Source organism: Microbacterium gallinarum, from assembly GCF_014837165.1.
Taxonomy (GTDB): domain Bacteria; phylum Actinomycetota; class Actinomycetes; order Actinomycetales; family Microbacteriaceae; genus Microbacterium; species Microbacterium gallinarum.
The window spans coordinates 702,304-759,974 of record NZ_JACSPM010000001.1 but is presented as its reverse complement, the minus strand read 5'-3'; the positions used below and the strand labels follow the sequence as shown (position 1 = coordinate 759,974).

The window sequence follows — 57,671 nt, the reverse complement described above, 5'->3', positions numbered from 1 at the left end:
TGCTGGACGAAATCACGAATCAGATTCAGTCGCTGAGAGACCACCGGAGCAACCTCGACGAGAAGCTCCTGAGAGCCCGGCGATACCTCGCCGACGCTGTCGGCGTTCCGGCGTCGACGTTCCCCTTCGCCGGTGAGCTGATCTCGGTCGCCGAACAGCACTCCACATGGCGCGGCGCTGCAGAGCGAGTGATGGCGCCGTTCGCGTCGACACTCCTCGTGCGGGACGAGCATCTTGCGGGAGCCCGCCGTGCGGCCGACTCGCGCACGCTCGGTGTACGGCTCGTCATCGAAGCGGTGCCGCACTCGGTCGATGAGCCGCGTCGCCCCAAGGACCCCCGCTCGCTCGTTCATCGCCTCGCGGTGAGTGACGGGCCCTTCGCGTCTTATGTCCGAAGGCGCATCGCCACCGAGTTCGACTACGCCTGCGTTTCGCACCCGGACGAGCTCGACGACGTCGAACGCGGCGTCACGATCGGCGGTCTCGTCAAGCGCAACTCACGCAGGTACGAGAAGGACGACCGTCACGACGTCGGTGATGCGACCCGCTGGGTGCTGGGCGGCGACACTGCGGCGCGGCTCGAGGCGTTGCTGGAGCGTCGTCGTGAGGCGATGGTGGCGATGGAGGAGACGTCCGCAAGGGATGCGCATGCGGACTCGGCCCGCCAGGATGCTGTGACCCGGCGTGATGTCTTCACGCGGGTTTCGAGGTTCACGTGGGAGCGAGTGGACCTCGCTGCCGCGGCGGCGGTGACCGCGGCTCGGCGCGATGAACTCCGGGTGCTCACCAGCGAGTCGGGCACCCTCCGCGAAGCTCAGGAGGCCGCCGAGCGAGCTGGCCAACGGCTCGCTGATACCGGCGAAGCACACGAGCGAGCGCTTGGCCACCACGCCGTCGCCCGCAACAAGATGGAGAGTGTCGGAGCGCAGATCGCCGAACTCGAGGCCGCGCCCCACACGCCGGTCGACGAACCCATCGCCGATTCGCTGGAAGAACGATTCCGCGCCGAGCGACGCTCCGTCAGCCTGGAAACGGTCGACGAGGTCGCACGCAAGGTTCAGTCGGCGCTCTCGAAGGAGAAGGACGTCGCAGCCGGCCGTGCAGCCGACGCTGAAGCCAGCTTCGCGGGACGTGCGGCGGAGTTCCGACTCGGGTGGCCGGCAGCATCCGCCGAGCTCGCCGCCGACATCCGCGACCGTTACGGGTATCGCGAACTTCGGGAGGGGATCCTCGCCCGCGGCCTGCCCGAGAAGGAGACCGAGTTCCGCAAGCTGTTGCGGGAGCGCTCGCAGGATGTCGTCGCCCACTTGCTCAGCGACCTCCGCGACGCCCCGGGGTTCATCCGGGAGCGGATCCTTCCCGTGAACGCATCCCTCGGACGGTCCCCGTTCGAGGGGACGGATCGCTTCCTCGAGATCGATGTGAAGACGACCCGGACGCCGGAGGTCGACGAGTTCCTCACCGACCTGCGCCGTATCGTCGAAGGCAACTGGGCCGACGAGTCCGCCGCCGGCGCGGAGCAGCGCTTCGGCGTCCTGCAGCGCGTTATCGGTCGACTCGGCTCCAAGGACCGCATCGACATCGACTGGCGCAATCGTGTGCTCGACACAAGGCTTCACGTGAGCTTCCTTGCGCGGGAGAAGGACCTCACCGGCCGGGTCGTGCGAGTGTACGACTCCGCCGAGGGGTTGTCGGGCGGTCAGAGGCAGAAGCTTGTCATCTTCTGCCTCGCCGCGGCCTTGCGCTATCAGCTCACTGAGGAAGAGGACGAGGTCCCGAGGTTCGGGTCGATCGTGCTCGACGAGGCATTCGACAAGGCCGACAGTCGATACACGCGCAACGCGATGGAGGTGTTCCGGGAATTCGGGTTCCACATGATCCTCGCGACACCTCAGAAGCTGCTGCAGACACTCGAGCCGTACGTGGGCGCGATTACGTCGGTATCGAACCCCGACCGCAACACGTCACGACTGGCGAACGTGGTGTTCGCGGTCGGTGACCCGGAGGCCACCTCTACGCCGCATGCGGAGTCGCGCGCGTGACGACGCCCGTCACGCCGTCGGATGTGCGTGCGCGCGCGAAGAAGCTCTTCGACCGCGATGCGCGCACGTGGGCGGCCGAGCAGCAGACCGGTGTCGTGCTCGATGTTCTCCTGCGGCCGCCGACAGAGCGGGAGGCGCTGAGCGACCTGAATCGTGTTCGAGAGTGGGTCAAGTCCTGGCGCGGCGTGAGTGAAGCCTCGGGAATCGAGCTCGAGTGGGCCGTCCGAAACTGGTCACGCGTCGGATCTCAGGAGGTCCCCGTGCGCGCCATCGTGCGTAGCCCAGAGGTGATCGCTGGAGTCGCAGGTGAGGCAGCGGTATGGCGGCGTCTGGTGGAACGCCTCGACGAGCTGAGGGCTCTTGTTGGGCCCGACGCGCAGGTAGTGCTCCGCACCTACGCCCACTCGATTGCCGACCTCGATGACGCTGATTTTCACAGGCTCGTCGACGTGCTGACCTGGCTGCGTGACAACCCGGCGTCTGACCGCCTCATCCGGGAGCTTCCGATTCGCGGCATCGACTCCAAATGGATCGAGTCCCGCCGAGGGGTCGTAGAGGCGTTGCATCGAGCTGGAACCGGTGCATCCGGACTGGGGCTTCGCGAGCCGTCGCCGCTGGTGCGGATCCGTGTACTCGATCCATCTCTCTCCTTCCAATGGCTCACCGATGTGTCAGCGCCCGTCGACGAAGTTGCATCGATCCCTTTACGGCCTCAACGAGTCTTCGTCTTCGAGAACCTTGCCACGGTGCTCGCCATGCCGAACGTGCCGGACGCGGTCGCTGTGCACGGCGGCGGTCACCGAGTCGACCTCGTCGCTCGCCTGCCATGGGCGCAGACCGTCACCTACTGGGGCGATCTCGACTCACATGGATTCGCCATCCTCAACCGACTACGAGCCAGGGGAGTCGAGGCGACATCGGCGTTGATGGATTCCGGGACTCTTTTCGACCACCGGGATCTGTGGGGGACCGATCCAGAACCGAATGTCGGCGTGCTCGAGCTGCTCACGCCCGGTGAGCGCGCGACTCTTCAGTCGCTGAGCGCGGAGGGGAACATTCGCCTCGAGCAGGAGCGCATCCCGTGGAGCTACGCGCTCGCGCGACTCGGAGTGTCTTGACCGGGCAGTCGAGCTGCTAGCCCAGCATCCTCCTATCGATCTGTCGGGGATACGTGCTACCGTAATCGCAACAAACGCAATCCCCTGCGTTTACCCGTATTGAGGTGATTCCCGTGTCTCGCGCTGCAGTCGTTGAAGAGACGTACCTTCCCAGCAAGGGCTACGAGCTTGCCCCTGTTCTGGACTTCCTCACCGCCCATGAGGCTGCCGGTAGAGCTCTTCCCGAGCCAAGGTACTTCCTTGCGGGAGCGCGTCCAGGCGATCAGGTAGAACTCCCGGAAGAGGTCTACCTTGCACTCCGCAAGATTGTTGATGCGATGCAAAGCGGGCTAGCCGTCTCGGTTGTACCGCAGACGACGCGGCTGACCACTCAGCAAGCAGCGGATCTCCTAAACGTAAGCCGCCCGACCGTTGTAAAGCTCCTCGACGAGGGCGAGATCCCCTTCGAGAGGGCCGGAACGCATCGCCGTGTTCTCCTTGCAGATCTGCTCGAGTATCGGGAGCGCCGTCGTGAGCGTCAGTACGACATGCTCGCTGCCACGCGTGACGCTGTCGACGAAGACAACGTCGAACAGACGCTCGAGGACCTCAAAGCGGCGAGGAAGGCGGTCGCGTCGAGGCGGGCTGTCCGCCTTTAGCTCCGCAGCCTGACAGGATGGGGGTCGTGTTCACGGCGACCCTCGACACCAGCGTGCTGTGGCCGAGCCTGCAACGTGACTTTCTCCTTTCCCTCGCGGTCGAGGGCGCGTATCGACCGACCTGGAGCTCGGCGATCCTGGAAGAGCTCGAGTATCACGAGGAAGCCAAGCTCGTGAAACGGGGAATCCCCGTAGCGGAGGCTGCAGGCCGCGCAGCGACCCTCATTGCAGCGATGCGGCGCGAGTTCGCCGATGCGGAGGTCGAAGGGTGGGAACCGCTGGAGGGCACGTTCGGTCTTCCCGATCAGGACGACGAGCACGTGGTCGCCGCGGCCGTCATTGCAGGAGCCGGCGCGATCGTCACTGAGAATTTCAAGGACTTCCCCGCAGACAAGATTCCGCCAACGATTCAAGTGCTCAGTGCGCGCGAGTTTGCGAAGAACACCGTCGCACTCAACCCAAGGCGCGCGCTCGCCGCGGTGCAGGAGATCGCCAGCCGTTCCGGCCGCCACGGTGCAGTACTCACCGTCGAGGAGATCCTCGACACCTTGCGGGACCGGTACGGCATGATCGAAGCCGTCGAGATGATGGTCGAAGCTGCGTCCGCGTAGCCTGCAGATCGCACGCCTGGCGCGCGGGCGCGGCCGCCTGATGAGCGCCCGGTAACCGCCACGTTCTTGCCACGAATCGAATCCGGCCGACCTGATCGAGGACGACGTCATCGACGTCACAATCCGCGGAATTGCGCGGTTTCAGCTGAGTTCACTTGCCATCAGCGCGATTTCAAATCCCTCCGTCTCCGCCAAACGTCCGCGTCAAAGAGCGTTGATTTTCTGCGGAATTCTGGGATACGCGTGATCGACTCAGCGACCCGTGCCCACATTTTGCCCACATCCGTTGCAGGATGGTGACTTCAGGCGTCGCTACCAAGCTGTGCGGCTCTTGACCGATCGAGCGCGTTAGATACGGCGTCGAGATCGTCGTCGAAGAGGTCGGCGTACACGTCGAGGGTCATGGCTGCGGACGCGTGCCCGAGCATGCGCTGGATCGCCTTCACGTTCGCGCCGGCTTGAACGGCGAGCGAGGCGGCAGTGTGCCGGAGGTCGTGGATATGCAAGCTGGGCACGCCGACCGCCTCGGCTGCGGTCTTGAACCACGACTTGGAGTGCGCGCTTGTGCGCACGCGTTTCATGAACGTGCCGGACTTGCTCGGGAACACCAAGGCGTCCCGCGGGAGCTTCTCAACCCGGCGCTCTAGTTCGTCACGCAGGAATGGCGGCATCGGGACATCGCGGATCTTGTGGGACTTGGGTGTCCCCTCGAAGAACTCGCCGCCGACTTCGACGGCGTTCTGAGTGACCCAGATTCTGGACCTGCCGAAGTCGATCGCGTGCACTCGAAGCCCTGCGACCTCGGCCCAGCGCATGCCGGTGTAGGCGAGCGTGCGGATCAGCGTCGCGTTGTCGCCGCTGGCTTTGGCGAGCCGGTCTACCTGACGGTGAGTGAGGTAGACGTGGCGTGAGGCGATCTTCTTCGGGAGCCCGATCTTGCCGCCGCGTGCAGGATTGAGTGCGATTCTTCTGTCGTGGACTGCGTCGTCGAGGATGGAGGCGAGCACGCCGTACGTCCGGATGACCACGGACGCGCCTAGTTGCCGGTTCAACTCTGCAACCCAGCCTTTGACGTCGGAGTGGATGATGTCGGTGATGGCGACGCGGCCCCACCGTGGCTTCACCCGCAGCCGCCATGCGACCTCGAGCGGCGCATAGGCAGACGGCTTGAGAGCGGCGTGCTTCGCCGCCAACCATGCGGGGCCCAGTTCGCCGATTGTGACTCGCGCGCGGCTGGGGTCGAGAAATGTCCCTTGCGCTTTGGTGAGTTCCACGCTTGCGAGGAAGAGCTCAGCATCGCGCTTTGTCTTGAACCCGCGTTTGTCGGTCTGTGTGCCGTCGGGTCGCCGGTACCGGACTCGATAGCGCCTACCCGCGCTCGTGGAGTAGGGGCTGACGCTACCCATCCGCCGGGCGGCCGACGTTGGATGTCATGCCGGCGAGCCATCCTGCTGCGCGGGCGGAATTGATCCAGTAGTTGGCGGTGCGTTCGGGGACGTCGAGTTCGAGGGAGACGAGCTTTGCTGGTGGCAGTTCTGCGAGGGCGGCGGTGCCGTAGAGGATCTCGACGACTTCCTATCGTTCGTCTTTCATGCCGCGTTTGACGACGGCTTGAGCGAGCCATGGCGGGATGATCCGGCCGTCGTCGGCGGTGAGGTCTGTGATGGCGGTCCATTCGGCGTCGGGGCTGTCGTCCAGTCGCAGTGCGATGCAGTGCGGGACGGCCGCTTGCAGGATTGCCTGCGGTGCGGCGTGCTTGAGCCGGTACTCGCTGAAGTTCTCGGCGATCGCGCGGTTGACGATGGTGGTGATCAGGTAGCGGCCCCGGTCCGGGCTGTAATGCGCCTCAATGGTGGTTTCCACGCCGGCGATGTCGTCGACCGCGGTCGCGACGAAACTGGGTGCGATGCGCACGCACGAGGCCACTCGGCCCATCGATCCGACCAGGCGGAAGCCGGGGGGCCGACCGGGTCACCCGAACCGAAGATCACCACATGTGGTGATGCCGAGTCACCACATCGCTTCATACCTTGCTCAACAGATGAAGAGCGCACGCCGCTCACCACCTGGAGGAGAAGGTCATGAAAGCTGCTGTCTACCGTCGTTTCGGCGGTCCCGACGTCGTCCGGATCGAGGAGATCACCGACCTCGAGCCGAAGCGCGGTGAGATCCTCGTTCGCGTCTGCGCGACGACCGTGAGCGCCGCCGACCACCGGTCGCGGTCCAGGGACATCCCGGCCGGGCTGCGGCTGCCGTCCTCGCTCGTTCTCGGGTTCTTCCGACCGCGTCGCCGCGTGCTCGGCATGGAAGTGGCCGGTGTGGTCGAGAGCATCGGCCACGGCGTCACGGGGTTCGCACCGGGCGACGAGGTGGTGGCGATGCTGGGGAGCAGCTTCGGCGGCCACGCCGAGTACGCCGTCGTGAAGGCGACGGATGCGGTCGCCCACAAGCCCGGCGAACTCAGCTTCGCAGAGGCCGCGAGCCTCATCTTCGGAGGCATCACCGCTCAGGCCTACCTGAACCAGGCGACGATCACCGCGGGAACGACCGTGCTCGTCAACGGTGCCTCCGGCGCGGTCGGGACTGCCGCCGTGCAACTCGCGAGCGCGGTCGGGGCCAAGGTGACCGCCGTGTGCAGCGCATCCAATCACGAGCTGGCGACGCGTCTCGGTGCGTCGCGAACCATCGACTACAGGGTGCAGGACTTCTCCGCGGAGGACGTCGGCTACGACGTGATCGTCGACTGTGTCGGAAACGCCCCCGTAGACCGGGTACGGGGAATCCTGAACCCGGGCGGCGCGGTGCTCCTGGTGGCCGCCGATCTCCGATCGCTTCTCAGCGCGAAGCGGGATGCTCGGAGATTCGCCATCACCGTCGTGACGGGTCCGGGCGAGTATCGGGCTGCTGACCTGCAGCACGTCATGTACCTGGCGCAGATCGGCGACATCGCGTCCGTCATCGATCGCGAGTATCCGCTGGACGCGATCGTGGCGGCCCATCGCCATGTCGACACCGGCCGCAAGCGCGGAAGCGTCGTCGTCGCCGTCGCGCCCGAGCCCGCACGCCCGGGCCCGACGCCGGCCCGGGCGGTGCAGGAGAGCGGACCCCGCCATGCGTGAGACACCACGGGCCAGGCTGGGGGGCAGACTCCTTCCGGTGGCGCTCATGTCATTCGGACTCCTGCCCCTCCTCGCGAACGCCGTGCGACGACTGGCCGAAGCCGCCGGGGCTCCCGGTTCTGGAGCGGGGGGCGGGGGCGGCGTGTCGCTGCCGGTGGTGGCTCATGTCATCGGAGCGACGGTGTTCGTCGTCCTCGGCGCGCTCCAGTTCTCGGCGAGCCTTCGCAGCCGGCGACCCGCCTGGCACCGTGTCGCCGGCAGGCTGGCCGCCGTCGGCGCGGTTCTCGCGGCCGCCTCGGGCGTCTGGCTCGCCTTCGATGCGCTCGAGGATGACGGGGCACTGCTCTTCACCTTTCGGCTGGTCGCCGCAGCCGGAATGGGTGCCTTCATCGTGCTGGGCGTCGTCGCCATCCTTCGCCGTCGTCTGCGCCGGCACCGGGCGTGGATGATCCGCGCGTACGCGATCGGGCTCGGCGCTGCCACTCAGCTGTTCACTCTCGGCTTCGGTGAAGAGCTGATCGGGACAGGTCAGGTCGGCGTCGCGCTGCTGAACGCCGGCGGATGGGCGATCAACCTCGCCGTGGCCGAGTGGGTGATCCGTCGAGCACCTCGGAGCGTCGCCCGCCCGGTCGCCGATCTCGCGGGGGTGGTTCGATGAGCGGGTGCGCGGCGAACGATCGACCCGCCGACTACGAACTGCGCGTCGAGCGTCACATCGACGACCGATGGGCCGAGTGGCTTGGCGACCTCTCACTCACGCGCGAGCCCGACGGGACGACGACGCTGCGAGGCCGCATCGCCGACCAGGCAGCGCTGCACGGCATCCTCAACAGGATTCGCGACCTCGGCCTCGTTCTGCTCTCGGTTCAGGCGGTGCGCGGGTCGGACCACGGCGGGTGACGGGCCGTTGTGAGGCCGTGGTCGCGGCGACGCGGGCTGATCGGAACGCCGCCGTCACCGGCCGGGCAGCTCGCCCAGCTCCCGCGCCCTGAGCACGGCAGCCCTGCGATTGTTGACGCCGAGCTTCGTATAGATCCTCTTCGTGTGCGTGCGAAGGGTGTTCAGCGACACCACGAGCAGCCGGGCGATCTCCGGGCCGCTCAGTTCGGTGGTGAGCAATCGGAGCACCTCGCGCTCCCGTTCGCTCAGAGGCTCGGCGAGCACTGCGACCTGGTCCGCCGCCGCCGGTGCGTGCTCCGGGTCCCGCGCCACCCGCAGCAGTCGCTGCGCGTACTCTCGCACGGGACCATCCGCGGCCACCGCTTCGAGCAGCGCGCTCAGGGCTGCGCCCTCGTCTAGGAAGACCCGCGCGTATCCTTCCCCTTCGGCGAGCCGCAACGCCTCCGTGAGCGAGTCGACCGCGGATTGCAGGTCGCCGTGTGCCCGGTAGGCCAGAGAGTGCAGGACGAGGATCTCGATGACGCTGCCCGTCCTGCCTCCCTCCACCGCTGCACCGCGCAACCGCGTGAGCAGTGCGAGCGCATCGTCGAGGGCATGCTGGCCGCCGTGTCGGCGATGCTGCGAGACCAGGATCCGCGCGAGGGTGATGTGCTCGTACTCGCGCGCATAGCTGAGCTCGTCGGCGGGGGACAGTCCCGACTCGTGAGCCCAGGCGACAGCATCCGCGATCCTGCCCTGGTGGACCCGGATCCTGGCCTTCGTGGCGGGAACCGGTCGGACCAGCGGCGCCATGTCCGTCACGAAGAACCGCTCCGCCTCATCCACGAGTTCGGCGGCGGCGGCGAGGTCTCCCCGCGCTTGTCGCAGCTGCGCCATCGCGAGCCGCGAGCGGTACCGGTACTTCGGCAGCCCCGCGGAGTCACCGAGCGCCAGAGCATCGTCCAGGTGACTGGCGGCGGCTTCCAGCTCGCCTCGCTCGCACAGGATCGTGGCGATGCCGACATGCATGTCCGGGATGCCCCGGCGAACCTGCGACGACTGCGCGAGGGCCAACGCCAGCGCCCCCTCATAGTGCGCGAGGGCATCACTCAGTCGGCCCTGGGTGAGCCGGATATCCGCAAGGGTGATCGTGCAGCCGAGCACGTCGGCGATGTGACCGGAGCGCCTGAAGCCGGCCACCGACGACGAGTACCCCTCGAACGCGCCGTTCAGGTCTCCGCTGCCCCACAGCGCGAGCCCCTCCAGGGCAGCCGCGGCACCCCGGCGATACTCGTCTTCCGCGTCGAGCAGGAGGAGTGCGCGACGGGCGTGATCCACGGTTGCGGTGGCGTCCCCCTGCGCGAGCGCGAGACCCGAGCGGTAGATCGCGATCGAGCCAGGCAGGCGACGGAGTTCTTCCACGTCGACCGCCAGCGGCGGACCGCTCTCGCTCGCTTCGGTGGCGGCGGATGCGTTCACCCAGCGCTCGGCGTCCCGCAGACGGGCCTCCACCCCTTCCACCTCGCCCGTGGAGAGCAGCGCACCCGCACACCCGAGGCTGAGCACCGGCCGGCTTCGGAAGACGTCCTCGGGGAGCGCCTCCATCCAGGTCCGGAGAGTGGCTTCCCGCCGATCGCGACCCATCGGTGGCAAGGCCTCCTCGATGAGCTTCGCAGCGAGATCGTGATCGGGCGCAGCGAGGGCATGATTCACCGCCGCGTCCAGCTCACCTCGCTGAGCGTGCCACGCGCTTGCCCGTCGATGGAGGCCGAGCACCTGGTCGGGCCATTCGTCGGCCAGCCTGGCGCGCAGCACCTCGGCGAAGAGGTGGTGGTATCGGAACCAGCGGCGGCGGTCGTCGAGCGGGACGAGGAACAGATTGGCGCGGTCGAGCGCTTCCAGCATGGCGCCGCTGTCGCTGCGTCCGGTGACCGCATCCGCCAGTGCTGCGCTCATCCGCGGGAGGATCGAGGTCTGCAGCAGGAAGGTGCGCGTCTCGGCCGGCTGGCTCTGGAGGACCTCTTCGGCGAGGTAGTCGACGACGTAGCGGTCGTCGCCGGCGAACCCGGCCACGAAGTCCGCGAGGTCGTCCCGTCCGCGCATGGAGAGGGCTGCCAGCTGCAGAGCAGCGATCCACCCTTCTGTCCGCTCGCCCAGGGTCGCCACCTCCTGCGCGGTGAGCCGCAGCTCCATCGCCCGCGTGAGGTACTCGGCGGCCTCGTCCGCGCTGAAGCGGAGGTCGGCGGCGCGGACCTCGACGAGGTCGCCGTGTGCCCGCCAGCGCGCGAGCGGCAGCGGGGGATCGGAGCGACACGCGAGGATGAGGTGGAGGTTCGGGGGCAGGTTGTCGATCAGGAACGACACACCCTCGTGGACCTGACGCTCCTCGATGAGGTGGTAGTCGTCGACGACGAGGATGATCTCCTTCTCCAGGCCGGCCACCTCGTTCAGCAGACCCGTCAGCAGCGACTGCGGGGATGGGGAGCCGGGCGCCTCGATCGATGCCAGCGTTTCAGACCCGACATCCGGAACGACGGTGCGCAGTGCGGCGATCACGTACGTCCAGAACAACGCTGGGTCGTTGTCGCCGCTGTCGAGTGAGAGCCACGCCACCGCGTGATCGCCATCCTCGCGCTTCGCTGCATCGGCGATCCACGCGCCGAGCAGAGTGGACTTGCCGAAGCCGGCCGGCGCCGACACGAGCGTCACGCGGCCGTCGATGCCGCGATCCAAGGTCTTCAGCAATCGCGGCCGTGCCACGGTCTGTCGTCGAGTCTTGGGGCGGAAGAGCTTCGTCTCGAGAATCGGCGACGAGAGCGGAGCCTTCTCCATTCAGCGATTCCCCTCGCGTCCACCGCCGGTGCCCTGGCGGGTTCCAGCGCTCGCCCCCGCTGAGGCCGCCTTGCTCGGGCAGGCGATCGCGTCAGAAGGAGGCAGACTCATGCTGTCGCGAGATCGTTCGCAGGGCAACGTCAGTCCTCGCGCTGCTTCCGGTCGGTTCGAACATGGGCGCGCTCGCCCTGGCGCCCGAACAGGCTGAGCACCTCAGCGGGCCGGCCGTCGGCGCTTCCGAACCAGTGCGCCACGTGCGTGTCGAACTCGGCGACTTCACCGGACTCCAGCGTCAGGTCGTGGGTGCCCAGGATCAAGCGCATCCGCCCGCTCAGCACGTACAGCCACTCGTAGCCCTCATGAGTGCGCGGCTGAGGCGTGGTCTGGCTGCCGGGAATCAGGATCTTCCATGCCTGCACCGGACCCGGCTGGGGAGTGAGCGGCACGACGACGCGCCCACGAACGCGCCGAGGCTTCAGCCGAACCCGCGGATCGCCGACGTCCGGTGCTCCGACCAGTTCGTCCAGTGGCACCCGATACGCCTGCGCGAGTGGGAGCAGCAACTCGAGGCTGGGGCGGCGTTGGCCTGTCTCCAACCGCGACAGAGTGCTCTTGGAGATCCCCGTCGCGTCGGACAGCGCCGTCAGCGTGAGGCCCCGTTGCCCGCGCAGCCACTTCAACCGGGGGCCCACCGCGTCCAGCGCGGCGTCGATGCGCGCAGATTCATCCACACCTCAGTGTGCTCGCTCGTCCCAGAAACGGCAACAGAGTTTGCTCTCAGCCTGATGCACCCCTGAGGCTGGCGTCATGAACAACTACGACGTCATCATCGCCGGCGGAGGCGCCGCGGGCCTGACCGCTGCGCTGGTCCTGCTCCGCGCGCGTCGCTCGGTGGCGGTGGTCGACTCCGGCGCGCCGCGCAATGCGCCGGCTGCGCACATGCACGGGTACCTCTCCCGCGAGGGCATGGCTCCTTCAGCGCTGCTGTCGCGCGGCCGTGCGGAGATCACTGACTACGGCGCGACTCTGGTCGACGGCGAGGTGGTGGACATCGCGCCCGGATTCACGGCTCGACTGTCGGATGGCACGGCGCTCACGGCACGCAGCATCCTGATCTCAACCGGACTCTCGGACGATGTGCCCCACGTCCCCGGCGTCTCGGAACGGTGGGGGAGAGACGTCCTGCACTGCCCGTATTGCCACGGATATGAGGTCCAGGACGAGCCCATCGGCGTTCTCGGCGGCACACCGGACGCGGTGGCGCATGCTCTGCTGCTTCGGCAGTGGTCGGACGACGTCGTTCACTTCCCCCATACGGACACGCTGACGGTCGAGCAGGAAGAGGCGCTCGCCGCACGCGGAGTGGCGACGATTCCTGGGACCGTGGCGCGTCTCGTCGTCGAGGCCGACCGGCTGCGCGGCGTCGAACTCGTGAACGGCACTGTGGTGCCCCGCTCCGCGGTGTTCGTGCGTCCGAGGCTCATCCCCAACGACGGGTTGCTGATCTCTCTCGGCTGCGAGATGGACGAGCGCGGCTGGGTGCGTCACGATCCCGCAGGCCGGACGAGCCGGCCTGGTGTCTATGTCGCCGGCAACGCCGCCGACCCGCGCGCGCAGGTCATCACCGCCGCAGGGCAGGGGTCCGCGGCTGCGATCGCGATCAACACCGCTCTCGTCGATGCAGAGATCGCTCACGCGCTCGCGACGTCACGCGTGCGCTGAACGCCGACGCCACAAGCGAAAGGAATCGACCGAATGTCCACCGTCTCCGAGAACCCCGCTGCGCGCCGGGTGTCGCCGCCGTCTACGCATCAGCTCGCGCTCATGATCTGGATCGCGGTGTTCCCGACACTCACCGTCCTCAACCTCGTACTCGGCGATCTGCTCACCGGGCTCCCGATGGTGTTGCGCACGTTGATCCTCGTCACGCTCACCGTGCCCGTCGTCATCTACGCGGCGATGCCGCAGCTTCACCGCATTCGACGCGCGATCCTCCGGCGTCGGGTGCAGTGAGCGTCGAAATACCCCCCACGGTATAGTAGAATACCCATAGGGGTATAACGAACCACTTCTGGGAGGAGCCCACATGAAGACGGCCATCGTCGGCGGTGTCGCCGGGGGAATGTCCGCGGCGACACGGCTGCGGCGTCTGGACGAAGCAGCGGAGATCGTGGTGTTCGAGCGCGGGCCGTACGTCTCCTACGCGAACTGCGGCCTGCCGTACTACGTCGGCGGCGTGATCCGCGACCGCGGCTCCCTCCTGCTGCAGACCCCGGAGTCGCTTGCGGCCCGGTTCCGTCTGGATGTGCGCACCGGCCATGAGGCGGTCAGCATCGATCCTGCCGGGAAGACGATCACCGTGGTCGACCTGGGCAGCGGTGACGTCTCGGTCGAGACCTACGACGAGCTGATCCTGGCGGTCGGTGCCTCCGCACGTGCGGCGACCGGCGACTCCGGCATCCCCACCCACACGCTGCGCACCGTCGATGACGTCGACGCGATCGACGCGCTCGTCGGCACCGTGGCCGATCACCCGTCCGCACTCGTGGTGGGCGGCGGGTTCATCGGGCTGGAGGCGGTCGAGAACCTCGTGCGCCGCGGCATCCACACAACCCTGATCCAGCGCGGCCCGCAGATCCTCAGCCCGCTCGATCCCGAGATGACCAGCCCGATCGAAACGGAGCTGCGCCGCCACGGCGTCGACGTGCGCACGTCCGTCACGATCGAGAGGATCGAGGACGGCGACGTCCTCCTCTCGGACGGGACCGGCGTGCGGCCGAGCTTCATCATCGACGCGTCCGGCGTGGTGCCCAACGTCGACCTCGCCCGCACGGCCGGTCTGCGGCTGGGATCCACCGGCGGGATCGCGGTGGACGGGCGCAACCGCACCAGCGACCCCCACATCTACGCCGTCGGGGACGGCATCGAGAAGATCGATGCGATCTCGGGCGAGCCCTCCCTTGTGACGATGGCCGGCCTCGCCAACCGGCATGGCCGCTCGGTCGCCGACGTGATCGTGGGCCGCGACGAGCGGAACACGCCGGCACTGGGAACCGCCATTGTGAAGATCTTCGACGTGGTCGCCGCGAAGACCGGCTGGCGCGAGCGGCAGCTCGTCGCCGCCGGCCGCGCGCATCGCGTCATCCACACCCATCCGGCGTCGCACGCCACCTACTACCCGGGCGCGGAGTCGATGTCGATCAAGCTGCTGGTGGAGCCGGTCACCGACGCCATCCTCGGCGCGCAGATCGTCGGCGGTGAAGGGGTGGACAAGCGCATCGACATCATCGCCGTCGCGATCGCCGGCGGCATCACGGCATCCGGTCTCGCGCGCCTGGAACTGGCGTACGCGCCGCAGTTCGGCTCCGCGAAGGACCCTGTCAATCAGCTCGGCTACGTCGCCGACAACCTCCGTGCAGGCACGACCTCGAGCATCCAGTGGCACGAGCTCGACGACGCGCTCCGCGACGGGGCCACCCTGATCGACGTCCGCACCCCGGCGGAGCACGCCGCCGGTGCGATCCCCGGGGCGATCAACATCTCGGTCGACGACCTGCGCGAACGTCTGCGTGAACTGCCCGACGGCCCCCTCATCGTCCACTGCCAGGTCGGACAGCGCGGACACACCGCCGCGCGCATCCTCTCCCAGCACGGCCGTGACGTTCGCAACCTCGACGGCGGCTACCGCACCTGGGCGGCGGGTGTCACCGCTCGCACCCCCGTCGCCGTCCGAGTGTGACTTTCGTCGCGGATCCGCCGTCGAGACGACGGATCTGCGACGAAACGTCGCCCCGCGCACGCCGTCTCGTCGCAGATGTGACGTCTCGCGTGCTCGGAGCGCGCGGCCGGCCGCAGCTCGGTCGACCACTGCCTCTTGGCAACTCGCAGTGTGACCGCTAACATGCGAAACAGGCCGAGGTTGATGGATAAACCTCGGCTGTCGCCGTCGGAGTCCCAGCTCACGCGGCGTGATCACATTCGGCCGACGATCGCACGAAGGAGTGCTCCATGGCGCATCCCGCCCCCACCCGACAACGACGCAGAGGTCGCGTCACCGCGCTGACCGCTGCGGCCGCCCTGTGCGTCGGCGTCATCGCCGCCACGCCCGCGGCGGCAGAGCCCGTCTACGAGGACGTCGTCGACGGCCTCGTCCACCAGTTCCTCCTCAACGAGACGACGGGCACCCGCGTCGCCAACACCGGTTCGGCCGGCGAGGCAGCCGACGCCACACTGGTGAACCCCGACAACGCGGCCCGGGAGGGCCGCGGCATCCGCTTCAATCCCGATGACTATGCCGACGCCCTCTCCGGCGCGTACGTGCGGCTGCCGAACGACCTGACGGCCGGCATGCAGGCGATCACCGTCGACTACGACATCTGGATCGACCCCGCCAACGTCGGTGAGCACCAGATCTGGAGTCTCGGCAACAAGGCGTCGTGCGATGCGACGACCGGCCAGCAGGGCCAGCTGTTCTCGTCGAACACGCAGCGCCTGCGCGTCGCCGCAGGCAACGTCAACGTGCAGCAGAACCGCGTGCGGCTGGCGGAGGGCGTGTGGAAGCACGTCACCTACACGCAGACGCCGAACGCCAACGGCACCTCGTGGACCGGCACCCTGTTCGTGGACGGCGTGCAGCACGCGCAGTCCGCCACGATCACGACCCCGCCGTCGGTCAATGCCGCTGGCACGAACTGCAACTTCCTCGCTCGCTCGCAGGTGCCCGGCAACTACTCGTTCCGCGGCACGCTGGCGGACTTCCGTGTGTACGACCGCGGTCTGAGCGCTTCCGAGGTCGCGATGCGTGCGGCGCAGGGCAATGACGAGGGAGTGGAAGCGGATGCCGCGGCCATCGACCTCGGACTCACGAGTGCCATCGTCGAGGACCTCGAGCTGCCGAAGCTCGGCAGCGTCGCCGGTTCGACGATCACGTGGGCGTCGTCCGACCCCGCCGTGGTCGAGGTGGTGAACCCGCCCGCTGTGAACAGCGCCCGCAAGGTGCCGATCCGCGGCGTGATCACCCGCCCGGCACTCGGGGAGCCCGACGTGACCGCCACGCTGACCGCCACCCTGCGCAAGGGCTCTGAGTCGGTCGCCGTCCGCGAGATCCAGGTGACCGTCCCGGCCGAGTTCGACGATGGACACTCGGTCGATCGCGACGCACTCGACCTCGAGCTCTACGAGACCGACAACGTGCGCGGCAACATCACGCTGCCCGACGCCGGACGATGGGGCTCGGAGATCACGTGGGAGTCCGACTCCGACGCAGTCTCGCCGACCGGTGTGGTCACCCGCCCCGCGTACGGCCACGCCGAGGTCGAGGTGACGCTCACCGCGACCATCGCCAAGGGCGACGCCGAGGTCGAGAAGACCTTCGACGTCGTCGTGAAGCCGCTCCCTCGCACGGAGGAGAACGAGCGGTACTTCCTCGGCTACTTCAAGGGCGAGGGCATCGCGGACGGCGAGCAGATCATGTTCGCGACGTCCAACGGCAACACCGCGCTGGACTGGACCGGTCTCACCGGAGGCTGGCCGTCGCTCGTCTCGCAGCTCGGCGATCAGGGTCTGCGTGACCCGCACATCGTCCGCTCGCCCGACGGCGACACGTTCTACATGATCGCCACCGACCTCAACTGGTACGACCAGGGCGGGTACGCGATCAACGACACGCAGTACATCGAGGTGTTCGAGTCGAACGACCTGGTCAACTGGACGCCTCAGCGTCACGTGAAGGTGGCGCCCGACAACGCCGGCAACGCGTTCGCTCCGGAGTCGCTCTGGGTCGACGAGATCGGCGCCTACGCGGTCTTCTGGGCACAGTCGCTGTGGAACGACCCGATCAACCGCACCGGTCAGGGGAACGCGCAGATGTGGTACAACATCACGCGCGACTTCCAGACGTTCTCCGAGCCCAAGGTGTGGCAGAACCCGGCTCCGCAGTCGCGTATCGACACCACCGCGATCAAGGTCGGCGACGAGTACTACCGCGTCACGAAGAACGAGGCCGGCAACGCCGGGTCGGACATCTTCTCGGAGAAGCACACCGACTTCCTCGACAGCGACATCAGCGCGTGGGAGCTCATCGCCCCGGCGCTCGGTCGCACGACGTGGCAGTCGAACGCCGGCTACGAGGGTCCGGTGATCTTCAAGGCGAACCCCGGTGACACCGCGTGCCCCGGCCAGTTCTACCTGTGGGGAGACCGCTACACCAACGGCGGCGGCTACCAGGCCGCGTGCGAGGCGAACATCGAGGCCCAGACGTGGCAGGCGAAGACGATCACGATGACCAACGCCGGCGTCCCGCGTCCGCGTCACGGCACCGTGATCCCGATCACCCTCCGCGAGTGGAACAGCATCCGCGGCATCCCCAACGAGGACGTCGCCACCACGGTCGAGGTCTCGGCGGACGACGTCCGCGCGGGCGACAGCACCGTCGTGACGGCATCCGTGTCGGCTGCCGACGGCTTCGAGACGGGTGGCCAGGTGCGGTTCAGCCTCGGTGACTGGTCCGAGACGGTCTACCTCGAAGACGGCGAGGCGTCGGCGACGCTTCCCGCGGACCTCGCTGAGGGCGCGCAGACCGTGAAGGCCGAGTTCCTCGGGCACGACATCCTGCTCGCCTCCGAGGCGACGGCGTCGTTCGAGGTGCTGCCCGCCGTGGCGGCCTCGGTCGCCGTGTCGTCCCGCTGCGTGGGCGGCAAGGTCCTGCTGACGGTCTCCGTCAGCAACGACGACGAGCGCATGATCGCCGCGCAGATCGGCTCGGACTTCGGTGCGAAGCAGGTCGGCGCGGTGGTCGCGGGTAAGACGCACTCGTCGGTGTTCACGACTCGTGCGGCGAACATCCCGGCCGGATCCGTCACGGTGACCGTGTCGGCCGGAGACGGAGATGACCGCGAGCAGTCCGTGTACGACGTCGAATACGGAGCGGCGTCCTGCACACCGTGATCCGGGTCGGTGGGGGGTCGCGTCCTGCGGCCCCCCACCGGCACGCCCGCAGACAGCGGCCGGCTCGCGACATCGTCGGTCGGGCCCGCCGGGCGGAGGCTCTAGCGTGTGCTCTCGCGCACCACGAGCCGGGCGTGCGCCGTGCTGCGGTGACGCTCGCCGGGCGTGGCGCCCGCCTGCAGGCGCGCCATCATGACGCGGACGATCTCGTCGGCCATTTCATCGTTGCCGGGCTCGATCGTCGTCAGACGGGGAGTCGAGTAGGCGCTCGCCCGGACGTTGTCGAATCCGACGACCTGCACATCGGCCGGAACGCGGACCCGGCGATCGGCGAGCGCACGCAGCGCGCCGTGCGCGCACGAGTCCGTGAGGGCGAAGATCCCGTCGAACCCGATGCCGCGGTCGAGCAGGGCGCAGACCTCTCGGTAGCCGTCGGCCATGTCGAGACCGCCGTTCACGATCCGCTCGGGCCGCGCCTGCAGGCCGCGCTCCCGGTGGGCCTCGTCGAAGCCGCGCGTGCGCAGCGTCTGCACCGACTCCGGACCCGATCGATCGCCGCCGAGTGCGACCAGCGACTCCGACCCTCGATCCAGCAGGTGCCCCGTCGCAATGCAGGCCCCGGCGACGTTGTCCATCAGCACGTGGTCGAATCGGCTGGACAGCGCGCGCTCGCCGAGCAGCACGATGGGCTTGGTGGGCAGCAGACGGTTGAGATCGACCGACTCACTCGCCGCGACGGCGAGGATGAAGCCGTCGTAGGTCTCGAGATGGGATGCCGCGAGCGACTCCACCTCGGCGGCCATTGCGCCGCCCGTGTTCTCGGCGACGAGCCGGATGCCCCGCTCGGCGAATCGCACCGACAGGCGTTCGGCCAGCTCGCTGTAGTACTCGGAGGCGAGCACCGGGAGCCCGAGTCCGATGATCCCGGTCCGCCCCTTGCGGAGCGAGCGGGCACTCTGATTGAGCCGATATCCCAGCTCATCGATCACTCTGGTCACGCGGTCGATGGTCTCTGCGCCGACGCGTTCGGTGCGGCCGTTGATCACGTTCGACACGGTCTGCGCCGAGACGCCGGCTCTGTCCGCGACATCCTGCATCGTGACATGCGGTTTCGCGTGCGAAGGGGACGGTGGTTGCATCCGGATCTGTTCGGGTCGGTGCCGAGGTACCTTGTGACTCTATCTGCGTCTCGGGCCTCCCGGCAGACGGATGGCGGCCGGTCGAGCCGCCCGCTGCCGGCGCGGTTCCGCCCGGAGTGAGCATGACGGCGGTCGGTCAGCAGGTGGTGCGGCCTCATCCGCCGACGATCTACGACATCGCACGGCTCGCCGGCGTCTCCCACACCACGGTGTCGAGAGCCGTGAACGGGCAGGACGGCATGACCGAGGCGACGCGGCGACGGGTGCTCGAGATCGCCGTGAGGATGGGGTACGAGCCGAATGCGTCGGCGCGCAGCCTCGCCGGCCGCGTGCGTCCTCAGCTCGTCGCGCTGGTGGCGGCGGAGGGATGGCGCGAATCGGGGCTGCTGGTCGACGCCGTCGCGCGAGAGGCGCATCGCGCCGGGCACGCTCTCACGATCGTCGACGTGGACCCTGCCGACGAGCGTTCGCGGGCGAGCGCGGCCGCGCGCATCGGCGAGCCCGGCACGGCGGGCATCGTGCTCATCGCGGCCGACCCGCTCGCGCGTGATCGGCTGAGCTCCCTGGCCGAGACGGCGCATGCGGCGGTGCCGAAGGCGGTGCGGCACAGGATGCTCGCGCTCGGCGTCGACATGCCGGCCCGGGTCGCCGTGGCCGTGGGGCACCTGGCTTGGCTCGGCCACCGCCGGATCGCGGTCGCGTGCGCGGGAGCGGCACTGCCCGTCGACGAGCGGCACGGGGTCCCGGGGGTCCGGCTCCGGTCCATCGCGGACGCGGGCGCCGACGCCGACGCCGGGTTCCGCCTCGGGCAGGATGCCGGTGCCCTCGCCGACTGCACCGCACTGCTCGCGCCCACGGTCTCCTTCGCGCTGGGCGCGGTCCGCGGGCTGCGGACGCGTGGCCTGCGGATGCCCTGCGACCTCAGCATCGTGAGTCTCGAGGACCACGCCGACGCGCGTCATGCCGCAGTGCCGCTCACGACCGTCTCGTCGCGCACGGACGAACTCGCCGCGGCCGCCGTCGCACGTCTTCTGGCGGCGGACGACGCCCTCGCGTCCGAGGTGCAGGTTCGCGCGCGGCTCGTCGTGCGACAGAGCACAGCGCCGGTCGACGCCGGCGCCCGAGGGGAGCGGTCGATGCTCAGCGGTGTGTGATTCCCGGGACGCGAGCGATCCCGTCACGCGTGAGGCGCCGTCCCGCCACGATGAGCATCATGACCATCGGCGCCGTCGCGAGCAGTGCACCCGTGAACACCAGGGCGTAGTCGACGCCGTACTCGCCCTGCAGCGCGCGGAGCGCCACCTGGACGGTCTGCGCGCCGGGGGAGCGCAGCACGATGAACGGCCACATGAAGTCGCTCCAGGTGGTGACGAACAGGATGCCGGCGAGGACCGCTGCTCCCGGCCTGACGAGGGGCCATGCGACGTGGCGGAACGTCCGCCCGGTGCCGCAGCCATCGAGTGCGGCGGCATCGAGGAGCTCGTCGGGCAGGGTCGCCACGATGTACTGGCGCATCCAGAAGACCCCGAAGGCGCTCGCGAGTGCCGGCACGATCAGCGCCGTGAGCGAGTCGACCCAGCCGAACGCCGAGACGAGCAGATACTGCGGGATCACCGCGAGCTGGACCGGCAGCGTGAGACCGATCAGCACGATCACGAACAGCGGGCGTCGACCACGGAAGCTCAGCTTCGCGAAGGCGAAACCCGCGAGCGCGCACGCCAGCGCACCGCCCACGGCGACGCATCCTGCGACGATGACGGAGTTCACCAGCGCCCGGCCGAAGGACACCGCCGCCAGGACCGTTTCCACGTTGTCGATGAGAGCTCCGCCCGGAAGGAGTGGCGGAGGAAAGGTCGTCGCCGACGCAGAGTCGCGCGAGGCGACCACCACCATGAACCAGATCGGCAGCCAGCACACGATCGCCGCGACCACCACGACCGCGCCTTCGATCCGCGAGGAACGCATCACGTCGTCCACCCCAGGCGACGGCCGAGCACCAGCGCAGCGCCGACGGCCGCGCCGGCGATCGCGAACACGGCGGTGGACACTGCGGCGGCGTATCCGAACTGGAAGTCGCGGAAGCCGACCTCGTAGACCAGCAGTGCGAGGGTCTGACACTGGCGCGCCGGACCGCAGGTGACGCCTGCGGGATCCAGCAGGAGAGGCTCCGCGAAGAGCTGCAGCGCCCCGGTGACGGAGGTGACGACGCTGAACGCGATGACCGGTCCCAGCAGTGGGAGAGAGAGGTGGCGGAACTGGGCCCACCCTCCGGCGCCGTCCAGCTCCGCCGCGCGGAACACATCACGCGGTGTGGCGCTGAGCACGGCGAGCATCAGCAGCGTCGTGAACCCGAAGGTGCGCCAGACCACGATGCCGGTGACCACCGCCCACGCTCCCAGCGGCTGGGCGAGCACGTCCACATGGGGGTGCCCGAGCGCGTCGAGCAGGCGGTTCACCGACCCGTAGTCCCGGTCCAGCAGCTGCGCGACGAGGATCGTGATCGCCGCGCCGGACGTCACGAACGGGACGAGCAGGGAGACCCGCACGGCTCCCACCGCACGACCGGCGACCCGATGGATGAGATGCGCGAGCCCGAGGGCGATGCCGACCTGCACGATCGTCGCCGCGGCGGCGATGGCGAGCGTGTTCGTCGTCGCGGTCCAGAACCGCGGGTCCGCTGCGAGGCGCTCGAAGTTGGCGGCGCCCACCCACGCGCGCGCGCCCAGCGGGTCCCACTGCCACCACGCGAGCACGAAGGTCGCCACCGACGGCAGAACCGTGAACACCGCGAAGACCAGCGCGAACGGAGCGAGGAAGAGATAGGGCGCCGCGGCATCCCACCGGGAGACCCACCGCAGGCGAGGTCGGTCGATCAACGGTCGTCCGCGCCGTCGACCGCGGCCGACGGCGGCAGAGCGACGGCGATGGCGTCGAGGGCGGAGCGCCATGCGGTCGCGGGTCGGATGGAGCCCTGCTCGACGGCGGCGAGCGTCTGCACGAAGGCGGTGTTCACGGTGGTGGACGCCGGACCCTGGCGCACCGCCGGCATGTCGACGATCGATCGGGTGAGCACCTCGCCGATCCGCGACGGCCCGAAGAAGTCGTCGCCGTAGGAGGCGAAGGCGCCCTGGTCGTACGGATCCCGGGAGGCGGGCAGCGGACCGCCCGATTCGAAGTGCTCGAGCTGCGCTCGCGGGGCCTGGGTCGCGGCGATGTAGTCCCATGCGGCTTCGGGATGCTGCGCCCCGGCCGGGATCGCGAGATAGCTGCCGCCCCAGTTCCCGGCGACACCGGGAACCGACGTGATCCGCCAGGCGCCGTGCGTGTCGGGCGCGGTCGACCTGATCACGCGGAGCATCCACGAGGGGGCCGGCATCACGGCGAAGTCGCCGCCGGCCGTGGCCGCCGACCACCCGGGTGTGAAGGCGGCGGCGCCGGCACTGATGCCGGCCTCGTGCGCGCGGAGAGCCACGTCGAAGGCGTGCTCGAGGCCGGAGTTCGCCGCGTGGACGAGCTCGCCGTCGTCGCCGTAGTACTTGACCGGCAGCTGGTTGGCGGCGTTGACGAAGACGGTGGTCGAGACGTTGTCGACGAACGCGACGTCGGACCGCGCCGAGAATCGGATGCCGGTCTCGACGAAGTCCTCCCAGGTCGGCCAGAGCGCGGCCACCTCCTCCGGCTCGGTGGGCAGACCTGCCGCTGCGAAGAGGTCCGCGCGGTACGCGAGCGCCATGCCGCCGACGTCGGTGGGGACGCCGATGACCTTCCCGCCGACCGCGGTCGCGGCATCCCGCGCCCATTCGAGGTAGTCGCCGCCCACGTCCTCCCCGCCGAAGTCCCTCAGGTCGAGGAAGCGGTCCTCGGCTGCGAGGAAGCGCGGCAGGTCGTCGCCCTGGATCAGCACCAGGTCGGGCGCGCGACCCGCGGCGAGCGCCGCCGTCAACGCGTCGGCCGTCTCGGCCGAGGTGCCCACTTCGCTGAGTTCGATCCGGGCATCCGGATGCGCCTCGAGGTACCGATCGACCTGTTCGCCCTGCTGGATCCCCGTGAACGACCAGAAGATCATCGGTCCGTCGGAAGAGGTCGCCGCGCAGCCGCCGAGCAGCAGCGAACCGGCGAGGGCGAGCGCGGAGAGGGCGCGCACGGGCACGGTGAGGCGACCGCGTGGCGACCGCCCCAGCCGGCGGCGCGCGCGGAACCCGATGCTGACCATGCACGCTCCTTCGCGTCGAGCGGGATCGACGGGAACGGGCGCCGCTCGTGGCTTCTCTCGATCATGCACGACTTTGATAGCGCGAACAACTAGGTATTGTCTCGGGATGCTGTGACCGCTAACATGCGAGAAACCGCCATTGGGGTCGGGTCGCACGCAGCAGTGCTCAGCAGATCTGAGGCAAGGGGAAACCAGTGCCCGCCCCACGTCCCCCCGCGTCCCACGCGGTGCAGGCGGACCGAGGTTGATCGATCAATGAGGAGGAGACCTTGACCACCAGGGAGATCACGCATCGTGCGGCCGTACGCCGCAGGATGGCAGGCGTCATAGGCGCGGCCGTCGCCGCGACAGCGCTCATCGTCAGCGGCCTCGCGGCTCCCGCGACCGCCGCCGACGAAGAGCTCATCGTGAACGGCGGATTCGAAGCCGGCCTCGACGGCTGGTTCGTCAACAACGGGAACGGCAGTGACGGCGGCACCCTGTCGATCGTCAGTGACGCGTACGCCGGCGCGTCCGCCGTGCAGATCACAGGACGGCAGACGACGGGCTCGGGTCCGATGCAGGATCTGAGCGGCAAGATCCAGGCAGGCCAGACCTACAGCATCAAGGCTCGGGTCAAGTACGACAACCCGAGCAGCCCTGCCACCAAGCAGTTCTTCGCCACCATGCACTACGGCGGCAGCACGTACACCAACCTCGCCAGCACGACCCCGGCGCGGGGCCAGTGGGGCTACATCAACTCGACGTTCACCGTGCCGGCCGGCCAGAGCGTCGCGACCGCGCGCCTGTTCATCGAGACGCCGTGGACGGCCACCCCGTCGTCGGATCCCAACACGCACCTCATGGACTTCGTCGTCGACGACGTCTCGCTGATCGGCACGCCCCCGCCGCCGCCGCCCTCGAAGACCATCGAGGTCGTCGGCAAGATCCCCGGCGAGCACAACCCGCTGATCGGTCACAAGTTCGGTGCCGACGGCTTCGGCTACGCCGAGGACGGCCGCGTCTACATGTTCATGACGAACGACACGCAGGGGTACGCACCCGACCCGATCACCGGCATCTCGCCGTCGATCAACTACGGCAACATCAACCAGATCACGCTGATCTCTTCGGAGGACCTCGTGAACTGGACCGACCACGGTGAGATCCAGGTCGCCGGCCCGCAGGGCGTGGCGCCATTCACCGGCAACTCGTGGGCTCCCGGCTTCGCGAAGAAGGTCGTCGACGGCGAGGAGAAGTACTTCCTCTACTACGCCAACGGCGGCGGCTCGAGCAACGTCATCACGGGTGAGAGCCCGCTCGGTCCCTGGATCAGCGAGCGCACCAGCACGCTGATCAACGGCTCGACGCCGGGTGCCGAGGACGTCGCGTGGAAGTTCGACCCGGCTCCGCTCGTCGACAAGGACGGGAAGAACTACCTGTACTTCGGCGGCGGTCCCGCCTCGACGAGCCTGCCCGCGGCCGAGCGCTACAACAACCCGAAGAACATCCGGGTCATCGAGCTCGAGGACGACATGGTCACCACCAAGGGCTCGGCAATGGTCGTCGACACTCCCGTGTCGTTCGAGGCCGCGCACGTGTTCGAGCGTGAGGGCAAGTACTACCTCACCTACTCGTCGCACTTCGGCGGCATCGACTTCGGCGGCAACCAGACGCCGCTTCCCGGGTACCCGGGCGGAGGCCAGATCCCCTACATGATGTCGGACAGCCCGACCAACTTCCCGAAGGAGAAGTACGTCGGAGTGCTCTTCCCGAACCAGTCGCAGTTCTTCGGGACGGGCACCGGCGGGAACAACCACCAGTCCGTCTTCGAGTTCGAGGGCAAGTACTACTTCACGTACCACGCCCCCACGCTCAACAAGCGGATCAACGGCAACACGACGCAGGGGTACCGCAGCCCGCACATCCAGGAGCTGGCGTTCAACGCAGACGGCACCATCCAGCAGGTCGTGGGCACCTACGCCGGCGTCCAGCAGGTGCGCGACTTCGATCCGTTCCGCACCTTCGAGGCCGAGACCTTCGGCTGGAGCAAGGGCATCGCGACCCAGAAGGTCACGAACGGCTCCGCGCAGTTCGGCGCGGAGGCTCCGAACCTCGTCGTGAAGGACATCGACAACGGCGACTGGACCGCGCTGTCTTCGGTCGACTTCGGCGACGCCGGAGCCGCTGAGGTGACGGTCAAGGTCAAGCCGCTCCAGGCCGGTGGGTCCATCTCCGTCCGCACGGGCAGCGAGACCGGCCCGGTCGTGGGCACCCTCCCCGTGACGGGTGCGGTCGGCGAGTGGACCGAGCTGTCGGCGGACCTCTCCGGCGCGACGGGAACCCAGGACGTCTTCTTCACCTACAGCGGTGGGACCGGCGACCTGTTCGAGCTCGACACGCTGTCGTTCACCGAGGCCGATGAGCGCTCGCTCGACGTCACCGCCGAGGCGGCATCGCGCTGCGTCGCCGGCAAGTCGGTGCTGACGGTCAAGGTCACCAACGGCGAGGACGTTCCGGTCACCGCATCGGTGGCGACCGCGTTCGGCTCGAAGTCGGTGACGGTCGCGGCCGGCAAGACGGTCTCGAACGCGTTCACCACGCGCCTGGCCACCGTCACGGCGGGCGCCGCGACGGTGTCGGCGTCGGCGACCGTCGGCGGCGAAGCACTGACCGGGGTCGTCGAGGCGGCCTACGGCGCGCACAGCTGCGGCTGACGCGCAACCGGGGTGGCGGTCGTGACCGGCCGCCACCCCACCCATCCACCTGCGGTCCGCGCCTCCGTGCGAGGACCGTGAGCGTCCGGACGATCCGGCCGCAGGCATCACCCCGCGGCGCAGCGCGACGCGGCAGATCGGAGACAGCAAGATGAAGAAGACAGGCATGATGGGGCGGCTCGCCGCGGGAGCAGTCGGGGGGATGCTGCTGCTCGGCGTCGCCGGCGCGGCGATCGCAGACGAAGTCGGCGACGACGCGGTCGACGTCACCGTCGACATCGCGGCGCTGCCGCCGGTCGGCGCCCTCACGATGAGCGTCGCCTCGAACTCGGCGGCGCTCACGGAGGTTGCGTCGCAGGACGCCGACCTGCGCGAGTTCGTCGGCGTGCTCCCGACGGTCACCGTCTCGGACGACCGCGAGGAAGTGCCCGACGGTGTGTTCTGGTACGTGACGGGACAGTCGTCGGCCTTCACCGCCGCCGGTGCCCCCGACCTCGGCCCGGAGCACCTCGGCTGGACCCCGCGCCTGCTCACTGAGGCCGACGGCGAGGTCGCCGAAGGCCCCGAGGTCGGCACCGTCTTCGACGAGGCGCCCAACAACGTCGGACTCGAGGGCGAGGAGTTCCTCTCCATGGCCATCGACTCCAGCGGCGCTCGCGCGGTCGGCACGTGGGACGCGAACGCCGACCTCGTCCTGAAGACCCCGGTCGACGTCGCCCCGGGCAGCTACTCGGCGACCCTCACCCTCACCCTGTGGGAAGGCGCGTTCTGATCCGACCGGCTTCCTCACCGCGGGAGGGGCGGCCCCCCGCCCCCGCCCCTCCCGATCCCCGCTCCACTCGACAGCGCCGTCGAACCGCGACCGGCGCCTCCCCGCACGCCTGACTGAAGGAGAGAACCGTTGTCTCAGGCATCCGCTCCACGGCCCCCGCGCCACGCGCGCCGGTCGCGCCTCACTGAAACCGACACCCACCGATCCCGTCCCCGACGGGGGCTGCGCTCGATCGCGATCACCGGCGCCACCGCGATCGCCGCAGGGCTTCTGCTGGCTCCCGCCGCGCTTCCGGCACAGGCCGCGGAGCCGTGGAACCCGGCATCCGGCTACACCTCCACAGACAAGGGCGACGGCACCTACACCGTGCCGCTCATGAACGCCGACGTCCCCGACGTCTCGGTCGAGCGGATTCCCGCGTCCGAGAACGACGAGGGCCGCGACATCTACTACATGATCAGCACCACGATGCATCTCAGCCCGGGTGCGCCGATCATGAAGTCGTACGACCTCGTGAACTGGGAGATCGTCAACTACGTCTTCGACCGCGCGGACATCAGCGACTCGTTCTCGCTGCGCAACGGCCAGTCGTCGTACGGGCAGGGCCAGTGGGCGTCGTCCATCCGGTACCACGACGGCAAGTGGTACGTCGCGTTCAACACCAACAACCTGGGCGGCTCGTACCTCTACGTCACGGAAGACATCGACAACGGCTCGTGGGAGCGCATCGCGCTCGGCCGCGCGTTCCACGACCCGTCGCTCTTCTTCGACGTCGACGGGACGCCGTACATCTTCTACGGCTCGGGCTCGACGAGCGCCGTCAAGCTGAGCAGCGACATGAAGACCGTCGTCGCGGAGTACCCGCAGATACTCCGCACCTCCGACTACCCGGGCGCCTCCTTCATCGGCGGCCTCTTCGAGGGTGCGCAGGTGCAGTACATCGACGGCAAGTACTACATCGTGATCATCACCTGGCCCTCGGGTCAGGGCCGGCAGGTCGCGCTGTTCCGCTCCGACGAGCTCCTCGGCAGGTACGCGACGGCCGACGGCAGCAACCCGTACGAGGCGAAGGGCGTCCTGAACTCGAACGGCTTCGCTCAGGGCAGCCTCGTCCCGATCGCAGGGGAGAACGGCACGACCGACTGGTCGGGAATGTTCTTCCGCGACACGTTCCCCATCGGCCGCATCCCGGCCCTCATCCCGGCGACCTGGTCCGACGGGTGGCCCACCTTCGGCAACAACGGCGCCGTCCCGGTCAACGGGGCGTTCGCCAAGCCGATCGAGCTCTCTCCCGAAGAGGAGCTCTACGAGCGGCAGAAGAGCATCGTCGTGTCGGACGACTTCGACAACGACGCGCCGCACCGCGCGTACATGGACGAGGACTGGCAGATCCCCGCGGCTCCGGACATCGACGAATCCCTCGTCGGTGTGGAGCTCTTCGCCAACCCCGGTTTCGAAGACGGCACGACCGGCTGGATCGTGAACGACACTGCGACGCTCACATCGTCGACGGATGCCGCGTCCGGCGCGAGCTCCGTGCAGGTCACGGGACGCACCACCACCGGATCCGGTCCGGCGCAGGATGTGTCGGGCAAGGTGCAGCACAACGTCACCTACGACATCTCCGCGAAGGTCAAGTACGAGAATCCGAACAGCCCGGCCACGAAGCAGTTCATCGCGACCGCGCGGTACGGCAGCAGCACGTTCACGAACCTCGCAAGCGTCACCGCCACCCGCGGGCAGTGGGCGACGATCTCGGGCAGCTTCACGGTTCCGGCATCGCAGAGCCTGTCGTCGATGCGCATCTTCATCGAGACGCCGTGGACCAGCACGCCCTCGACGGCACCGGACACCCACCTGATGGACTTCAAGGTCGATGACGTGTCGCTCAAGGGACGCCCGGTCTCCGTCGAGGCGCCGCATCCCGACGAGATCGCGCCGAACGGCTCACGCCTGGCGCTGCCGTGGGAGTGGAACCACGCCCCCGACAACCGCTACTGGTCGCTCACCGACCGCGACGGCTGGCTGCGTCTCACCACGGGCAAGGTCCTCACGGGCAACATGAAGCACCTCAAGCTCGCGAACGATGACGAGGCCGCGTACCTCGAGGAGGCGCGCAACACGCTCTCGCAGCGCACCTTCGGCCCGCGGCAATCGGCGGAGACCAAGCTGGAGATCTCGGGCATGAAGGACGGCGACGTCGCAGGACTCGCGGCGTACAACCGCGGCTTCTCGTACGTGGCGGTCAAGCGCGTGGGCGGCGTCAACACCGTCGGCGTCGTGAACCGGACCCAGCCCTTCACCACGGCCATCGACCAGGCTGCGATCGAGTCGTTCCTGCCCGGTACGACGGCGAGTCTCGGATCGGCGACCGAGGTTCACCTCAAGGCGGACCTCGACTTCGCGAACCCGGTCGGACAGCTGTGGACGACGTTCTACTACAGCCTGGACGGCATCACGTGGCAGCAGCTCGGCAACCGCGTGGGGCCGCAGACCTTGGACGGCACCCTCACCCACTTCATGGGACACCGGGTCGGCCTGTTCAACTACGCGACCCAGCAGGCAGGTGGCCACGTCGACTTCGACCACTACCTGCTGAGTGACACGCTGACGTCGCAGAACCTCCCGCTCGATGAGAGCGACCTGGAGGCGGCGATCGCCCACGCCGGCACGCTGGACGAGGCCGACTACCCGGCCGAGGAGTGGACCGAGCTCGAGGAGATGCTCGCCGACGCAGAGGCCGCTGCGGCCGCGACGCTCGGAACGCAGAACCAGATCGACGCGCCCGAGCGTGCACTGAGCCTTCAGCTGGCTCGCCTGGGCGTGCTGGAGGAGGCGGACCCGTCGCTGGAGGTGAGTGTGACAGCGCAGACCCGCTGCGTCGCCGGCAAGGTGGTGCTGACCGCACAGGCCACGAACGACGACGATGTGCCGGTCACGCTGAAGCTCTCCACGGCGTTCGGGTCGAAGGCGCTCGCACCCCTCGCGCCGGGCAAGACGGTGGCGCACGCCTTCAGCTCGCGCCAGGCGTCGGTACCAGCTGATGAGATCGCGGTCGAGGCATCGGCGACGGTCGGGGGCGAAATGGTCACGTTCCCGCTCGAAGCCGAGTACGCCGCACGCAGCTGCGGCTGACCTGAAAGAGGGGCGGTCCGGTCGGTTGACCGGGCCGCCCCTTCTCTGCGCTGGCGTGCGCCGCTAACGCAGGGGATCGCCGCCATGGTCGATCTCCCGGTCCGGTACCTCGTCGACGTCGTCGAGGGCGCGCGGGTCGTGATCGACCACTCGGTCCACATCCGACGTCGGGACACCCGGAGGCTCCGCATTCTCGGCCTCGAGAGCTCGCAGCGACGGGTGACGCGGTGGCCCATCGGTGGCGTAGCCCATGTCGGGGCCTGGCGGGTCCGGGTGTCGGCTGGCGCGGCGCGCGAGCCGTCGAATCCAGGAGGGCTCGTGGAGCGCTCCCCGAGCGCTCGGCTCCTCCACCTCGAGACCGTAGTACTCGCCGATGTGGTCGACGAACTGCGCGCGCGCCGCCCGGTCGTAGGCGCGACGTTCCCGGCTGAAAGCGACGACCGTGGACCAGCAGATCAGGAGCATCACAACGCTGAACGGCAACGCGATGATGATCGCGGCGGTCTGAAGAGCCTGCAGGCCGCCGGAGAGCAGGAGAGCCACCGCGAGGACGGCGCTGGTCAGCGCGAAGAAGGCCCGCACCCACCGGCGAGGGCTGATCTGACCGCCGGTCGCGAGCATCGCCATCACGAGCGCACCCGAGTCCGACGACGTCACGAAGAAGACGGCGATCAGCACGATGACGCCGATGGTGAGCACCGGGGCGCCCGGGATGTACTCGAGCATCTCGAACAGCGCCGCGTTGAGGTTGACGGTGCCGTCCGGCTGTGTGAGGGCGCCCGGGGTGGTCAACTCGATGAACAGCGCCGATCCGCCCAGCACGCTGAACCACAGAATCGTGATGAGCGTCGGCACCACGATGACGCCGACGACGAACTGACGCACCGTGCGGCCCCGCGAGATCCGGGCGATGAAGATGCCGACGAATGGCGCCCAGGAGATCCACCAGCCCCAGTAGAACGACGTCCAGGCCGCCTGCCAGGCTCCACCGGCGCTGCCTTGGAACGCGCTGACATTGAAGGAGAGGCCGACGAAGTTCTGGATGTAGTTCCCGATCGACTGCACCCACTCGCGCAGCAGGAACTCCGTCTGGCCGAACACCAGCAGATACACCACGAGCACGCCGGCGAGGATCAGGTTGAACGACGACAGCCACTTCATGCCCTTGGTCACGCCCGACAGCACCGACGCGAGCACGAGTGCCGTGATCACGGCGATGATGCCGATCTGCACGGGGACCGTCGGCTCGAACAGGCCCGCGGCATCCAGGCCCGCGCTGATCTGGAGCACGCCCAGACCGAGGGATGTCGCCACACCGAACAGCGTGCCCACGAGGGCGACGACGTCGATCGCATTGCCCCAGGCGCCCTCGACGCGCTTGCCCAGGAGCGGCTCGAGTGACCAGCGGATCGAGATGGGGCGCTTTCGCCGGTGAATGGCGTAGGCGAGCCCTAGGCCGACCACGACATAGATCGACCACGCGTGCACACCCCAGTGCAGGTAGGTCTGGCTGAGTGCCGACTGCGCCAGTTGCTCGGGCGTCCCGCTGACGCCCGGTCGAGGTTGGACGAAGTGGCTCAGCGGTTCGCTGACTCCGTAGAACACGAGCCCGATTCCCATTCCCGCCGCGAACAGCAGCGAGAACCATGCACCCAGCGAGAACTCGGGCTCGTCGTCGTCGGCACCCAGGCGGATGTCTCCGAACCGGCTCAATCCGATGACCAGCGCGAAGACGACGAAGAACGCCGCGATCAGCACGTAGTACCAGTTGAACGCATTGACGATCGTCGACTGCACCGCGCCGAAGAACTCCTCGGCGAGATGCGGCGTGACCAGTGCGAACCCGCTGAACGCCAGCGTGACGGCCGCGGCGGGCCAGAACACCCATCGCTTGATGGTGGACGGGTGTCCGCTGGATGTCGCACGCGCCGGCCGTTGCGTGGTCATCCGTCCACCCTAATCGGGCGCCTCGGCGCTGTCAGTGCGGACGAACGGCACCGACGCATCTATGGTCCGGCGGAGGAAAGCGGCGGGGGTGATCTGGTGTGCGACGAACGTCGCCCCGCCGCCGCGCACTTCCGACAGTGCGACCACATACTGCTCTAACGCTGCGTTGGCCTCCTCCAGACGCGTCGGCGACTCATCGGCATGCACGGGGGTGGCCACCAACGCGGCGCACGTACGGATGGCGTGGGACAGGGCAGGACTGACGTCGCGCCCGAGAGTGACGTCGTTCGCGCGGGCGAGTGCCACCAGAACATCGGCGAACTCCCTCGCATAGAACACGGCGCGCTCCAGAGCCTGGAGCCGATCGAGGTTCTCTTGGGGCTTCGAACGGTGACGCCGGCCCCGGGGGTTCACCTTCCGGCTCTCGTCAGCTTCGTATACTTCGACGCGGACGTCGGCCGCCGTCTGGTCGAGCTCCGCCAATGCGGCCTCGAACGCCTCGGCGTCCACGGCCCCTCCCTGCACGTGATCTGCGATGGCTTCCAGCAGCGCGCTCAGCGTGTCGCGCAGTTCGGATAGGCGCGCGCTTGCTCGCTCGAGATACAGCGGCGGCACGATGACGAAGTTCGCCAGGATGCCGACGACGACGCCGAACGCCATGGTGACCAGATAAGAGAGAGTGAAATCCTCGGTGTCACCCCCACTGAGAAGGAGCACGAACAGGGCCGCGATCGCCACCCAGTCGCGGCCGACGCCCAGGGCCTGAACTCCGCCGAACAGCACGCCCACGCCGACCACGATGGCAAGTGCCAGCACGCCCGGCACCCCCGCGGAGAGCGCCGCGATGCCGAGGAGCCCCAGGCCGATCCCCATCGCCAGACCGATGATGGCCTGCAGGCCTGAGCGAGCGGATGCCGCCACCGTCGGATACATGCTCACGAGAACTCCGAGCGGCGCATAGTACGAGTACTGATCGTCCGTGATGGGCAGCAGGGGAGCGAGGTACCAGGCCAGAGCGGCAGCGACCCCTGTCTTCAATGCCAGCAGCAGCCGGCCCGGTTCCGTCATCGCCCGCAGCCACCGCGCCGGCGCCGTCATCACTCGTCGGGTCATGCGACGATTCTCGCGTGCACGGCTGTGTGCGCCGAAGATCAGCAGATGTCGTCGATGACGGGGGTGGGCCTATCGGCCGCACGGCTTGACGGCTGACCGAATTCTGTGTGCAATACATCGCATGCCGATTCCGCAGTCATCTCCGAAGGTTGGGCGTTCGCTCTTGCGTGACGACGTCTACGCACGATTGCGCGACGCGATCGTCGACGGCACGTTCTCGCCCGGTGAGACGCTCCGCGACGGTGATCTCGCGGAGTGGCTCGGTGTCAGCCGGACTCCGGTGCGTGAGGCGCTGCTCCGGCTCGCCGCGAGCGGTCTGATCGTGGCGCGCCCGGGGCGCTCGACCGTGGTCGCCGAGATGGAGGAGGATGCCGTGCGCCACGCGCGCGACATCGTCGCGGCGATGCACGGGCTCGCCGCTCGTCTCGCGGTTCCGTTGATCACCGCGTCGGTGATCGAGCGGATGCGGCAGGCGAACGCTGCGTTCGCCGCGGCCGTCGAGTCGGGCGATGCCGACAGCGCGATCCGGGCCGACGACGACTTCCACGGCGCGCTGGTGGAGGCATCCGGCAATCCCTCGATCGCGATGGTCCTCGGACAGTTCGAACCCGTGGTGCGTCGCGCCGAGTTCCTTCGCTTCGTGTCGATCGACCGCTTCGCCGCTCGCGAGCGCCATGATGCGCTGATCGCGCTGTGCGCGGCCGGCGACGCCGAGGGGGCCGCCCGGCTCGCCTTCGACACCTGGCAGACGTTGCCCGTCGCAGTGCCGGGCCAGCTGCCGGTCTAGCGTCGGGCAGGAAGAACCGTGGCCGATCCTCGACGGATGCAATATATTGCGTATCGCCGGTGTTGCACCTGACCACCGACGGCACACAGCCGTGATGAAGAGAGGAAACGCAGATGTCCACGACAGACACCACCACACTCACCCCCGACACCTCCGCCGGGTTCATCCCGAACGTCGTGCTCGTGCACGGCGCGTTCGCGGACGGATCCGGATGGCGCGCGGTCTACGACCGGCTCACCGCCCGCGGTCACAGGGTGACGATCGTCCAGAACCCGCTGACGTCTCTCGCCGATGACGTCGCCGCGACTCGGCGCGTGCTCGACCTGCAGGAGGGGCCGACGATCCTCGTCGGCCACTCGTGGGGCGGCACGGTGATCACTGCGGCGGGCGACCACCCGAACGTCGTGGGACTTGGTCTACGTCTCGGCCCTCGCGCCCGGCGCGGGCGAGAACACCTCGCAGCAGTACGAGGGCTTCGCCGAGACGCCGGACTTCGTCATCGACGTCGGCGAGGACGGCTTCGGCTTCCTCGACCACGATCGCTTCCAGGCCGGGTTCGCACATGACGCGAGCGAGGCGGACGCCGCGTTCCTCCGCGACAGTCAGGTGCCGATCAACATGGCGGTGTTCGGTGAGAAGGTCGAGCACGCCGCCTGGGAGACGAAGCCGAGCTGGGCCGTCATCGCGACGGAGGACCACGCGTTCGACGTGGCGATGCTGCGCCACATGGCCCAGCGCATCGGCGCCGAGATCACCGAGGTGGCCACCAGTCACGCGGTCTTCATGACCCGGGCCGATGTCGTCGCCGAGACGATCGAGCGAGCCGCCCAGGCCGCGGTCGCCGCGGGTCGCTGAGCAAGGCCGCGGGTCAGCCGGAGGCGGCGCGCTCGCCGAAGCCGACGCGCTGCTGAGGGTCCAACCGTTCGACGAGGGGTTCGAGGGCGGCGGTCACACCCTCGAGCTCGTCGGACGTCAGCCGGTCGATCACGAGCTCCTTCACGCGAGCGATGTGCCGCGGGACGGCGCGGACGAGCTCCCGGCGCCCCGCCGTCGTCAGGTGCACGATCTTGACGCGCGCATCACCCTCGGTGCCGCGCCGCTCCACGAGTCCGCGCTCGGCGAGCTTGCCGATCACGCGCGACAGCCGCGGCATCGTGGAGTTGACTGCGGCGGCGAGGTCCGTCGAGCGCAGCGCGGCGCCCTTCGCCTGCTGCAGCGTGCTGAGCACCATGAACTCGAAGTGCGTCATGTCGGAGTCGGCCTGCAGCTGGGCGTCGAGCGCGGCGGGCAGCAGCTCGGCCGTCCACACCAGCGCGAGCCACGCTCTCGACTGGAGCTCGTCCATGCGGGGCACCTGATAGGCCATGACGGTGCGAGTCTACTGGCGCACCTCAGCCTCGCCTCGGCCGCACGTCGCGGGCGGGTCATTCGTGCTCCGGCAGGATCGGCGTCGACCATCCGGGATCGCGTCCGAGCTGCGCGGCACGCGAGACCGTCGTCGCGCCGAAGCGGTCGCGCAGCGCGTCGAGCACGGTGTCGAGGCGGGCGCCGTCGTCCCAGTCGATCGGCAGTTCGGGCTGGATGCTGTCGGCCCGTCCGAGCTGTGAAAGGGATAGGCCGATGAGAGTGATGCCCCGCTGGGTGATCTCGGGTTGGGCGGCGGCGAGCAGCCTCCGCGCCACCGAGAGCAGCACAGCGGTGCGGTCGGTCGGGAAACGGACGGTGTGCGAGCGCGTCGCCTTCGCGAAGTCGCCGAAGCGGAGGCGCAGCACGACCGTGCGGCACACGCGGTCGCGGTCGCGGAGGCGAGCGGCGAGGCGATCGACGATCTGCGTGAGGATGAGGTCGAGTTCGTCGGGCGACCGCGGACGGTTGCCCAGTGCGCGCTGCGAGCCGATGGATCCACGGCGCTTCGTCGTGTCGACCGGGCGCGGATCGCGCAGCCGCGCGAGCGCGTGGAGGTGCGCGCCGGTCGCCTTGCCCAGCAGCCGCTCGGCCGCGGCGGCCTCCAGCTCGGCCAGCTCGCCGACCGTGTGGATGCCGAGCCCGTGCAGCTTCTCGGCAGTGACCTTGCCGACACCCCAGAGCCGCTCGACGGGCAGCGGCAGCAGGAACTCCTGTTCCCGCTCGGGCTCGACGACGAGCAGCCCGTCGGGCTTGCTGACTGCGCTCGCGACCTTGGCGAGGAACTTCGTGCGCGCGACGCCGACCGAGATGGCGAGCCCGACGTCGGCGCGCACCCGCTTTCGCAGGCTGACGGCGATCTGCTCGGGCGTGCCGGCGATGCGCCGGAGCCCTCCCACTTCGAGGAACGCCTCGTCGATGGAGAGTCCCTCGACGAGCGGCGTCGTGTCGCGGAAGATCTCGAACACGGCGCGGCTTGCTGCGGAGTACGCCTCCATCCGCGGCGGCACCACGACGGCATCGGGGCACAGCTCCCGCGCCTGGCGGCCGCCCATCGCGGTGCGCACGCCCCGGGCCTTCGCCTCGTAGCTCGCCGCGAGCACGACTCCGCCGCCGACGATGACTGGCCGGCCGCGGAGGGCCGGGGCATCGCGCTGCTCGACCGACGCGTAGAACGCGTCGAGGTCCGCGTGCAGAACGGTCGCCTCGCCTCGCATCGCCGCCCCTCCCGCCCGCTCGCTCCGTCTGCGGATCGTCCCACCCACCGGCGACATCGGCCGGGGCATCACCCCTCTTGACGGATGGAGCCCGACGGGTCCATAATCATGTCCGTTCGCTAAATCGATTTATCACAAGGATGTGGAACGTGGTCAGGGCCAGGATCTCGGATGTCGCGGCTGCGGCAGGCGTGTCCGTGACCACCGTCTCGCTCGTGATGAACGATGTGGAGTCGCGCATTCCCGAGCAGACCCGGCAGCGCGTCCGCGACGCCGCCCGAGCCGTCGGCTACGCCCCGAGCTCCGTCGCCCGCGGCCTGCGCACCCAGCAGACCCGCACCGTCGGCCTGATCTCCGACCAGATCGCGACGACGCCGTTCGCGGGGCGGATGCTGGCTGGAGCGCAGGATGCCGCGCGAGAGAGCGGGCACCTCGTCTTCCTCGTGAACACGGATGGCGACGCGGCGATCGAGCGCGACGCGATCACCGCACTCTCGGCGCAGCAGGTCGACGCGATGATCTACGCGTGCATGTGGCACCGCGTTGTGGAGGCGCCGGAGGGACTCCCCGCCTCGACGGTCTTCCTCGACTGCCGTCCCGAAGGCGGCGGATTCCGCAGCGTCGTGCCCGACGACCGCGCGGGCGGGCTCGCCGCCGTACGCGAGCTCGTGGCCGCGGGGCACCGGCGGATCGCCTTCCTCGACACCGACGATGCGCCCATCGCCTCGACTCTGCGCTACGACGGATACGTCGAGGCGCTGACGGAGGCGGACATTCCTGTCGATCCGGCACTCCGCGTGGCCGGCGACACGTCCGCGCACGGCGGCCGAGCCGCTTTCGACCGGCTCCTCGACCTGCCCGACGACCAGCGGCCGACCGCCGTCTTCTGCTTCAACGACCGCATGGCGGTCGGTGTCTACACCGCCGCGCACCATCGCGGACTCGAGATCCCGCGCGACCTGTCCGTCGTCGGCTACGACGACCAGCAGCTCATCGCCGCGGAACAGGATCCCCCACTGACCACCGTCGCTCTGCCCCATTACGCCATGGGGCGATGGGCGATGGAGGTCGCACTCGGCGTCCGTGCGGAGGGGGACGAGGACGCCGCGCACCTGATGGAGTGCCCCGTCATCCGACGAGGCTCCGTGGGCCCGCCGCCGGCGCAAGTCGCCAAACCGAACCGGCGACGGGCTTCACACACCGAACGGCTGCCGTAGGCAGCCTCCGATCAATGACCGACGCGAGCATCGGTCACCAACAAAAGGAAACCACAACAATGCGCAGAACGACGCCGATCTTCGTATCAGTCGGGTTGGTCGGGGCCATGGCTCTGACCGGGTGCGGGCAGGCGGGTCAGGGCGATGCCACGACCGACGACGGCCGCACCGAGCTCACCATGTGGACGCACTCGGCCGGCAACCCTGCCGAGCTCGAGGTCTACGAACGGATCATCTCCGACTTCAACGATTCGCAGGATCAGTACCAGGTCGTCCACGAGTCGTTCCCCCAGGGCGCCTACAACGACGCGATCGTCGCGGCTGCGGCATCCGGCGATCTTCCCTGCCTCCTCGACCTCGACGGCCCGATCATGCCGAACTGGGCGTGGGCGGGATACCTGCAGCCGCTCGAGCTGCCGACCGAGCTCACGGACTCGCTGCTGCCGACTGCGGTCGGCGTGTGGGACGACGAGATCTACTCGGCCGGCTACTGGGATGCCGCTCTCGCGATCTTCGCACGCGAGTCCGTGCTGACCGAGAACGGCATCCGCATCCCGACGACAGACGAGCCCTGGACGGCAGACGAGTTCGACTCCGCGCTCTCGACGCTCAAGGCAGCTGGTTACGAGACGCCGATCGACATCGGCGCCGAGGACACCGGGGAGTGGTGGCCGTACGCCTACTCGCCGTTCCTGCAGAGCTTCGGTGCAGATCTGATCGACCGCTCGACGATGCTCTCCGCCGACGGCGTGCTCAACGGGCCCGAGGCGGTCGCGTGGGGCGAGTGGTTCGCGGGTCTGTTCGCGGACGGCTACGCCGGCAACGGCGGCACGGTCGGCAACCAGGAGTTCGTGGACGACGAGGTGGCACTGAGCTACACGGGTGTCTGGAACGCCGTGGCCGCGCTGGACGCGGTCGGTGACGACCTGCTCATCCTGCCCCCGCCGGACCTCGGCAACGGCCCGAAGATCGGCGGCGGCTCGTGGCAGTGGGCGATCTCGTCCGAGTGCAACGACGCAGACGGAGCTCGTGAGTACCTGGAGTTCAGCTTCCAGGACGAGTACATCACCGAGTTCGCCGACAAGCAGGTCGTGATCCCGGCGACCGAGGCCGCGGCCCAGGCTTCCGAGTACTTCGGCGAGGACGGCGCGCTGCGCCCGTTCGTGGAGTTCTCGCAGGAGTACGCCGTGCTGCGTCCGGAGACGCCCGCCTACGCCGTCATCTCGACCACGTTCGAGACCGCCGCAAAGGACATCATGAACGGCGCCGACGTCCAGGAGACGCTCGACCGCGCGGTGTCGGAGATCGACGCCAACATCGAGTCCAACGACGGCTACGGCTTCCAGTGATCCACCGCGCCGGCGGGGGCCTCGCGTCCCCGCCGGCGCATCCTCAGAGAGATCTGCCATGACTGTCACCCCACCGACGGTCGCCGCCGAAGAACCTCGGCGCGCCTACCGTCGCTTCCGCTCCATCCGGGGCCGCGAGACCTGGGCCGGACTCGGGATGATCGCCCCTGCCGGCATCCTCCTGGTCCTGTTCCTGATCATCCCCGTGATCCTCGCGTTCACCCTGTCGTTCACCAACGCCCGCCTCATCTCGCCCAACCCGCCGCGCTTCGTCGGCATGGACAACTTCATCCGCGCGTTCACCGCCGACCCGGTGTTCGTGCAGTCGGTGGGCAACACCGCCGTGTTCGCGCTCGTGGTCGTACCGGTGCAGGCCGGCCTCGGACTGCTGCTCGCGGTTCTCGTGAACCGCCGCATGCGCGGCGTCACAGCCTTCCGCGTCATCTTCTTCATCCCGGTCGTCACCTCGATCGTGGTCGTGTCGATCCTCTGGAAGTTCATGTACCAGAAGGACGGCCTGATCAACTCGCTCATCGACGCGGTCACGTTCGGGTTGTGGTCGGGGACGGACTGGCTCAACAACCCCGACACTGCGCTCGGCGCCATCATCGTGCTGTCGATCTGGCAGGCCGTCGGCTTCCACATGATCATCTGGCTCTCGGGGCTGCAGACCATTCCCGAAGAACTCTACGAAGCCGCGAAGATGGACGGGGCGAGCCCGTGGCGGCAGTTCACCAACGTCACCTGGCCGGGCCTGCGCCCCACCATGGTGTTCGTCCTCGTCACGATCACGATCGCAGCGCTCGGCCTGTTCGTGCAGGTCGATGTGATGACCCAGGGCGGCCCGGTGAACTCCACCTCGACGATCGTCTTCCACGCCGTGCGCAAGGGCTACGAGCAGCAGGAGATCGGCTACGCCGCAGCGATCTCGCTGATCTTCTTCGTGGCCGTGCTCATCATCGCGCTCATCCAGCGCCGCCTGACGCGAGAGAAGGACTGACGGATGTCCGCCACCAGAACCCTCACCACGGCGCCTCGCGGGGAGCGAGCTGATCGCCGCTCGTCCACGACGTCTGTCGGAAGCGAGAGCTCGCACCGACTGCGGGGCAGGATCCTGCTCTACGCGGCGATGACGCTGTTCGGCGTCGTCTTCCTGTTCCCGCTCGTGTTCATGTTCGTCTCGAGCCTCAAGCCCGACAGTCAGATCCTGCAGGACATCGACTCGGTGAACGCCTTCCTGCCGGTCGGCGACATCAGCCTCGACAACTACTTCGGGGTCTTCGACCGGGTGCCCGTCGCGCAGTTCATGTTCAACTCCATCCTCGTCACGGTGCTGACGGTCGGCCTCGGACTGGTCGTGAACTCCATGGCGGGCTTCGCCCTCTCGCGTCTCGCATGGAAGGGCCGCATCGTGGTGCTGGCGGTCATCATCGCGACGCTCATCGTGCCGTTCGAGACGATCGCTGTGCCGATGGTCTACTGGGTCGCACAGCTGCCCACGCTCGTCATGGAGGGTGGCGTGCTGAAGTACGACTTCGGATGGCTGAACACCTACGAGGTTCAGATCGTGCCGTTCATCGCGAACGCGTTCTCGATCTTCCTGTTCACGCAGTACTTCTCGACGATCCCCAAGTCTCTTGACGAGGCCGCCCGCATCGACGGCGCGAGCTGGTTCACGATCTACCGGCGCATCCTCGTGCCGCTGTCGGGCCCGGCGTTCGCCACGGTGGCGATCCTCACGTTCCTGCCCGCGTGGAACCAGTACCTGTGGCCGCTGATGGTCGTGCAGAAGGAGGAGCTGCGACCCGTCATGGTCGGCATGCAGTACTTCTTCCAGCTCAACACGGCGTGGGGCGAGGTGATGGCGTACACGTCGCTCATCACGCTGCCGGTGCTCATCGTGTTCCTGATCTTCCAGCGGGCGTTCGTCAGCAGCATCGCCGCGAGCGGGGTGAAGGGGTGATGAATCAGGATGCCGCGCGCATCGTGGTCGTCGGCGAATCGCTCGTCGACATCGTGCACCGCGCGCCCGAACCGCCCGTCGAGATCCCCGGAGGGAGCCCCGCGAATGTGGCGATCACCCTGGGACGGCTCGGTCGCACGCCGGCCCTCGTGACTCGGCTGGCCGAGGACGAGCGCGGATCCCGGGTGCGATTCTGGCTGAGCGAGTCGGGGGTCGACGTGATCGCCGTCGCCGGTGCGCGCACCTCGACCGCGGCGGCGCATCTCGATGCGGCGGGGGCCGCCCGCTACGACTTCGACATCGAGTGGGATCTCGACGGCCTCGACGTGTCGGACGTTGCGGACGCTGCTGTCGTGCACGTGGGGTCCATCGCCGCGGTGCTCGAGCCAGGAGCCACCCACGTCGGAGAGCTGATCGGCGCGCTGCGAGATCGCGCGACGATCACGTACGACCCGAACGTGCGCCCCGCCCTCATCTCGCACCCGGCCGCCGTGCGACGGCGCGTCGCCGAGATCGTCGCCCTGGCAGACATCGTCAAGGCGAGCGACGACGACGTGCGCTGGCTCCATCCCGGGCGCGACGTCGAAGACGTCGCACGGGAGTGGCAGGCGCGCGGCCCGGCGGTCGTGGTCGTGACGCTCGGCGCCGGCGGCGCGCTCGCCGTGACACGGGACGGCGTTGTGCGCGTCCCGGCCGAGCCGGCAACGGTGGTCGACACCGTCGGTGCCGGTGACACGTTCATGGGCACGCTCATCGACGGGGTGACCTCGGTCGGGGGAGCCTCGGCCGCGTTGCGGGTGCCGGGCGGCGGCATCCCGCTCGCGACCCTCCACCGCATCCTCACCCGGTGCGCACGCGCAGCGGCGATCACCGTCTCCCGACGCGGCGCCGATCCTCCCCGCATCGCAGAGCTGGCGAGCCCGACCGGCTGAGTCCGCGGCTCCCTTCCTCCATCCACGTTCACCACACGAAGGAAATCTCTTGTTCGACCTCCCTGGCTCCTGGGTATGGGACTTCTGGTTCGCTGACGACGGCGACCGCTACCACCTCTTCTTCCTCTACGCCTCGCGGGCCCTCCGCGATCCTGATGCGCGTCACTACCGGGCCTCGATCGGTCACGCCGTGTCGACGGATCTCGTCGAGTGGACGCAGGTCTCAGACGCTTTGGTGCGCAGCGACGCCCCGTCGTTCGACGACCTCGCCACGTGGACGGGCTCGGTGGTGCGGCATCCCGACGGCACGTGGTTCCTCTTCTACACCGGCTCCTCGCTCGCGCCCGACGGGAAGAACGTCCAGCGCATCGGGTACGCGACATCCCACGACCTCGAGAACTGGACGAAATCGGGCGGTCCCGTGCTCGAGGCGAGCGGGCCGTGGTACGAGACGCTGGAGAGCGGCGCGTGGCACGACGAGGCGTTCCGCGACCCGTGGGTGTTCCCCGATCCGGACGGCGACGGCTGGCACATGCTGATCACCGCGCGGGCGGCGCACGGTCCGGCGGACGGGCGCGGTGTCATCGGCCACGCGTGGTCACCCGATCTGCGGTCGTGGGAGCTGCGCGAGCCGCTCAGCATGCCGAGCGACGACGGTTTCGGGCAGCTCGAAGTGGCGCAGGTGGAGGTGGTCGACGGCCGTCCGGTTCTCCTCTTCTCGTGCCTCGACGAGCACGCCACCGAGTCGCGCAAGGGGCATGCGGGCGGCACGTGGGCGGTCTCGGCCGAGTCCGTGCTCGGGCCGTACGACGTGGCATCCGCATATCCGCTCACGGACGAGAGCCTCTACGTCGGGCGGCTGCTGCAGCGTCGGAGCGACGGGCAATGGCTCCTCTTCGCGTTCCGGAACGTCGGAGAGGACGGCTCCTTCGTCGGCGGCGTCACCGACCCGATGCCCGTCGCTTGGGAGGGCGACCGGCTCGTCGTGCAACGGGGGTAGACGAGCGCCGGCCTCGACGCGCTAGCGGGTGTCGGCGCGTCCGCAAGGGGGTGGCGGGCGCGGCCACCCGCGGCAGAGGCTGGGACGCACGCGGTCAACCGAGCGAAACGAGGAGCCGGACATGTCGTACAAGGTCGGATACTTCGTCGGGAGCCTCTCCTCGACGTCGATCAACAGGGTCCTCGCGAAGGCCCTGATCGGCGTCGCGCCGGACGAGCTCGAGTTCACCGAGATCCCCATCCGCGATCTGCAGCTGTACAGCCAGGACTACGACGAGAGCTATCCGCCGGAGGCGGTCGCGCTGAAGCACGCGATCGAGGAGTCGGATGCCGTGCTCTTCGTCACCCCCGAGTACAACCGCTCCATTCCCGGCGCGCTCAAGAACGCGATCGACTGGGCGTCCCGGCCGTGGGGTCAGAACTCGTTCGACCACATCCCCGCCGCCGTCATCGGGGCCTCCGTGGGCTCGATCGGAACCGCCGTCGCCCAGCAGAGCCTGCGCGGCGTGCTGAGCTTCTGCAACGCACGGCAGATGACGGCCCCCGAGGCGTACATCCAGTTCGACCCGGAAGTGTTCGGCGAGGACGGCACCGTGAACAAGCCCGAGACGGAGGAGTTCCTCCGCAACTACATGGCCGAGTTCCGCGACCACATCCAGCGCGTGCTCACGGTTCTTCCCCGGCCGTAGCGGTCTCGTCGTCACGCTCCTCGGTGAACGCTGCGTACACGCCGTAGACGGCGAGCCCGGCGAGATGCCAGTCCATCGGCCCCTCCGGGCCCATCTCCACCCTGCGCGCGCGATCGACGAAAGGCGGGTTGATGCGGCGATGATCGGCCATGCCGTCGATCACCGACATGATCGCCAGCGCGAGGTCGCCCTCGGTGACGCCGTCGCGCATGCGGATGCCGACCGCGGCGTTCAGCTGCGCGTAGAGGGCGGACATCCGATCGACGTAGCGATCCTCGATCTCGCCCAGCAGCGTGCGGATCTCGTCGCCGCCCGGAACCGCATCGCCGCTCGCGAGCGCGGCGGACATCGTCTTGTAGGCGCGCCACGCCATCGAGTTCTCGACGGCGACGATGTTGTGCGCGACGGCGACCCTCACCGCGGCGCGCAGCGCGACCTGCTTCTCTTCGGCTGAGCGCGTCGCGCCGGCGGGTGCGCCGAACGCCTGCTGGAGCATCCCGAGGGTCTCCCCGTCGAACCCGGCCTCGAAACCCGGATCCGCCTCGAACAGGGCGCGCACGAGGTCCGCGATGAACGCCATGCGGTCTGGCCAGATGCGGAAGACCGTGGAGCGGGGAACGCCCGCAGTTCGAATGAGGTTCTCGAGCTCGATGTTGGCGTAGTCGAGCAGAAGCCCCTCGGACTTCACCCGTTCGACCGCGGCCTCCAGCATGAGGGTCCGCGTCTCGCCGGCGGGCTTCCGCGATCGTGGTTCGGAGTGCGGCACGGTCCGATTATCACCCCCGTGCCCGCCCGATACGAGTGCCGCGCGCTCGGCGCGCCGGTAACGGTGCCGGGTCCCCAGAACCCGGCACCGTCTCGATCCGCAGGGCTGCGCACACCTTCGGCGGAGCGTCGTGCCGAACCCCCCGATTGCGGCACCCTGCACACTCTAGGGACTCGGAGTCTCAAGTCCCAAATCATATTTCGGCGCGGCGGGTCTCGGTGTCCGGGGTGGTCGAGCACAGAGATACGAGACGCCCCCGCGTAACCCACCACCGCCACCCGGTCAACCCATGGGCCGCCGCAGACCGTCGCGATCACACTGGAGTGCGTGAGAGTCCGCGCCCCGCACCTCCCGCACGGGCGGCACTTCGCCGTCACGTGGTCGATCCCCGACGACTTCGGCGGCATGACGGAGGCGATTCTGCGGCGGTCGCGGGCGTTCAGCGAGGTGGTGGGCACTCCCGTCGACGTGCTCACCTTCGATTCGCGCCCTGACCACCCCGCGCTCGCAGAGCGCCTCCGGCGGGCCGGCTCACTGGGTGAGGGCATCCGGATCCTGAACCTCTACGACTGGCTGCGCGACCACGAACTGCCCCAGCCCGGCGCCCCGACGCCGCCGATCACCGCCGACGCGCCGATTCCCGAGGGTGCGCCCAGCACCACGCGGACGCGGGACGGTCGTGTCGTCTCGCGGGTGGTCCGCGATGCGGGCGGAGGGATGCTGCAGACCGACCACTTCCGTACCGACGGAACCCTGCTGCTGACCGACCGCCGCGACGTGCGGCGCCGAGGTGCGCTGGGCGGGCGGCGTCTCGTGCTGCACGACCGGGAGGGGCGGCCGGTGCGGGGCTGGACCAAGGCCTGGGCGCTCTACGCGGAATGGCTGGATGCGCTGACCGGCGGCATCCCGAGCTTCATGATCGTCGACAGCAAGACCATCGCGCCGTTCATGCAGACGTATCGCCGCCCGCATGTCGTGACCGTGCATCTGATCCACGGCTCGCACCGCGATGCTGCCGGCGCGGTCACGTCGTCGCGCCGGGCCGCTCTCACGTCGGCGCACCACTTCGACGCGGTCGCCGTGCTGAGCCGGGCGCAGGCGCGGGATCTCCGTCGCGATGTCGACGGGCTGCCGCCTGTCGCGGTGGTCGCGAACCCCCGGGCGCCGCACGCGGGCGATGCGCCGATCGGGCCACGCGACCCGACGAGTGGCATCGTGGTGGCGTCGCTGACCAAACGCAAGCGCGTGTCGCACGCGATCGACGCCGTCGTGCGGGCCGGCGAAGGGCGCTCCACGCCGCTCACCCTCGACGTCTTCGGCGATGGCGAGAGCCGGGGGCCGCTCGAGCGGCGCGCCGCCGGCCGCCCGGAAATCCGGTTCCACGGCCACGACCCGCGCGCCCGCGACCTACTGGCCACCGCGTCGTTCGCCATGCTCACTTCGCACTCCGAAGGCTTCCCGCTCGCGCTCGTCGAAGCCATGGCGGCCGGCTGCATCCCCATCGCGTACGACGTCGACTACGGCCCGGGCGACATCATCCACCACGGCCGCAACGGCTTCCTCGTGCCGCCCGGCGACGTCGACGCGCTCGCGCGCACCGTGGCCCGCGTCGCCGATCTGCCCGAGCCGTCGCGGCAGCGCATCCGAGAGCGGGCCGTCCGGTCGACCTCCCGATTCACTGACGAAGCCGTCTGCCGCCAGTGGGCCGACGCCTTCGAGCTGGCGCTGGTGCGCCGGTCGCTGCGCGGGCGCCCCGCAGTCCGAGCGGCGGTGGCCCGCTGGCCACGGGTGCGCGCGGCCGCGCCGCCGGCGGTTCGCATGCTGACGAGGCTCGGACTGCTGTCCCGAGTGCGCAGACGGGCCGGCGCGGCCGCACCATCGGCATGAGGCGGGAGCGGCGGTTGTCAAGATCCCCCGTGTTCGCCGGCCGTCTGGCTACGCTTCCCGCGTGAGCACCACCAAGACCGCAGCCCGTCGGGCGCAGGATTCCACCGCTTTCCGAGTCGTCGCGCGTATCGGCTACGTCGTCCTCGGCATCGTCCACATCGTGATCGGAGTGATCGCCATCTCCATCGCCCTGGGGAGCGGCGGCGAGGCAGACCAGGGCGGTGCCATGGAGCAGATCCGCAGCACGCCGGCCGGCGTCGCGCTGCTGTGGGCCATCGCGGTCGGCCTCGTGGGCCTCGCGGTGTGGCAGATCGCCGAGGCGGCCACGGAGTCCGACCCCGACACCAAGAAGAAGTGGGCGCATCGGATCAAGTTCGCGGGGACCGCTCTCGCCTACCTCGCGATCGCCCTCACCGCGGCCGTGTACGCGCTCGGCGGCAGCTCGGACTCGTCCGAGTCGTCGCAGACGTTCAGCGCGCAGCTGATGTCGACGCCGGGGGGAGTGATCCTGGTGGGACTGGTCGGCGTGATCGTCTTCGCGATCGGGGCGGCGTTCGTCGTGCGCGGTGCCACCCGCGCGTTCACGAAGCACCTGGATCTGCCGAGCGGAGCCGCTCGCAAGGGCATCGTGGGGTTCGGTGTGCTGGGCTACATCGCCAAGGGGATCGCCGTCGCGGTCACCGGGATCCTGTTCGTCGTCGCCGCCTTCACGCACGACCCCGAGAAGGCGGGTGGGATGGATGCCGCCATCCACACGCTCGCCGGACTCCCGTTCGGGCCGCTGATCCTGTGGGTGGTCGGCGGCGGGGTCGTGCTCTACGGGCTCTTCTGCTTCGCGCGCGCCCGGTTCGCGCGCATGTGAAGACGCGTCCGATCGGGGCGCTCAGTGGTGGAAGGTGCCCGCTTCCTCCTCGCTCATCGAGGTGACGATCGGGTGCTTGTCGAAGTGCCCGATCGCCGCGCGATAGTCGCTCATCAGCAGCGACGCCGCGTCGCGGTCGAAGCCCTGGCGCACCAGGATGCGCTGCACCGGCAGGTCTTCGCGGTTCTTAGGCATCGTGTACGCCGGCACCTGCCAGCCGCGTGTGCGCAGCCGGTCGGCGAGGTCGAAGAGATTGAACGGGTGCTCGACCCCGTCCTTGAGCTTCCACGACACCGCGGGGATGCCCACCGAAGCCTCACCGTTGTTGATGATGTCGAAGTGCCCGAGCTTCGCGATCTCCTCGGCGAGGTACATCGCGGTGTCGTGGCACGACATGTGCACCTTGCGGTACCCCTCCCGGCCGAGCCGGACGAAGTTGTAGTACTGCGCCACGATCTGCCCGCCCGGGCGGGAGAAGTTCAGCGCGAACGTGGGCATGTTGCCGCCGAGGTAGTTCACGTTGAAGATGAGGTCCTCGGGCAGGTCCTGGGCGTCGCGCCACACGATCCAGCCGACGCCGAGCGGCGCCAGCCCGAACTTGTGGCCGGAGGTGTTGATCGACTTCACGCGAGGAAGCCGGAAGTCCCACACCAGTTCGGGCACCGTGAACGGTGCCAGAAAGCCACCGCTCGCGCCGTCCACGTGGATCGGGATGTCGAGCCCGGTGTCGGCGTGAAGCTTGTCGAGCGCGTTGCTCACCAGGTGCACGGGCTCGTACTGCCCGGTGAACGTCACCCCGAGGGTCGGGACGACGCCGATCGTGTTCTCGTCGACGCGCTTGATGACCTCGTCGGCGTTCATGATGAAGCGGTCGCCCTCCATGGGGATCTCGCGCAGCTCGACGTCCCAGTAGCGCGCGAACTTGTGCCAGCACACCTGCACCGGTCCGGTGATGAGGTTCGGCCGGTCGGTGGGCTTGCCGGCCTCGCGTCGCCGGGCGCGCCAGTTCCACAGGAGCGCCATCCCGCCGAGCATCGCCGCCTCGCTCGATCCGGTGGTCGACGTGCCGAGGGTGTTCTGCGCCTCGGGCGAGTTCCACAGATCGGCGAGCATGTGAACGCAGCGCGCCTCGATCTCGGCCGTCTGCGGGTATTCGTCCTTGTCGACCATGTTCTTGTCGAGCGTCTCGGCCATGATCTCCCGCACCTCGGGCTCGAGCCACGTCTGGCAGAAGGTGGCGAGGTTCTGGCGCGAGTTGCCGTCGAGCATCAGCTCGTCGATGACGACCTGGTGGGCGTGGCGCGCGAGATGCTCGTTCTGCGGCATCCGGTACTTCGGCAGCGAGACCGACATGTCGGTCGAGGCGAACACCTCGTCGAGCAGGTCGTCTCTGACGTCGTCTTTCCGGTGCAGCATCGTCGTTCCTCCAGTGTCCGTCGCGTATCCCCGGTCCTCGGCGAAGGCGTCGAGGGAAAGGCTTGCGGATGCCGCGGCCAGCGTCAACGGGTCGGCAGGCGGTGCCGTCAAAGGTCACCCGCCCCGGGTGACCACGGCCCTCAGGCGTAGCCGAAGACGGGCGGGAACACGAGGACGACGACGGCCGACCACGCCAGATAGACCGGGACGAAGCCGGTCTGCCAGCGCTCCAGTCGCTCGAACCGCGTGCGGCCCAGGACGAACCGCAGCTGCAGCCACGCGGCGCCGGCGAGATTCGCGAGCAGGATCAGATTGAGCCCGAGCGATGCCAGCTTGTTCGGGCTCGCGCCGTACTCGGCGATGCGGCCCACCATGGCGATCAGCACGAGCAGGTCGACGAGGATCGCCGCGACGACCATCACGAGCTGCAGACGGTCGAACCACGATGCCGGGGTCAGCGGGTCGCGAGCCGAGAGCGCGTACAGCAGCAGCGCGAGCACCACCACCAGCACCACGTCGAACGTGATCAGCATGTCGCGCTGGCCGAACATCACCACCCCGTCGTCGGGCTCGACGAGGCTGCCCTGCAGCAGGCCCGCGACGAAGAACGCCAGGAGGAGCAGCGTGAACAACGGTGTGAACAGCTTGGTCAGCACCGGGGCGATGTTCTCGATGACGCTCTGCTTGGCCTCGACCAGCCACCCGGCGATCACCACCGCGCCCGCGACGCCGCACGGCAGCAGCCAGTTCTCGACGACATCGGCGGCGTCCAGCCCGATCGCGCCGAACACGCCCATCGTCAGACCGACGAGCACGGCGCCGCCGAGCGCGATGAGCACGAAGTAGACGAACCACTCGCCGGTGAAGCGGATGAAATCCATCCTCGCTCGGCTCGAGCGCACGTCGCCGTCCGTGTACGCGATGCCGGTGACGATCCACAGGGCGACGACCGCGTGGATGCTCGCGAGTGCGAGGGTCGCGGCATCCGCTGCGAACGGATACAGGTTGAGCACGAGGGCTGCGAGGACGAACGGCGCGGCGACGATCGCGATGGTCGCCGGCGACGAGCGGCGACGGATCAGGAAGTACGTCGCGAGGAACGGGAGGACCAGCACGGCGATGTTGCGGGCGTAGAACTGCGCGCCGTCCTCGAAGTCGATGCCGAACAGCGCCGGAACCTTGATCGCGACCGCAGCCGCCACGGCGAGGCCGAGCGCGAGCGGCAGGGCGCGCGAGCGCGGAGCCGCATCGGGCTCGGCGATGACGAGCTGCTTCCAGAGCCGCTCGGAGTGCTCGCGTGCGAACTCCCGTGAGAGGTCGTCGAGCGCTCCCATGCGCTTGACGGCGACGAGGAACGCTTCGTCGGGAGCGAGACCGGATGCCTCGAGCCGGCCGATCTCGCCACGCAGGTGGTCCTCGAGCTCGTCGACGTCGCGGCCGGCGATCGCTTCGCGGCGGCTGACGTAGTCGCGCCACGTGGTGATCTGCTGCTCGAGCTGAGGGTCGAGGTCGGCGGTCATGCGGGCGCACCTCCGAGGGTGAACGGGCTGCGGCCGCCGTCGCGATCGGCCCACACCTTCTGCAGTGCGGTGCTCACCACGCTCCACTGGCGCCGTTGCTCGGCGAACACGGCGGCCCCGGTCGGGCTCAGGCGGTAGTGCTTGCGCGGGCGACCGGTGGGCGAGGCGCTCCAGCTGGCCTCGATATGACCGAGCCGCTCGAGGCGGTGCAGGAGGGGATACAGCATCCCGTCGCTCCACTCCAGCTCGCCGTCGGACAGCTCGCTCACGCGCTGCAGGATCGCGTAGCCGTACGACTCGCCCTCGGCGAGGATGCCGAGGACCATCGGTGTCGCCGCCGCGGCGACGAGGTCCTTGCCGATCTTCATACCCGTCTCCCATACCTAGAACAACAAGGTACATAGAAGTACAAGGTAACAGCTGCGCACGGCGCCGGCCAGCGGGCATCCGGCGGGGAGCGCTTCGGTAGCCTGGACCCGGGACGCGGCATCCGTCCCCCGATCGAAGGAGTCGCATGCCGCTCGTGGTCATGGGGGTCTCGGGATCGGGGAAGTCGACCGTCGCCGCCGCCCTCGCGGGCGCCCTCGACGGGATCTACCTCGACGCCGACGACTTCCACCCACCCGCCAACGTCGCCAAGATGGCCGCGGGTGTTCCGCTCGCAGACGAGGATCGGATGCCGTGGCTCGAGGTCGTCGGGGAGACCGTCGTGGCCCAGACCGCACGCGGCCGGCTGGCCGTCGTGGCATGCTCGGCGCTGCGGCGGCGATACCGCGACGCGCTCCGCACTGCTGCCGGCGACCTGTTCTTCGTGCAGCTCGACGGAACGCCCGAGCTCCTCGCCGAGCGCCTCGGAGGGCGCACCGACCACTTCATGCCGCCCGCCCTCCTGCGGTCGCAGCTCGACACGCTGGAGCCGCTCCAATCCGACGAGCGGGGCATGGTCGTCTCGGTCGACCAGCCCGTCGAGCACATCGTCGCGGCCGTGCGCAAGCGCTGGGCGGCGAGCACCGGAGTCTGACATCCTGAAGCGACCCGGCCGCGGTGCCGGACGGCGCGAGGAGGACCCATGCCCGGAAAGTACGACCTCGAGACCACGACCCTCGGTCAGCTGCTCGACGACCCGGAGGCTCGCGGCATCATCGTCGAGCTCGTGCCGGAGCTTCCCGATCATCCGATGATCAGCTTCGCGAAGAACATGCCCGCCGCGGCGGTGCTGCAGATGGCGGGCAATCAGCTGTCCGCCGACACGCTCGAGCAGCTGAAGACCCGCATCTCGGCACTCTGACCGCAGCAGCGCCCATGCCCGGGGGCGCGGTCTTCTCCTACTCCACGGCGAAGGCGAGTTGCGTCTTGCGGCGCTCGCGCATCGCGAGGAACAGCGGGAACGTGAACGCGAACGCCGTCAGCGCGGAACCCGCGACGTAGAGCCACCCGAAACGCATCCCGAGCCGCCGGGCCTCGACGATGACGAAGACGCTGCCGGCCAGCGCCACGACGAGCAGGTCGACGCTGATCGACGAGACGGCCGGCCCGCTCGTGACCAGGTCGCCGAGGAAGTCGCGGAGCTGGACGATGGCGAGCACGTTGAAGAACCACGTGCCCACCAGCCCCACCACGGCCAGGCACAGGTAGACGAGGGCGAGCGGAGTCCAGTGGCGCGTCATGTGCCGATTCTCCCCCTCCGCCGTGGCAGGGTGGCGTGAGCCGTACCGGAGTCAGGAGACACGCCGGCGGCAGCCGCCGGGCGCGTCGCGATCGGCGGCGTGTCTCCTGACCCTGGCCCACGGCGGCCTCACCTCGACGTCTGCGACCCGAACGGAGCCCCCATGACCGAAGCCGGCTGGCTGCCCGACGACTTCGCGCATCCGCTGCGCGCCGAGCTCGCCGACGGCGTCCACCTTCGCCCCATCCGGGCAGAGGACGTCGAGATCGACATGATCGCGGTGATGTCCAACCAGCCGATGCTGTGGGACATGTACGGCGAGGCCTGGGGCTGGCCGCCGGCGACGATGACGCGCGAGGCCGACGAGGAGGACCTCGCCCGGCACGCCGAAGAGATGGAAGGGCACGAGTCTTTCAACTACGCCGTGCTCACCGCCGACGAGGACCGCCTGCTGGGCTGCGTCTACATCGACCCGCTCGACGCCCTCGACGGCGAGATCTCGGCCGAGGTGTCGTGGTGGATGGTCCCCGATGCTCCGGCAGGCATGGCCGAGCGGCTGGATGCGTTCGTGCCGGCATGGCTCGAGCGCGAGTGGCCGTTCGGCCGCGTGACCTACCCGTTCAACCCTGGAGCGCCGCGCGCCTGACCCGTGAGAGCGGCACGTTCGCGACGCCGGCAGCGAGCACGACCAGGGCTGCCGCGACCGGCGCGAGCAGAGCCGCCGACGCGCCGCTGGCCTCGGCCAGCAGGCCGGTGAGAGCGGATGCCGCGGACTGGCCGACGACGACGGCCGAGCCGAGCATCGTCATGACGGTCGCCGAGCGGCCGAGCGGGCTGCGCGCGGCGGCGAGGCTGTACTGGGTGACGAGCGTCGGGCCGATGCCGATGCCGATCACCAGGAGGCACAGGGTCATCGCGCCGACGCTGGTGGCGAACGGCAGCGCGAGGGTGCCGGCCGTGAGGATGCCGGCGAACACGACCCACCGCGCCGGCAGGGTGAACCGCGCGGGGAACAGCGCGACGCCCAGCGCCAGTGCGGCTGAGCCGATGCCCATCGCGCCGTAGACGAGTCCGGCCTGCTCGGGCACGCCGCGCTCGGCCATGAACGCGGTGAGCGAGGTGAGCATCGCGCCGAAGAAGAGGCCCATGCCGAGCGCGCCGAGCACCGTCGTGATGAGCGCCGGGCGGGCGAGTTCCTTGGCCGGCGCCTGGGCCGGCTTGTCGCCGCCGGCCGCGGCGCCGACCGCCGCGGTGGGGTGCAGGGCGAAGGCGCTCACGAAGACCAGCGCCAGCACCGCGGCGCCGATGACGGGCGCGGCCGGGCTCAGAGTCGTGGCGAGGAGACCGACGATCACGGGGCCGAACACGAACACGATCTCGTCGGCGGCGGACTCGTAGGCCATCGTGCCCCCGACGACCGATGCGCGACGGTCCTTCGAGAACGTGCGGCCGATGATGCCGACGAGGCGACTGCGCGAGAGCGGCGCGACCTGGGGCATGGAAGCGCCGATGGCGAACGCGACGGCGAGGAGCGCGGCATCCGGGACCGACGCGAACGCGAGCCACGCGATCGCGAGCAGCAGCAGGCTGTTGGCGGTGCCCGAGAGGAGCAGCACACGGCGCTGCCCGAAGCGGTCGGCCGCCGCGCCGAGGAGCGGACCGACGAGGGCGGTGCCGAGTCCGGTCATCGCCGAGGTCAGGCCGCCGAGCGCGAGAGAGCCACGCGCCGAGACGACGAGCGTCAGGATGCCGACGACCATCATGGCGAACGGCAGCCGCGCGATCAGCGCGATGGGGAAGTAGGCGAAGCCCGCTTCGCGCACGAGCGTCGTGCGCCGCGGTGCGGCCAGGGTGGTGTGCATCGAAATCGTCCTGTTGCGTCCGCCGCGGTTCGCGGCACTCGTGCCGCCTTGGTCCGCGCAGGCCAGGTAGATACACATCCGGGATGGTGCCCCCAGTCTACCGGGGGCACCTGGCCGGAGTCTGGACGCGCCTCAGCCCTGCTGCGGGATCCAGACGCGCATGGTCGACGGGCCGCGCTCGGCCCACTCGTGGTACGGCACGAGCGGCACCTCGGCGGTGGTCGCCGCGCCGTCGTCGGCCGGCCGCTCGCCGTACGGCCACCGGGCGTCGTCCAGCGGCAGCCGCGAGACGGCGATCCACACCCGACCGTCGCGCTCGACCGGCTCGCTGCCGGTCACCATCGCGACGCATGCCACGTCGTCGACGCCCGCGGGGGCGAGGTCCACCGACTCGAGGGCGAGCACCTCGGGACCGCGCTCCACCGCGACGCACCCGCGCACGGCGTCGATGCGGCCGTCGGGCAGCGACACGCGCGGCGCCATCGGCAGGTCGAGCTGCACGACGTCGCCGGCACGGAACGCGTGCCGGATCTCGATCATGCCGGGGTCGACCGTGCGCTGCTGCACGAAGTCGGCCGTCACGATGCGCAGCGTCGCGCCCGACGCCCACGCGGGCACACGCAGGCTGAGGGTCCACGGCTCGCTCGCGTCGGACGTGTGCGTGACGACCACACGGCCATCGGCCGGGTACTGCGTGTCGACGTCGAACGACACCATGCGGCCGTCGTCGAGTGTGGTCGTGACCGTAGCCGGCGCGTACTGCTGCAGCTGGATGCCGTCGGAGTCGGCCGTCGCGACGTAGGAGTCGAGGCTGGCCAGCGTGCGAGCCACGTTCGGCGGGCAGCACGACACCTCGAACCAGGGTGCGCGCAACGACGAGGAAGCGCGCGGCGACGTGCCCTCAGGGTCGGCCGGCACTCCCGGGACGCGCTGGTGCAGCGTGTTGGCGTAGTAGAACGCGCGGCCGTCCGGCGCGGGCGAGGTGGCGACGACGTTGAAGAGCGTGCGCTCGATCACGTCGGCGTGGCGCGAGTCCGCCCCCGCCAGCAGCAGACGCCACGAGAACATGATCGACCCGATGCCCGCGCATGTCTCGGAGTAGGCGCGGTCGGGCGGCAGCTCCCAGTCCTCGCCGAAGGCCTCGTCCTGGTGGTGGGAGCCCTGCCCGCCGGTGATGTAGGTGCGCCGGGCGATCGTGCGCTCCCACTGCTTGCGGAGGGCCTTGAGCAGTTCGCCGTCGCCGGTGTCGACGGCCACGTCGACGGCACCCGAGGCGAGGTAGTTCGCGCGCACCGCGTGGCCGCGGAGCACCTTCGCGTCGCGCACGGCGATGTCGTCCTGGAAGTACTTGCGCCCCCACTCGATGTCGCGCAGCGTCCCGCGCCCGTGGCGCTCGACGAAGATGCGCGCCTGCGCCAGGTAGCGGCGATCGCTGGTCACGCGCGACAGCTCGGCGAGACCCACCTCGATCTCGGCGTGGCCGCAGATCGCGTCGCGACCGTCCGGGCCGAAGGTCGCGCACACCAGGTCGGCGGCGCGGCGGGCGATGCCGAGCAGACCGTCGTCGGCCCCCGGCCGCGTCCGCTCACGGGCGACGGCCGCCTGGAACAGGTGCCCGAGGCAGTACAGCTCGTGGCCCCACTCGAGGTCGGACCAGCGGGGGCGCTGCCCGGGCCGTCCGAACATCGTGTTGAGGTATCCGTCTTCCTCCTGCGCCGCGGCGACCCGCGCCACCACCGCGCGGAAGCGCTGGTCGAGCTCGTCTTCGTCGGTGCGGCCGATCTCCCACGCGAGGGCCTCGAGGTACTTGTAGATCTCCGAGTCGGAGAACTCGCGGCCCCGGCGTCCTGCGGGCAGCCCGCCCGACACGGCGAGGTCGAAGTTGGGCAGCCAGCCCTCCGACTCCAGTCGCGCGCCGATGTGCTCGAGCGTGTTGCGGCCGTTGACGGCTTGGCGGTCGCCCCAGAACCCGCCCGTGATGCGGACGTCGCCGAGCCCGAGAGGCCGGAGCCGGCCGCGGCCGGGCACGACGGGCGCCTGCGGCGCCGGGGTGATGGTGTGCATGGTCATCCCTTGAACGCTCCCGACATGAATCCGCGGACGTAGTGCCGCTGCAGGACGAGGAACAGCACGATGCAGGGGAGCGCGAGCACCACGACCCCGGCCTCGGTCGCGCCGTAGTCGATCACGCCCATCACCTGGCCGCGCAGGTTCGCGACGGCGAGCGGCAGCGTCATGCGGTTCGTGTCGTTGATGAGGATCAGCGGCGCGATGAAGTCGTTCCAGGCCGTGAGGAAGGCGAACAGCCCGACCGTGATCAGACCCGGCTTGACCGCCGGCAGCAGCACGCGCCAGAGCGCGGTGAAGCTGTTGCACCCGTCCACGAGGGCCGCTTCGTCCAGCTCCTTGGGGATGGACTCGAACGAGATGCGCATCATGAACATCGAGAACGGCAGCTGGAACATGGTGAGCACGAGCGCGACGCCGAGCAGCGAGTTGTTCAGGCCGATGGCGTTGAGGATCACGTAGAGCGGGATCAGCAGGGTCGCGTACGGCACCATCAGGATCGCCAGCACGAGCAGGAACAGCAGGTTCTTGCCGGGGAACTGGAACCGCGCGAACGCATACCCGCCGAGGAACGAGATGATCAGCGTGAGCAGCACCGTGGTGAGCGAGACGAACAGCGAGTTGCCGAGGTAGACCCAGATGCCGGCCTGGAAGTTCGCCAGCGACACGTAGTTGCCGAAGCCCCACCCGTCGGACTGCGCCGAGCCGGCCTGCGGGCTGAACGACGAGACGGTCGTCCACACCAGCGGGTACAGGAAGATGATCGCGAGCGCCGCGGTGAAGACGGCGTACGGGATGCCCCACACGAGGCGCGTCGTCCGTCGCGACATCCGGGGCGTGCCCTTCAGCTGCGGCGCGACGATGGTGCGGGTCGAGGTCGTGTCGGTGAGGGTCACGTCACTCCTCCTCGGGTCGGTTGAACGCGCGCAGCTGCACGACGTTGATGATGATCAGGGCCAGCAGAACGATGACGGAGAGCGCGGCGGCGATACCGAGGTTGTTCTGGCCCTGGAAGGCGATGTTGTAGATCAGCTGGACGATCGTCATCGTGCTGTTGTCGGGGCCGCCCTTGGTGAGGATGTAGAACTGGTCGAACGCCAGGAGCGAACCCGTCACGCAGAGCACGATCGTCAGTGCGAACGTGGGGCGCAGCAGCGGCACGGTGATGTGCCGGAAGGTCTGCCAGCGCGAGGCGCCGTCGATGCGCGCCGCCTCGAAGACGTCGTCCGGGATGCCCTGGAGCCCGACCAGCATGAGCAGCATGTAGAACCCGGCGTACCGCCACACGATGAGGAACACCGTCGACCACAGGGCACCCTCCGGAGTGCCGAGGAAGGTGAAGCCCCACGTCTGCATGAGATCGGCGAACGGGCCCGCGAACGGGGAGTAGAGCACATAGAAGAGGAGGGATGCCGAGGCGAGACCAAGAGCGCTGGGGATGAGGAACGACGTCCTCAGGAACCCCTTCCAGGCGGTCGACTCCTGAACGAGGAGTGCGAGGCCGAGGCCCAGCCCGATGAGGATGACCGTCGTGATGATCGTGTACTGGAGCGTGAAGCGGATCGAGTCCCAGAAGAGACGGTGGTCCACCGCGTCGGCGTAGTTCTCGGGGAAATTCCAGCCGAGGTTGCCGCGCAGCAGCGGCCAGTCCGATCCCGACATCTGCAGCACGAGCAGGAGGGGGATCAAGAACAGCGCCACGACGAAGAGGGCCGTGGGCGCCGCGTACAGCCAGCCCTGGACAGGGCCGCCCAGCGGGCTCCGTGGCCGCGCGCGGCGGAGAGTACGTGCGGTGGTGGTGAAGGCCACGACATCGCTCCTTTGGGGGAAAGGAGCCGGGGGGGGGGGGGGGGGGGGGGGGGGGGGGGG

Annotated in this window: 49 protein-coding genes and 1 pseudogene (1 of these 50 running past the window's edge); 29 read left to right on the top strand and 21 right to left on the bottom strand. The window is 69.1% G+C overall.

Annotation, left to right across the window (positions count from 1 at the left end; translation table 11 throughout):
• The 4 genes from H9622_RS03490 to H9622_RS03475 all read left to right on the top strand — a co-directional run.
• A protein-coding gene (locus H9622_RS03490; RefSeq protein ID WP_191764268.1) for an ATP-binding protein crosses the window boundary here: on the top strand, window positions 1-2,042 show its 3' portion. The gene continues 1,312 nt to the left of window position 1, outside the view; the window shows 2,042 of its 3,354 coding nt (coding positions 1,313-3,354); its start codon lies beyond the left edge, outside the window; its stop codon occupies window positions 2,040-2,042.
• Complete coding sequence (locus H9622_RS16080) at window positions 2,039-3,160, top strand: DUF3322 domain-containing protein (RefSeq protein ID WP_191764266.1); 1,122 nt, start codon at window positions 2,039-2,041, stop codon at window positions 3,158-3,160. The genes H9622_RS03490 and H9622_RS16080 overlap by 4 nt, the downstream gene beginning before the upstream one ends.
• A gap of 113 nt (window positions 3,161-3,273) precedes the next feature.
• Window positions 3,274-3,798: a helix-turn-helix domain-containing protein gene (locus tag H9622_RS16075; protein ID WP_056369842.1), complete on the top strand. Its 525-nt coding sequence runs from the start codon at window positions 3,274-3,276 to the stop codon at window positions 3,796-3,798.
• A gap of 26 nt (window positions 3,799-3,824) precedes the next feature.
• Entirely contained in the window at window positions 3,825-4,409 is a 585-nt protein-coding gene (locus tag H9622_RS03475) for a PIN domain-containing protein (RefSeq protein WP_191764264.1), read from the top strand.
• Between the two features lie 302 nt (window positions 4,410-4,711).
• Here H9622_RS03475 and H9622_RS03470 read toward each other — a convergent pair whose 3' ends face one another.
• Window positions 4,712-5,815 carry a site-specific integrase gene (locus H9622_RS03470; protein ID WP_191764263.1) on the bottom strand — a complete coding sequence of 368 codons (1,104 nt, stop codon included), beginning with the start codon at window positions 5,813-5,815 and terminating at the stop codon, window positions 4,712-4,714.
• Between the two features lie 169 nt (window positions 5,816-5,984).
• On the bottom strand, window positions 5,985-6,323 hold the full coding sequence (locus H9622_RS15750) for a hypothetical protein (protein ID WP_225221540.1): 339 nt from the start codon (window positions 6,321-6,323) through the stop codon (window positions 5,985-5,987).
• A gap of 167 nt (window positions 6,324-6,490) precedes the next feature.
• Here H9622_RS15750 and H9622_RS03460 point away from each other — a divergent pair, with 167 nt between their 5' ends.
• The 3 genes from H9622_RS03460 to H9622_RS03450 are packed head-to-tail and all read left to right on the top strand — an operon-like array spanning window position 6,491 to window position 8,428.
• On the top strand, window positions 6,491-7,528 hold the full coding sequence (locus H9622_RS03460; protein ID WP_191764262.1) for an NAD(P)-dependent alcohol dehydrogenase: 1,038 nt from the start codon (window positions 6,491-6,493) through the stop codon (window positions 7,526-7,528).
• A gap of 46 nt (window positions 7,529-7,574) precedes the next feature.
• Window positions 7,575-8,186 carry a DUF2306 domain-containing protein gene (locus H9622_RS03455; protein WP_225221692.1) on the top strand — a complete coding sequence of 204 codons (612 nt, stop codon included), beginning with the start codon at window positions 7,575-7,577 and terminating at the stop codon, window positions 8,184-8,186.
• Window positions 8,183-8,428, top strand: coding sequence for a hypothetical protein (locus H9622_RS03450; RefSeq protein ID WP_191764258.1), 246 nt, complete (start codon window positions 8,183-8,185; stop codon window positions 8,426-8,428). The genes H9622_RS03455 and H9622_RS03450 overlap by 4 nt, the downstream gene beginning before the upstream one ends.
• A 54-nt stretch (window positions 8,429-8,482) precedes the next feature.
• Here the strand turns inward: H9622_RS03450 and H9622_RS03445 are convergent, their stop codons facing one another.
• Both H9622_RS03445 and H9622_RS03440 read right to left on the bottom strand, forming a co-directional pair.
• Complete coding sequence (locus tag H9622_RS03445; RefSeq protein ID WP_191764255.1) at window positions 8,483-11,239, bottom strand: LuxR C-terminal-related transcriptional regulator; 2,757 nt, start codon at window positions 11,237-11,239, stop codon at window positions 8,483-8,485.
• A 140-nt stretch (window positions 11,240-11,379) separates the two neighbouring features.
• A complete protein-coding gene (locus H9622_RS03440; RefSeq protein WP_191764253.1) occupies window positions 11,380-11,970 on the bottom strand; it encodes a helix-turn-helix domain-containing protein in 591 nt (196 codons plus the stop codon).
• Window positions 11,971-12,046: 76 nt separating this feature from the next.
• Here H9622_RS03440 and H9622_RS03435 point away from each other — a divergent pair, with 76 nt between their 5' ends.
• From H9622_RS03435 to H9622_RS03420, 4 genes are all read left to right on the top strand, one after another.
• Complete coding sequence (locus H9622_RS03435) at window positions 12,047-12,961, top strand: NAD(P)/FAD-dependent oxidoreductase (protein WP_191764251.1); 915 nt, start codon at window positions 12,047-12,049, stop codon at window positions 12,959-12,961.
• A gap of 33 nt (window positions 12,962-12,994) precedes the next feature.
• On the top strand, window positions 12,995-13,252 hold the full coding sequence (locus tag H9622_RS03430) for a hypothetical protein (protein ID WP_191764248.1): 258 nt from the start codon (window positions 12,995-12,997) through the stop codon (window positions 13,250-13,252).
• A 73-nt stretch (window positions 13,253-13,325) separates the two neighbouring features.
• Window positions 13,326-14,978 (top strand): FAD-dependent oxidoreductase, encoded by a 1,653-nt coding sequence (locus tag H9622_RS03425; RefSeq protein ID WP_191764246.1) that lies wholly within the window; start codon window positions 13,326-13,328, stop codon window positions 14,976-14,978.
• Window positions 14,979-15,247: 269 nt separating this feature from the next.
• Window positions 15,248-18,184: an immunoglobulin-like domain-containing protein gene (locus tag H9622_RS03420; RefSeq protein WP_191764244.1), complete on the top strand. Its 2,937-nt coding sequence runs from the start codon at window positions 15,248-15,250 to the stop codon at window positions 18,182-18,184.
• 101 nt (window positions 18,185-18,285) lie between these two features.
• Here the strand turns inward: H9622_RS03420 and H9622_RS03415 are convergent, their stop codons facing one another.
• Complete coding sequence (locus H9622_RS03415; protein ID WP_191764242.1) at window positions 18,286-19,281, bottom strand: LacI family DNA-binding transcriptional regulator; 996 nt, start codon at window positions 19,279-19,281, stop codon at window positions 18,286-18,288.
• 164 nt (window positions 19,282-19,445) lie between these two features.
• Between H9622_RS03415 and H9622_RS03410 the strand changes: the two genes are divergently transcribed.
• The gene (locus H9622_RS03410; protein WP_191764240.1) at window positions 19,446-20,477 is read left to right on the top strand and encodes a LacI family DNA-binding transcriptional regulator; all 1,032 of its coding nucleotides are present in this window, start codon (window positions 19,446-19,448) and stop codon (window positions 20,475-20,477) included.
• Here H9622_RS03410 and H9622_RS03405 read toward each other — a convergent pair.
• The 3 genes from H9622_RS03405 to H9622_RS03395 are packed head-to-tail and all read right to left on the bottom strand — an operon-like array spanning window position 20,464 to window position 23,536.
• Window positions 20,464-21,288 carry a carbohydrate ABC transporter permease gene (locus H9622_RS03405; protein WP_191764238.1) on the bottom strand — a complete coding sequence of 275 codons (825 nt, stop codon included), beginning with the start codon at window positions 21,286-21,288 and terminating at the stop codon, window positions 20,464-20,466. The two genes, H9622_RS03410 and H9622_RS03405, sit on opposite strands and share 14 nt — an antisense overlap.
• Entirely contained in the window at window positions 21,288-22,199 is a 912-nt protein-coding gene (locus H9622_RS03400) for a carbohydrate ABC transporter permease (protein WP_191764236.1), read from the bottom strand. The genes H9622_RS03405 and H9622_RS03400 overlap by 1 nt, the downstream gene beginning before the upstream one ends.
• Window positions 22,196-23,536 (bottom strand): ABC transporter substrate-binding protein, encoded by a 1,341-nt coding sequence (locus H9622_RS03395; RefSeq protein WP_191764234.1) that lies wholly within the window; start codon window positions 23,534-23,536, stop codon window positions 22,196-22,198. The genes H9622_RS03400 and H9622_RS03395 overlap by 4 nt, the downstream gene beginning before the upstream one ends.
• A gap of 314 nt (window positions 23,537-23,850) precedes the next feature.
• Between H9622_RS03395 and H9622_RS03390 the strand changes: the two genes are divergently transcribed.
• The 3 genes from H9622_RS03390 (at window position 23,851) to H9622_RS03380 (ending at window position 30,139) form a co-directional block, all read left to right on the top strand.
• Window positions 23,851-26,232 (top strand): family 43 glycosylhydrolase, encoded by a 2,382-nt coding sequence (locus H9622_RS03390; RefSeq protein ID WP_191764232.1) that lies wholly within the window; start codon window positions 23,851-23,853, stop codon window positions 26,230-26,232.
• A 151-nt stretch (window positions 26,233-26,383) separates the two neighbouring features.
• Window positions 26,384-27,004: a hypothetical protein gene (locus H9622_RS03385; RefSeq protein ID WP_191764230.1), complete on the top strand. Its 621-nt coding sequence runs from the start codon at window positions 26,384-26,386 to the stop codon at window positions 27,002-27,004.
• Window positions 27,005-27,133: 129 nt separating this feature from the next.
• The gene (locus H9622_RS03380) at window positions 27,134-30,139 is read left to right on the top strand and encodes a beta-xylosidase family glycoside hydrolase (RefSeq protein ID WP_225221539.1); all 3,006 of its coding nucleotides are present in this window, start codon (window positions 27,134-27,136) and stop codon (window positions 30,137-30,139) included.
• 63 nt (window positions 30,140-30,202) lie between these two features.
• Here H9622_RS03380 and H9622_RS03375 read toward each other — a convergent pair whose 3' ends face one another.
• Together H9622_RS03375 and H9622_RS03370 are read right to left on the bottom strand one after the other, a co-directional pair.
• Window positions 30,203-32,086 (bottom strand): BCCT family transporter, encoded by a 1,884-nt coding sequence (locus tag H9622_RS03375; RefSeq protein ID WP_191764228.1) that lies wholly within the window; start codon window positions 32,084-32,086, stop codon window positions 30,203-30,205.
• A 9-nt stretch (window positions 32,087-32,095) separates the two neighbouring features.
• The gene (locus H9622_RS03370; RefSeq protein ID WP_191764226.1) at window positions 32,096-33,199 is read right to left on the bottom strand and encodes an FUSC family protein; all 1,104 of its coding nucleotides are present in this window, start codon (window positions 33,197-33,199) and stop codon (window positions 32,096-32,098) included.
• Between the two features lie 163 nt (window positions 33,200-33,362).
• Between H9622_RS03370 and H9622_RS03365 the strand changes: the two genes are divergently transcribed.
• Window positions 33,363-33,986, top strand: a complete 624-nt coding sequence (locus H9622_RS03365; RefSeq protein ID WP_318247015.1) for a GntR family transcriptional regulator — start codon at window positions 33,363-33,365, stop codon at window positions 33,984-33,986.
• A 113-nt stretch (window positions 33,987-34,099) separates the two neighbouring features.
• Window positions 34,100-34,841, top strand: a pseudogene (locus tag H9622_RS16155) (alpha/beta fold hydrolase).
• Window positions 34,842-34,854: 13 nt separating this feature from the next.
• Here the strand turns inward: H9622_RS16155 and H9622_RS03355 are convergent.
• Entirely contained in the window at window positions 34,855-35,352 is a 498-nt protein-coding gene (locus H9622_RS03355) for a MarR family winged helix-turn-helix transcriptional regulator (RefSeq protein WP_191764220.1), read from the bottom strand.
• 58 nt (window positions 35,353-35,410) lie between these two features.
• Window positions 35,411-36,607, bottom strand: coding sequence for a DNA polymerase IV (gene dinB, locus H9622_RS03350; protein WP_191764218.1), 1,197 nt, complete (start codon window positions 36,605-36,607; stop codon window positions 35,411-35,413).
• A 149-nt stretch (window positions 36,608-36,756) separates the two neighbouring features.
• On the opposite strand from dinB, the gene H9622_RS03345 reads away from it, so the two are divergent.
• The 7 genes from H9622_RS03345 to H9622_RS03315 all read left to right on the top strand — a co-directional run bounded on the left by H9622_RS03345 (window position 36,757) and on the right by H9622_RS03315 (window position 43,756).
• Window positions 36,757-37,824 carry a LacI family DNA-binding transcriptional regulator gene (locus H9622_RS03345; RefSeq protein ID WP_191764216.1) on the top strand — a complete coding sequence of 356 codons (1,068 nt, stop codon included), beginning with the start codon at window positions 36,757-36,759 and terminating at the stop codon, window positions 37,822-37,824.
• 107 nt (window positions 37,825-37,931) lie between these two features.
• A complete protein-coding gene (locus H9622_RS03340) occupies window positions 37,932-39,173 on the top strand; it encodes a sugar ABC transporter substrate-binding protein (RefSeq protein ID WP_225221537.1) in 1,242 nt (413 codons plus the stop codon).
• Window positions 39,174-39,231: 58 nt separating this feature from the next.
• Window positions 39,232-40,173 carry a carbohydrate ABC transporter permease gene (locus tag H9622_RS03335; protein ID WP_191764212.1) on the top strand — a complete coding sequence of 314 codons (942 nt, stop codon included), beginning with the start codon at window positions 39,232-39,234 and terminating at the stop codon, window positions 40,171-40,173.
• Between the two features lie 3 nt (window positions 40,174-40,176).
• A complete protein-coding gene (locus tag H9622_RS03330; RefSeq protein WP_191764210.1) occupies window positions 40,177-41,136 on the top strand; it encodes a carbohydrate ABC transporter permease in 960 nt (319 codons plus the stop codon).
• Entirely contained in the window at window positions 41,136-42,068 is a 933-nt protein-coding gene (locus H9622_RS03325) for a carbohydrate kinase family protein (protein ID WP_191764208.1), read from the top strand. The genes H9622_RS03330 and H9622_RS03325 overlap by 1 nt, the downstream gene beginning before the upstream one ends.
• 49 nt (window positions 42,069-42,117) lie before the next feature.
• Window positions 42,118-43,068: a family 43 glycosylhydrolase gene (locus H9622_RS03320; protein ID WP_191764206.1), complete on the top strand. Its 951-nt coding sequence runs from the start codon at window positions 42,118-42,120 to the stop codon at window positions 43,066-43,068.
• A gap of 121 nt (window positions 43,069-43,189) precedes the next feature.
• Window positions 43,190-43,756, top strand: a complete 567-nt coding sequence (locus H9622_RS03315; protein ID WP_191764204.1) for an NADPH-dependent FMN reductase — start codon at window positions 43,190-43,192, stop codon at window positions 43,754-43,756.
• Here H9622_RS03315 and H9622_RS03310 read toward each other — a convergent pair.
• Window positions 43,734-44,522, bottom strand: coding sequence for a hypothetical protein (locus H9622_RS03310; RefSeq protein ID WP_318247014.1), 789 nt, complete (start codon window positions 44,520-44,522; stop codon window positions 43,734-43,736). The two genes, H9622_RS03315 and H9622_RS03310, sit on opposite strands and share 23 nt — an antisense overlap.
• A gap of 327 nt (window positions 44,523-44,849) precedes the next feature.
• Between H9622_RS03310 and H9622_RS16070 the strand changes: the two genes are divergently transcribed.
• Both H9622_RS16070 and H9622_RS16065 read left to right on the top strand, forming a co-directional pair.
• Window positions 44,850-46,409, top strand: coding sequence for a glycosyltransferase (locus H9622_RS16070; protein WP_191764202.1), 1,560 nt, complete (start codon window positions 44,850-44,852; stop codon window positions 46,407-46,409).
• A gap of 61 nt (window positions 46,410-46,470) precedes the next feature.
• A complete protein-coding gene (locus H9622_RS16065; RefSeq protein ID WP_191764200.1) occupies window positions 46,471-47,271 on the top strand; it encodes a DUF1206 domain-containing protein in 801 nt (266 codons plus the stop codon).
• Window positions 47,272-47,292: 21 nt separating this feature from the next.
• Here H9622_RS16065 and H9622_RS03295 read toward each other — a convergent pair whose 3' ends face one another.
• The 3 genes from H9622_RS03295 to H9622_RS03285 form a co-directional block, all read right to left on the bottom strand.
• The gene (locus tag H9622_RS03295; RefSeq protein ID WP_191764198.1) at window positions 47,293-48,687 is read right to left on the bottom strand and encodes a glutamate decarboxylase; all 1,395 of its coding nucleotides are present in this window, start codon (window positions 48,685-48,687) and stop codon (window positions 47,293-47,295) included.
• 140 nt (window positions 48,688-48,827) lie between these two features.
• On the bottom strand, window positions 48,828-50,207 hold the full coding sequence (locus tag H9622_RS03290; RefSeq protein WP_191764196.1) for a permease prefix domain 1-containing protein: 1,380 nt from the start codon (window positions 50,205-50,207) through the stop codon (window positions 48,828-48,830).
• Entirely contained in the window at window positions 50,204-50,575 is a 372-nt protein-coding gene (locus H9622_RS03285; RefSeq protein ID WP_191764195.1) for a PadR family transcriptional regulator, read from the bottom strand. The genes H9622_RS03290 and H9622_RS03285 overlap by 4 nt, the downstream gene beginning before the upstream one ends.
• Before the next feature lie 146 nt (window positions 50,576-50,721).
• Between H9622_RS03285 and H9622_RS03280 the strand changes: the two genes are divergently transcribed.
• Window positions 50,722-51,228, top strand: a complete 507-nt coding sequence (locus H9622_RS03280) for a gluconokinase (RefSeq protein ID WP_191764193.1) — start codon at window positions 50,722-50,724, stop codon at window positions 51,226-51,228.
• Between the two features lie 48 nt (window positions 51,229-51,276).
• Entirely contained in the window at window positions 51,277-51,495 is a 219-nt protein-coding gene (locus H9622_RS03275) for a hypothetical protein (RefSeq protein ID WP_191764191.1), read from the top strand.
• 37 nt (window positions 51,496-51,532) lie between these two features.
• Here H9622_RS03275 and H9622_RS03270 read toward each other — a convergent pair whose 3' ends face one another.
• Window positions 51,533-51,874 (bottom strand): DUF2834 domain-containing protein, encoded by a 342-nt coding sequence (locus tag H9622_RS03270; RefSeq protein ID WP_191764190.1) that lies wholly within the window; start codon window positions 51,872-51,874, stop codon window positions 51,533-51,535.
• Window positions 51,875-52,036: 162 nt separating this feature from the next.
• On the opposite strand from H9622_RS03270, the gene H9622_RS03265 reads away from it, so the two are divergent.
• Window positions 52,037-52,519, top strand: a complete 483-nt coding sequence (locus H9622_RS03265) for a GNAT family N-acetyltransferase (protein WP_191764188.1) — start codon at window positions 52,037-52,039, stop codon at window positions 52,517-52,519.
• Here H9622_RS03265 and H9622_RS03260 read toward each other — a convergent pair.
• The 4 genes from H9622_RS03260 to H9622_RS03245 form a co-directional block, all read right to left on the bottom strand.
• Entirely contained in the window at window positions 52,494-53,735 is a 1,242-nt protein-coding gene (locus H9622_RS03260; RefSeq protein WP_191764186.1) for an MFS transporter, read from the bottom strand. The two genes, H9622_RS03265 and H9622_RS03260, sit on opposite strands and share 26 nt — an antisense overlap.
• 132 nt (window positions 53,736-53,867) lie before the next feature.
• On the bottom strand, window positions 53,868-55,805 hold the full coding sequence (locus H9622_RS03255) for a glycoside hydrolase family 127 protein (RefSeq protein ID WP_191764184.1): 1,938 nt from the start codon (window positions 55,803-55,805) through the stop codon (window positions 53,868-53,870).
• Complete coding sequence (locus H9622_RS03250) at window positions 55,802-56,632, bottom strand: carbohydrate ABC transporter permease (protein WP_191765583.1); 831 nt, start codon at window positions 56,630-56,632, stop codon at window positions 55,802-55,804. The genes H9622_RS03255 and H9622_RS03250 overlap by 4 nt, the downstream gene beginning before the upstream one ends.
• Before the next feature lie 67 nt (window positions 56,633-56,699).
• Entirely contained in the window at window positions 56,700-57,611 is a 912-nt protein-coding gene (locus tag H9622_RS03245) for a carbohydrate ABC transporter permease (RefSeq protein WP_191764182.1), read from the bottom strand.
• Window positions 57,612-57,671 lie beyond the last annotated feature (60 nt).

Bases quoted from the DNA above. Each gene is read 5' to 3' on its own strand.
- H9622_RS03470 (WP_191764263.1), bottom strand. From the start codon at position 5,815: ATGGGTAGCGTCAGCCCCTACTCCACGAGCGCGGGTAGGCGCTATCGA.
- H9622_RS03460 (WP_191764262.1), top strand. From the start codon at position 6,491: ATGAAAGCTGCTGTCTACCGTCGTTTCGGCGGTCCCGACGTCGTCCGG.
- H9622_RS03455 (WP_225221692.1), top strand. From the start codon at position 7,575: ATGTCATTCGGACTCCTGCCCCTCCTCGCGAACGCCGTGCGACGACTG.
- H9622_RS03450 (WP_191764258.1), top strand. From the start codon at position 8,183: ATGAGCGGGTGCGCGGCGAACGATCGACCCGCCGACTACGAACTGCGC.
- H9622_RS03445 (WP_191764255.1), bottom strand. From the start codon at position 11,239: ATGGAGAAGGCTCCGCTCTCGTCGCCGATTCTCGAGACGAAGCTCTTC.
- H9622_RS03435 (WP_191764251.1), top strand. From the start codon at position 12,047: ATGAACAACTACGACGTCATCATCGCCGGCGGAGGCGCCGCGGGCCTG.
- H9622_RS03430 (WP_191764248.1), top strand. From the start codon at position 12,995: ATGTCCACCGTCTCCGAGAACCCCGCTGCGCGCCGGGTGTCGCCGCCG.
- H9622_RS03425 (WP_191764246.1), top strand. From the start codon at position 13,326: ATGAAGACGGCCATCGTCGGCGGTGTCGCCGGGGGAATGTCCGCGGCG.
- H9622_RS03420 (WP_191764244.1), top strand. From the start codon at position 15,248: ATGGCGCATCCCGCCCCCACCCGACAACGACGCAGAGGTCGCGTCACC.
- H9622_RS03415 (WP_191764242.1), bottom strand. From the start codon at position 19,281: ATGCAGGATGTCGCGGACAGAGCCGGCGTCTCGGCGCAGACCGTGTCG.
- H9622_RS03410 (WP_191764240.1), top strand. From the start codon at position 19,446: ATGACGGCGGTCGGTCAGCAGGTGGTGCGGCCTCATCCGCCGACGATC.
- H9622_RS03405 (WP_191764238.1), bottom strand. From the start codon at position 21,288: ATGCGTTCCTCGCGGATCGAAGGCGCGGTCGTGGTGGTCGCGGCGATC.
- H9622_RS03395 (WP_191764234.1), bottom strand. From the start codon at position 23,536: ATGGTCAGCATCGGGTTCCGCGCGCGCCGCCGGCTGGGGCGGTCGCCA.
- H9622_RS03390 (WP_191764232.1), top strand. From the start codon at position 23,851: ATGGCAGGCGTCATAGGCGCGGCCGTCGCCGCGACAGCGCTCATCGTC.
- H9622_RS03385 (WP_191764230.1), top strand. From the start codon at position 26,384: ATGAAGAAGACAGGCATGATGGGGCGGCTCGCCGCGGGAGCAGTCGGG.
- H9622_RS03375 (WP_191764228.1), bottom strand. From the start codon at position 32,086: ATGACCACGCAACGGCCGGCGCGTGCGACATCCAGCGGACACCCGTCC.
- H9622_RS03370 (WP_191764226.1), bottom strand. From the start codon at position 33,199: ATGACCCGACGAGTGATGACGGCGCCGGCGCGGTGGCTGCGGGCGATG.
- H9622_RS03355 (WP_191764220.1), bottom strand. From the start codon at position 35,352: ATGGCCTATCAGGTGCCCCGCATGGACGAGCTCCAGTCGAGAGCGTGG.
- dinB (WP_191764218.1), bottom strand. From the start codon at position 36,607: ATGCGAGGCGAGGCGACCGTTCTGCACGCGGACCTCGACGCGTTCTAC.
- H9622_RS03340 (WP_225221537.1), top strand. From the start codon at position 37,932: ATGGCTCTGACCGGGTGCGGGCAGGCGGGTCAGGGCGATGCCACGACC.
- H9622_RS03335 (WP_191764212.1), top strand. From the start codon at position 39,232: ATGACTGTCACCCCACCGACGGTCGCCGCCGAAGAACCTCGGCGCGCC.
- H9622_RS03330 (WP_191764210.1), top strand. From the start codon at position 40,177: ATGTCCGCCACCAGAACCCTCACCACGGCGCCTCGCGGGGAGCGAGCT.
- H9622_RS03325 (WP_191764208.1), top strand. From the start codon at position 41,136: ATGAATCAGGATGCCGCGCGCATCGTGGTCGTCGGCGAATCGCTCGTC.
- H9622_RS03315 (WP_191764204.1), top strand. From the start codon at position 43,190: ATGTCGTACAAGGTCGGATACTTCGTCGGGAGCCTCTCCTCGACGTCG.
- H9622_RS03295 (WP_191764198.1), bottom strand. From the start codon at position 48,687: ATGCTGCACCGGAAAGACGACGTCAGAGACGACCTGCTCGACGAGGTG.
- H9622_RS03290 (WP_191764196.1), bottom strand. From the start codon at position 50,207: ATGACCGCCGACCTCGACCCTCAGCTCGAGCAGCAGATCACCACGTGG.
- H9622_RS03285 (WP_191764195.1), bottom strand. From the start codon at position 50,575: ATGAAGATCGGCAAGGACCTCGTCGCCGCGGCGGCGACACCGATGGTC.
- H9622_RS03280 (WP_191764193.1), top strand. From the start codon at position 50,722: ATGCCGCTCGTGGTCATGGGGGTCTCGGGATCGGGGAAGTCGACCGTC.
- H9622_RS03275 (WP_191764191.1), top strand. From the start codon at position 51,277: ATGCCCGGAAAGTACGACCTCGAGACCACGACCCTCGGTCAGCTGCTC.
- H9622_RS03270 (WP_191764190.1), bottom strand. From the start codon at position 51,874: ATGACGCGCCACTGGACTCCGCTCGCCCTCGTCTACCTGTGCCTGGCC.
- H9622_RS03265 (WP_191764188.1), top strand. From the start codon at position 52,037: ATGACCGAAGCCGGCTGGCTGCCCGACGACTTCGCGCATCCGCTGCGC.
- H9622_RS03260 (WP_191764186.1), bottom strand. From the start codon at position 53,735: ATGCACACCACCCTGGCCGCACCGCGGCGCACGACGCTCGTGCGCGAA.
- H9622_RS03255 (WP_191764184.1), bottom strand. From the start codon at position 55,805: ATGACCATGCACACCATCACCCCGGCGCCGCAGGCGCCCGTCGTGCCC.
- H9622_RS03250 (WP_191765583.1), bottom strand. From the start codon at position 56,632: ATGTCGCGACGGACGACGCGCCTCGTGTGGGGCATCCCGTACGCCGTC.